Origin of the sequence: Hyphococcus formosus (genome assembly GCF_046736345.1) — a bacterium.
Taxonomy (GTDB): domain Bacteria; phylum Pseudomonadota; class Alphaproteobacteria; order Caulobacterales; family Parvularculaceae; genus Hyphococcus; species Hyphococcus formosus.
Window position 1 is genome coordinate 487,672 of record NZ_CP157210.1, and the last position, 57,671, is coordinate 545,342.

The window sequence follows — 57,671 nt, forward strand, 5'->3', positions numbered from 1 at the left end:
GGGCGCAAGTCCATTGCCGCCACCAATCTCAATCGGCAGGACCGCATCTATTTTCTGCCCGACTATTTTTTCCAGGCGTTTCAGGCCGGATACGGTTTCTTTTCCATTCGGAAGCTTTTCGACAGATACCGTTGGGGCACCGATCCATCCACATGGCGCGACGAGCGCTCCGTCGGGCAATTCATCCAACGATATAAGCTCAAAACTACCAACCCGTTCGATGGCGGCCTCTGCGAGAAGAAGGCTATAATAGGGGTCGCCGCCGCCGCCGGACCCAAGAAAGGCGGCACCACGGGCGAGATCAGCAAGCATGGATCGCTCAATGCGCATGGCTAGCCTTTCGGAATGAGTGATCTGATATATCGGCAGTCGCATTTAAATCAGCGAGATCGCCTACTGCTTTCATTCTCACTTGCGCAGCACGTCCCGGAAGATAGCTAAGCGCGACTTCGTCAATTTCTACGATTTCAATTGTGTCGCGCATGGCACCGGCAGCAACGACGCGCGATGAGACAGCCTTGCGCAATCCGGCAAGCGCTGTGTCGCGAGGAACTTTGTCATAATCAATAATTTTGTCGATTTGAGCACCAACTTGAGCGATCGCCGCGCCAACGGCATTGGCGACTGAAGCGTGCTCGGGCCGTACGACCTTTGACGCACCTTTGATCGTATCGCTTATAAAGAAGTGACCGCCGCCGACTGCAATGATCGAGGTGTCACCGGAAGATGTTTTCATTCGGTCGACACCATCTTCCAACATCGACTGGATGCATTGCCAGATCGTATCTTTTACATTGGCGCTCAATTTTGGGGCGTTGGTCGGATCACCAAAACTCACTTTTCCAGCCATTACGGCAATATCGCTTGCGGTTAGGGCCTTCCCGCCAAACAAATAACTTTCTTTTGTGATTTGGTAGCCGACAGAATCCGGTCCAATCTGAAAATCCTCGGAAGAAATCTCTTCGGCTAAATATTTGTCTGGATTGAGATGAATTCTCGTGCCGCCACCAAGCCCAATTGCCAATATGTCCGGCATTCTAAAGTTAGTACGTATGCCACTTATATCGTCTGCGATGGAAGACTCGCGCGGCATGCCGTTTGACAACACACCAATATCGCATGTGGTGCCGCCCACATCCATAACGATGCCGTCACGAATACCAGTCAAAAAAGCAGCGCCGCGCATACTATTCGTTGGCCCCGACCCGATGGTCATGACGGGATAGCGGACGGCTTGCATGGATGAAATTAGCGTTCCATCATTTTGCGATATGAATAGGGGGGCACTTAGTCCAAGCTGGTTAAGGGCATGCTTGAAAGATGCGATAACATGCTGAGCCAATGTCGCGAGCGCAGCATTCAGGATGACACCGTTTTCACGTTCAACGATGCCGAGGCGACCAATTTCATGAGAAAGACTAATAGAAGCGTCTGGATGCTCTTCGCGCAGTATTTTGGCGGCGTGCAATTCCATCGCCGGATTCATCGGCGCGAATGCGCAACTAATCGCGAAACTTTTTATGCCTAACGCTTTGCAATGACGCGAGACATCCCGCAACTTGTTTTCATCAAAAGAAGAAATCTCGCGGCCATCGAATTCATACCCACCGGGTAAAAGAAAATAGTTCTGACCGATCTGGCGCGTTAATTTCTCTGGCCAAGCCATCATTGGCGGCAGTGCGTCACCAGAAGGGCTGGCAAGGCGAATAACGGCGACTTTATCCAGACGAGCGGATTCGACCAAGGCGTTTGTAAAATGCGTCGTGCCAATCATTACCGCACGGATGGCATTGGGCGAAACATTCGCGCTCTCCAATACCGCATGAATGGCATCGATTATGCCTGCGCTGATATTCTTTGTTGTTGGCTGTTTTACGGAGGCAAGAACATGCGAACCATCAATTAAAACAGCGTCGGTATTTGTTCCCCCGACGTCAATACCAATGCGCACGCTCAAAGCCCCTTGTTTTATTTATGGTCTATTTAAGTCGTAGAGACAGGCCGAAACCCGTGCAATGTGGGAAACGGGTGCTGTGCGGTGCGAATGGGTAAACCTATTGGGCAAGCGGGTAATCAACGCTGTGCGGGGGGCTATATCCGGTTGCCAGAGCTGTCATAAATCCGTAACCTAATTTTTTAGGGGAGTTATGTAACGGTAACAGTGAGGGCACGCTGCGCATGCAGGACGTAATTGCCGCCAAGTTTGATCCGCCAATATGGATCGGAGGCCAAATACAACGTGCGCACTTACTCTCGGTTCTTGATCGTGTTTTCGCGCATCGTTTAACCTTGATTCATGCACCGGCAGGCTACGGCAAGACGAGCCTGTTAGCGCAATGGCGCGAGCGCCTTGATGATAATTCAATGCGCATTGCATGGTTAACGCTGGAGCGAGATGACCGCGATCTAAAGCGCTTCGTCAAATGTCTATCGGTCGCAATTAGAGAGGCCGAAACTCAAAAAAAACGTAAGCCGATATCAGGTGACCTGCCGCCACGGGCAGCGCTTTCCGCTATCATCAATGAATTAGGCGCAAATGATCAGCCATTTCTATTAATTTTGGATGATCTTCATCATGCGGAGAGTCCGCAAGTTTGTGAATTTTTGAATTCGCTGATCAGATTGGCACCGCCAAATTGTCACTTCGTTTTTGCGTCACGTGATAATCCCAGTCTCGGGCAATCAGTCCTTGCGGCTGAGGAACAACTTCTCGAGATTACGGCGCGGGAATTGAAATTTTCTGAGCAGGAAGCGGAGACCCTTCTGACAAGTATGGACGAACCGCTTGAAAAGGCTGGCATTGAGAAAATTCTTGCTCGAACTGAAGGGTGGCCTATTGCTGTTCAATTGGCCTCACTTTCCTTAAAGCGTGGTGGCGATCAGAAAACTGTCATCGAACAATATAGCGGTTCCAGCGCCGATTTAGCGCGTTATTTATCTGATCAGGTTTTAATGGGCCTGCCGGAAGAAACGCGGGATATTGTCATAAGAACGTCTCTGCTCGATCGGCTGGATGGTGATCTCGTAAACCTGCTATGTGACCGGGAGGATGGTTGGTTAGTTCTCGAAGGGCTAGAGCAACAGGGAGTGTTTTTAAGCCCGATGTCGGCGAACCGGCGCGACTATCGATACCATCAGCTTTTTGCAGAGTATTTGCGTGATCGGTTGGAAAGATCGGATCCTGCAAAGTTTCGAAGCTTGCAACAAAGTTTAGCGCGGTGGTTTGCTGAAAAGGGGATGACCACAGAAGCAATCAACCACGCTATTTTTACGGATAATAACGAGTTTCTTGGCGATATTCTCATTGATGCTGGTGGCTGGCGATTGATTCCGCAGGGATTACAAAGTGTCGTTGAGCGGGGCCTTTCGAAGCTGACGCCGGCCTATATTCGTTCGCGACCGCCTCTGATGCTCGCACATGTCTATCTTCTCATTAAAATTGGTGAGCTAGGTGCCGCGCGTGCTCAATTTGATCGCCTTGAAGAAGAAGGGGACTACTCTGCAGATTTACGCACCGATATTCGTGTCGTTGGTGATACCTTAGCGGATTACGAGAATCGACCGATCAGTCTTGATGATTTGCTGGCACGCGAAGCGCTATTACGAAAATTACCAGCCGATGACCATTTGGTGCTCGCCCATATTACGGAAACACTCGGAGCAAAATACTTCGAGGGCGGATGGCTTGAGCGCGCATTACAGCCAACACTCGCAGCGCGTGAGCATTATCAGGCCTTTGGCTCTGTTTATAGTGACGTGTTCACGCGGTTTTTAGAAGCGCGAATAAAACGTAGCCAGGGGAAGGCAAAAGAAGCTGGCGCGATACTGGATGAGACACGAAAAACAATTGATGAAAATTTTGGTGACCGCTCTGATTTAGCGGCAAATTGCGCGGCTTTTCAGGCGGAATTGTTATATGAGGAAGACCGCGTGAGCGATGCGCGTGCGCTCCTCAATTGGGCATTGCCCCATATGGAGCAATCTGACGGGTGGGTCGATGTTTATTCGGTGGCCTATCTCACTGAAGCGCGCGCACTGATTGGTGAGGGCTCAGTAGACGAAGCCAGCGATATTATAAGTCGAGCACATCGTGTTGCTTCGCGTCGTCGATTGAACCAGCTAAATTTATTGGCGACGATATTCGAAATCGATCTGCAGATATTGTGTGGCGATGGCCCTGATGCGGCTCGCGAAGCTGCGAAAAGGCTGAACCTAGATCAGTATGCGGATATGATGTCCGAAGAATCACCGCTTTATCGTCCTGTTGCTGTATCCGCATCTCTGTGCCGCGCCAGATTATCTCTCCTTGAAGGAGATTGTGAGCCGGCAATGTCAGATTTGAAGCGTTTGCAGTCTTGGGCCAATCAACGTGGTGCCGGTCGATTGTTAATCGACGTAAATATACTAGCCGCTTATGGTCACCGTTTATTGGGGGCTGCTGCGGAGGCGAGAAGTTGTTTCGATGATGCAGTCGGGATCGCTATGTTTCAGGATATTATTCGTCCGTTTATCGATGCCCGGCATTTCGTGCGACCTTGCCTTGAGGATGCGATGAGCACCGACGCGCCGGTTGATCGGTTCCGGGAGCAATTTTTGAAATCAATGGAGAAGTCGATCAATGCGTGTCGCAATAATGTAACTGTGCTCGGTGTATTCAGCGAAGCCGAGGCGGAAGTTCTCTATTATCTGGAACAAGGTTATTCCAATAAAGAGATTGCGCGATTGATCGGGATGTCGCCAGATACGGTCAAATATCGATTGAAATCTGTTTTCAAAAAGATGGGCGTCAGCAAACGAAAAGACGCTGTCCGAATTTCGACGGAGCGGTGGAATTTACCAAAGCCTTCGTCGAGCGCGGTATTGCAGAATGGCGCTCAAGCAGAACGCCATTCAAATGATGCAGTGTAGCGATTTAGCGACGTGCCGCTTAGGTAACCGTTGCTACCGGCGTCATTGTCTTTTTCGTCGGTAGAAGAAAGAGCATCGTTGCTGCGACAAGTCCGCCTAACCCCATAGTAAGGGCGACAGTCAACAAGCTTGCACCGTTAGCGAATAGGCTGCCAGCGATAATTGGACCGACGGCTGATCCGCCGCGCCCTACGCCAATTACGAAACCGATTCCGCTTGCCCTTAATTGCGTAGGGAAGGTGACCGCAAAAATCGGATACATACCAACGGCCCCTGCATTGATAAAGAATGCGGCAATCGCAATCGCTATAGATAAGGCACCGAGGCTGCTTAATCCCGATCCGAAAACGCCGATCGCGATAAAGCCGAGAACCATAGAGCCTATCACCATAGGGCGTACACTGAAACGCTGGGCAGCAATGCCGATCAACACGGCGCTGAGGAGATTACCGACATTCGCAGCGACGAGAACCCTTCCGGCCTCTGCGGCGCTGTAACCCATATCCACGACAATTTTAGGGGACCATTTCACGACGAAGTAGAACAGCATGATCTGTGCGAAATAGGCGATGGTCAGCAGAATGGTGACTCTTGCAAATTGTCCGGAAAACAATTCGCGTATGGAGCTTTTTGGTTCATCGGACCGCACAGCCGGCAAGGCGGATAACATTGCATGGCCAAGCTGGGCGAGTGTTTTGTTGATCTGTTCGAGCGCTTGTTGTGGTCGCCTCGCCATTAAGGAGTCGATCGATTCCGGCAAGAAGAACCAGGCAAGCGGAAAGCCGATCACGGTCATGATACCGCCAAAGAGAAACACGCTGCGCCAATCGCCGGTAACCTCAAGTAGTTGCGAGGCAACCAGCCCGCCCAATATCGCACCGGTAGAATAGCCCGCAATATTGAGCGCCATATTCAGGCTGCGCCTACGCGCATTAGAATATTCTGCGACCATCGCGCTCGTCGAAGATAGCATTCCGCCAATGCCCAGACCGGTCAGAAGTCTTGTGAGCGAAAGGAATACAATATTGCTTGCAAACGCGGCGGTGAACATCCCCGCAGCCATTACGGTGATACAGGCAAGGATTGTGGGGCGACGTCCGATCCGGTCAGCGATATTGCCCATAACAACCGAACCGACAGCCATGCCGATCAATTCCATGGAAAGGACAATTCCTAAAACGGCCGGATCAATGCCCCACTCTGCCGCAATGCCGGGAGCGGCAAAACTGATCGACAATACGTCGAACCCGTCAAGGGCGTTCAATCCGATGCAGATAGCGACGACAAGAATCTGCCGCCAATGCATTGGTGCGGCGTCGAGTGTTTCTCTTGGGTTATCGCTCATGGATCAACGCGCCGTAAAGCCGCCATCGACGGGGAGGGCCACGCCGGTGACAAAGGTGGCTTCATCGGAAACCAACCACAAAACTGCATCAGCAACTTCACCAGCTTTGACCAACCGGCCCATGGGAACTGCTGAGACTACCTTTGCTTCATTCGCAGCGGCTTCGGCGGGGTCGCCGGATCGCCCTGTAAAGCCAGCTTTCATCGGCGTATCTGCCAGCCCAGGGCACACAACATTGACGCGGATATTATCGCCAGCAAGCGCAAGAGCGAGAGATTTCGTGAGACCGACGACGGCCCATTTGGCGGCTGAATAAATCGGGCTCATCATTGATCCAACGAGACCGGAAATAGATGCCGTAAACACGATAGAGCCGCCGCCCCGTTCGCGCATATGTTTGGCCACTTGTCCCGCACCCACAGTTGCGGACATGACATTCAGGTCCATAGCTTTTTGATATTCACCAAGGTCAAGATCTTCGACAGAGGCTGGACCCGGCATGCCAGCATGAGCCCAAAGAATGTCGGCACCGCCAAGTGCGGATACGGCTTCGTCGATACTGCCGCGGGCACCATCGGCTGTCGATAAATCAGCGACAATCGGAACGACTTTATCGGACCCGAATTCGGTCACAAGTTTTTCGAGCGCAGGGGCGCTGATGTCGATAGCGGCGACACGTGCTCCTTCGCGAACAAAGCGTTCAACGCCCGCTCGCCCCATTCCAGACGCTGCGGCAGTGACAATAGCAAGTTTGTTTTCTAGGCGCATGTATTACACTCCTCAGCCTACGAATGGATCGGGGAATTGTCCCGTTGTCGAAACAATTGTGGTTCGTGTTTCCAGATAGGAGTCGAGCGCTTCGAGGCCATTTTCGCGGCCCCATCCGCTCGTTTTGAAACCACCATAAGGCGTTGACCAGCGGATATATCGGTAGGTATTGACCCATACGATGCCAGCTTCGATCTGAGCGGCAACGCGATGAGCGCGCCCGACATCATTTGTCCATAACCCTGCCGCCAGTCCGTATGGCGTGCCGTTTGCAATCGCAACGGCCTCTTCTTCGCCTTCAAAAGGAATGATCGAAGCAACCGGTCCAAATATTTCTTCTTGGGCGATACGCATATTTGGCGCGACATTGGCAAAAACGGTCGGTTCGACAAAATACCCGCCTTGCAAGTCGGCATTATCAATCCTCGAACCGCCAGCGACCAGATCAGCACCTTCATCACGGCCAATCCCAATATAGGAGAGGGTTTTATCAAGCTGGTCCTGGTGGGCTTGTGGTCCCATATGGATTGCAGGATCAAGCGGCATGCCAACCTTGACCCGGGATGCCCGTTCTCGAAATTCTTTAACTACGCGATCATATATTGACCGCTCGACAAGAATTCTTGATCCCAGTGCACAACTTTGTCCGCACAGAGCCCAAGCTGAACCCGTCGCTGCGTTCAATGCTTGCTCAATGTTTGCATCATCGAAAATTATATGGGGTGCTTTGCCGCCAAGTTCGAAGCTAAACCGCTTTAGCGTATCGGCTCCGGTTTTGAGTATCGTTTTAGCGGTCGCTCCTTCGCCGGTGAAAGCAATCTTATCGACGCCGGGGTGTGCAACAAGGTGCGCGCCTGCGACCGGACCATCGCCTGGAACAATATTCACAACACCCGGCGGGAAACCTGCCTCTTCAAATATACGTCCGAGGGCAAGCGAAGATGCCGGTGTATGTTCAGCTGGTTTTAAGACAACCGTGCAACCAGCCGCGAGAGCGGGGCCTAGTTTCCATGCGGCCGCCATTAGCGGAACGTTCCACGGGGTAATCGTCCCGATCACGCCAGCAGGCAATCGGGAGGTGAAAGCATGAACGCTATCGTCCATGGGAATCGTGCGCCCCGATAGCTTGTCGGATAGTGAGGCAAACCAGTGATAATATTGCGCATGCAGACCTATATCTCCGCGCGACTCCCGTATGGCGCGGCCATTGTCACGCGATTCAATTTGCGCAAGCGCTTCGACCTTGGCTGCATAAAGGTCAGCAAATTTTCGTAATAATGCGGCGCGTTCCCATCCGGGCATTTTGCGCCACGGTCCTTCAAACGCTTCTCGCGCCGCAGAAACTGCGCGGTCGATATCCGCCTTGCCGCCAAATGCGACATCGCCCCAAGGTTCTCCGGTTGCGGGATCGATACTGCCGCGCAGCCCACCGTCTATCGGTTCTACCCATTCTCCCCCAACGAATAACCGATCAAATCGCGACTCGCCCAACGTCATCTCCCTTGTTTATAGATTTGTTTAGTAGAATTGCTGGATGCAGGAACGGATTCGGTCAACGGCCAGCGGCTTGGAAATAAGGAAATTACCCGAATTCGATTGCTTTACCCGTTCCGTAACGTCTATTCCGGATTCCGTGGTGTTGCCTTGCACCAGCGATTTGTATTGCGGTGCGTCGGTCGGGATAATCGGGTTTGATTTGGCCGTTTAAGCCTAACGTATACGGAGTAGTCTGGGCGTTAGACTTTTCTGCGACGTAGCCAAAGAACGATGCCCAGTATCGTCATCGCCGCGAGCCAAATGCCAACCATCATTGCGAAAATACGTCCGGGTAAGCCGGCGAATTCTCCGGTGTGAATTGGATAAAAGGATTTCACAAAGGCCGAACCAGCATCGAGATCAGTTGCCGGATAGGCACCGCGGATGGTTGCATCATTGGCATCAACAATAACTAAGCTGGCCCCGTAACCGCCTCGATAAAGTTCACCCGGCGCGCGTACCCACGCATAATAACTAGCATCTTCCGGTGATGGTAATGTTGTACCGACAAAACGACTACCGGGTATCGCATCGACAGCGGCCTGAGCGGCGGCGGCAAAGCCGACCCCGGTGCCCGTCGGTGGATTTGCTGGCAACGAAATGTCTTCCGCATCCAAAACATGTGCGATTTCATGTTCGAATAAAATTAATGTTCCAGCACCGACGACAAAAAATGCCGGAATAAATATCCATAATCCAAGCGCGCGGTGCCATGAATAAATCTGTGCCGTGGCGGTACCCGATCCATGTGGTTTCAGCGCATGTCGCCACGTGCCTCGGCGGGGCCAAGCGGTGATAAGCCCTAGGATCAAATTCGAAATAAGGAGAACACCAGAGAACGCTAAAATCCAGTGGCCTATACTACCAGACAGGAGTGTCAGGTGAATTTCACGGATAAACCCTAAAAATGTCAGGTCCGAAGCAGGGCGGTCACGCATGATGTTCGCATTACCATCAATGCGCATATTGCGGTTTTCACCATCGGCACCCGCAAATGATATGACATAGCGATCGGGCAGTCCGGCGGAGGTCCAAATCCAATGGACTGTGGCTTCAGGCCCCGATGACGCCAGAGATTCCATACGGTTTTCTATTGCTTGGAGATCGGTTGGGTAGTGTTTCGGAGCGTGGACTGCATCTTCGATTTCAAAGTGAAACGTCAGGATTATTCCTGTTAATGCCTGTATCAACCAGAATGCAGCAGCACCAATACTAAGCCAGCGGTGTATTTTAACCGCTGTGGGTTTAAACCCAGATCGGGCTGGTGGTTGGTTTGCCGGCATGGAGGCTCCTATCCTGAAGTCACATTTGCGTTAGCGGTTGATACGTATTTTTGACACGAAGGTGAATGTCCGCCAGTAGGGAAATTGCGTCTAAGCGAGGAATTACCCGAATTTGCCGGGTGTAACCCATGTCATGCCTGTATGCGCTGCTTGCTCTTATTCAGGTGAGGATCGATCAAAGCTGAAAAGAATGCGTTGGAAGGAGCAATCTCAATTGCTTGTCGATTAAGGCTAGCGATTTAACGCCGATGTATATCTTCGAAAGTGTTTGCTCGGCGAGTTGGATGACATTAGATGTCAACTTTGGGGCTTGTGTTCGGCGATCAAAGTCTAAACTCGCAATTATAACTATAGGCAGTTTTATGTACGATCTACTGAAGGGAATACGCGTAATTGATCTGAGTACGGTTGTACTAGGTCCGTATGCGACGCAGCTTGTTGCCGACATGGGCGCCGAAGTCATCAAAGTTGAGCCGAAGGGTGGTGATGTGTTTCGTGCAGCGCGCCCAGGCCGCGATGGTGGGGATGGGGCTGGTTTTTTAAATCTGAACCGCAATAAAAAGTCTATTGCGCTTGATCTTACAAATGACGAGGACCGGAAGATCCTGAAGGATCTCGTGGCGACAGCCGATGTTTTTGTGCATAATTTGCGTGATAATGGGGCACGCAAGCTCGGGGTCGATTATGCTGCTATCTGCGCAGAGAAATCGGATATTGTATATTGCTCAGCCCGTGGTTTCGGGCGCGGAAAATATGGTGATGAGCCGGCCTATGATGATTGCATTCAAGCGGCGTCAGGTCTTGCCTGGCTGAATGCTGATGCCAGCGGAACGCCGCGGTTCGTACGAACGGTATTATGCGATAAGGTCGCGGGATTGCATCTGGCATTTGCGATCGCCACAGGTCTAGCTTCTCGTGCGCGCACAGGTGAGGGGTGTTGTATCGAGACGCCAATGTATGAAGCGATGGCATCGTTTCTTTCTATTGAACAGCTCAGTGGGCAGACATTTATTCCGCCGATGCCAGATCGCGGATATGCGCGGTTAAACGCAGCCGGTAGGCGTCCATACCCAACAAAAGACGGCTACGTTGCGATAATGCCTTATACCGCGGCTCAATGGCGGCGGTTTTTAATGCTCATTGACATGGAAGAGCTCGCAGATTCGCCGCAGATCATTGATAGCGAATTACGATCAAGAAATATCGAAACGCTTTACGAAATTATCGAGAATGCCGCGCCAATGCGAACAACCGAAGATTGGCTATCGGTTTTACGGGAGGCCGATGTTCCGTGCGCGCCCGTCAATCGTGTGGAGGATTTGCCAGCGGAGCCTCACCTTGCCGAGAATGGATATTTCAAAACAATGACCCACCCACATGAGGGTGAACTGCTATATGCGCAATCTCCATTTGCCTTGGAAAATGCCGATCAACATCCAGACGAACCCGCGCCGGCGCTCGATGCCGATCGCGATGCGATACTATCTGAGTTAGGGCGTGACCAGTGAATGATTTGATCATCGATATGCGTTAAACTATTCAGATTGTGGCGCGCAAATTGAGCAATTTCCGATATTGTAAACCATACAAGCTATATGAGTATTAGAAGGAAAAAATCCTCACCCCGAATATTCGGAATTTCTTTTTTCTTTTATTTATCCGTCTAATGTGTTGCGCGGTTACGTCTTTGAGGCAGAGGATCGTTCCGTTAAAAGCAAGCTTTTACGGAGCGATATTAAATGCATTTTTCAACGTCACTACGTGCTGCCTTGGCGGTAATCGCATTTTCGATGACGGTTCTATGTTCAGACGCATCTGCTCAATCATTTGATCGTTATGATGGTAACTTTCCTGAAGGGGTTTCAATCACCTATCATCAGATGGTTGAGATGCGCGACGGCGTTGCCCTCGCGACAGATATCTATCTTCCGAAAAAGAAAGGGAAGTTCCCGACGCTTCTTGTAAGAGATATTTACTCAAACGGATCGTCGCAAATTCGGCAGCGATACGCAAAATTCGCGACGAACAACGGTTATGCTTTCGTGTTTCAATCTGTCCGTGGACGTTACGACTCTGAGGGAGAGTGGTATCCATATTTCCAAGAGATTGAAGACGGAGACGATACGCTAACGTGGATCGCGAAGCAGCCTTGGTCAGACGGTCAAGTTGGTATGTTTGGCTCGTCTTACCTCGCATCCGTACAATGGCTCGCGGCTCTTAATAAAAACCCTGCGCTTGTTGCAATTGCGCCAGCAATGAGCCCCGGCAACTATTACAGGGATGTTGCCTATCCGGGCGGTGCGTTTTCGCTTTTGTCTCGAGCGCGTTGGGGGATTGGCCTTGTGGGTAGCAGGACCAATATGTCGTTTTCGGTTGATTGGATTGGCGGTATTGACCATTTACCGCTCGAAACACTCGCTGAAAGTGTCGGGTTTGATGTAAAGCACTTCCAAGATTGGTTGGATCATCCGTCATATGATGAATATTGGAAGCCGCTTAACCTTGAAGGGCGCGCTTCTGAAATGGCGGTACCTGCGCTAAATATCGGTGGCTGGTACGACGTTTTCTTAAGAAGTACAATTGGCAGCTACCAGACCATGAAAGCGGAGGCCGCAACAGAAACGGCACGCGAGGGCCAGCGAATGATTATTGGTCCGTGGCCGCATGGGTGGAATCGTTCAACAAAGACCGGCGAAATTGACTATGGCGCAAACTCGATGATCGATGCTGAAGCGCTTTTGCTTGAATGGTTTGATTACTGGATGAAAGGTGGCTCAGCGCCAACCGGTGGTCCGATCAAAATTTTCGTAATGGGTGAAAATGTATGGCGTGACGAAGAGGTGTGGCCGCTTAAAGACACTCAGTTTACGCCGTTTTATCTGCGCTCTGATAAAACCCTATCGACAGATGAGCCAGTAGATGGTGGTAAGTTGCAATATCGGTATGATCCAGCCGATCCGGTTCCCACATTGGGCGGGAACATCATGGAGACAACATTGCGCGGCCCATATGATCAGGCACCGCTCGATAACCGCCGTGACGTATTACGATTTGTTTCCGAGCCATTTGCTGCCCCAACAGAAATTACTGGGCCCATAAGTGCTGAGATCTATGCGGAGAGCAGCGCTAAAGATACCGACTTTATGGCGAAACTGGTTGTGGTTCGCCCAGATGGAACCACCTTCAATCTGGTCGACGGTGTCATTCGGGCACGTTACCGCAATGGGTTTGAAAAACCGGAACTCATAAAGCCGGGTGAAGTTTACAAATACACGATTGATTTGTGGGCGACGAGTTACCTACTTGCGCCGGGAGAAAAGCTGCGTGTTGATATAACCAGCAGTAATTATCCGCGTCTGGCGCGAAATCTGAATACCGGTGCGGAGTTTGCCAAAACTACCAAGATGAAGGTCGCTCGGCAGACGATCCATATGAGCAAAGAGCACCCATCGAAAATCGTTTTGCCGATTATTCCACGGTAAGGGGTATATCGGAGCTCTGCCGTGAGGGGCTCCCTCACGGCCAATGGAATTTGATCTATACAATAGACGTTAGGGCTAAAAAGGGTGGACATTTAGCAGATGCTGGGTGCAAACATGCCAGATTGATAACTATCTTTGCATCTAGAACCGTGAAACACCATAGCCATAAATTTTGCGTAGCGCCTTTAATGGACGGAACTGACCGGCATTGCCGGTATTTCCACCGTTTAATGTCAAAACATGCGCGGCTGTATACCGAAATGATAACTGTGGATGCAGCGATCAATGGGGATCGCGATTATTTGTTGGGATTTCACCCGAGCGAACATCCGGTTGCGCTTCAGTTAGGCGGTAGTGATCCCATAAAGCTGGCTGAGGCCTCAAAGATTGGTGCCGATTTTGGATATGATGAAATCAATCTGAATGTTGGTTGTCCTTCGGATCGGGTGCAGTCCGGTGCGTTTGGGGCTTGTCTCATGAAAACCCCAGACCTTGTTGCGGAATGCGTCGCTGCGATGATCGATGCGGTGGATATACCGGTGACAGTAAAATGCCGGATCGGTGTCGATGATCAAAACCCAGACGAGAGCCTGTTCGGGTTTGTGGATAGGGTCGCAAAATCCGGATGCAAACTATTTATCGTTCACGCCCGTAAGGCGTGGCTTCAAGGCTTATCACCAAAAGAGAATAGAACAATTCCGCCATTAGATTACGATCTTGTCCGTCGCCTAAAGCGCGAACGATCGGATCTCGATATTGTGCTGAATGGCGGGATAGAGACAGTCGCCGATGCTGCCGCGCTTGCCGATGAATTTGACGGTGTGATGCTCGGTCGCGCGCCCTATGGTTCGCCATATTTGCTGGCATCCGTCGATGAACTAATCTTCGGTGAAGCGAACCATGCGCCGAGCCGGGTAGAGGTCGTGCGAAGAATGTCGGAATATCTGAAACGTCAGTTTAATGAAGGTGTAAAACCGAATTCCGTCACGCGGCATATGCTGGGGCTCTTTCACGGTGCGCCCGGTGCTCGCGCGTGGCGACGGTACATTTCTGAGAATGTCAGTAAAGGGGATGTTGATATTCTCGATCGCGCACTTGAAGCGATGGCCGCGGCTCAGCGCGCGGCATAATCAGTGGAATTAATCGCGCAGCACTGGGAATTGATGATCGCGCTACTGGCGGTTGGTTTCGCGGCTGGTTTTTCTGGTGGATTGTTCGGTATTGGCGGCGGCGTTATCACGACGCCGGTGCTCTATGCGTTATTTCAGGTCATGGGGTTTTCCGATGAAACCTGTCTAAAGACAGCGATCGGTACCTCGCTGGCGATTATAATCGTGACATCTTTGCGCTCGTTATTGACGCATCATCAGGCTGGGTTTGTTGACGGGAAAATTCTGAAAGATTGGACACCGTGGATCGCATTAGGTGCCGGTGCTGGCGGATTTTTAGCGCGATGGGCTCCGGCAGAATTGCTGACAATTATCTTTACCGGTGGTGCCTTTTGGGTGGCGTATCGACGTTTGTTCAAGTCAGGGCATAGTTCGGGCAAAGTAACTGATTTAGGGCGTAAGCGGATGAAAGTTCCGCTCGGAATAGGTACTGGTCTTTTTTCCAGCCTTATGGGGATTGGTGGCGGTGCTCTGGGGGTGATGATCATGACTGTCGCCGGGCGGCCGATGCATCAGGCGATTGGAACGTCAGCGGGCTTTGGCGTCGCTGTTGCGGTCCCCGGCGTACTTGGATTCATCTATTCCGGGAGCTCAACCCTCGATTTACCCCCAATGTCGCTTGGATATATGAATATTCCCGCATTTATGGTGATGGCCGCAATGGCTGCAATCGCTGCACCGCTCGGTGCAAAAGTAGCGCACCGCATTCATGGTGATCTGCTTTCAAAAATATTTGGGGCCTATGTTTTTATTGCTGCCTGTGCGCTGGCATATGACATATTTTCAGGTTGAGGCGCGCTTTTTTCGCGGGTGCGATAATTTTACAGTCGATCATTAAAACCAATACGCCTAAGCTGAAAATCTTATTTACGGGTATAGGCGGAGCGTATCGTGGCAGAAATAGAAACAATTATAGCAGGTGTAGGCTCTCATCTGCCGGAGAAGGTCGTCACAAATGATGATCTAGCAAAGCAGGTCGATACCTCTGATGAATGGATCAGGTCACGCAGCGGGATCGGACAGCGCCATTACGCTGCCGATGACGAAAGCACATCGGACCTTGCCACAAAAGCGGCGTGGAATGCGCTTGACCAAGCGGGGTTGAAGCCGCGAGATATAGGCTTGGTTATTGTCGCTACCGTAACACCGGACCGGACATTTCCGTCGACGGCGGTGTATGTCCAACAAAAATTGGGCGTTCCGCCTGGGATTGCTTTTGATGTGTCGGCGGCCTGTGCCGGGTTCTTATATGCTTTAAACGTGGCGCATGATTTTATCCGGACCGGTCAAACGAAACATGCATTGGTGATCGGTGCGGAAAAGCTCTCATGTTTTCTTGATTGGGAAGACCGCAGCACTTGCGTCTTGTTTGGGGATGGCGCGGGCGCGGTTGTGCTAAGTGGTGAGGCCCCATTGACGGCGCGGCGGCCTCGCGGTGTTCTTGCGACTTATCTTTCATCCGATGGGCGTATGGCTGATCACCTTTACGCCGATGGTGGACCGTCGACCACTGCGACTGTCGGGAAGGTGCGGATGAACGGTAAAGAAGTGTTTCGTAATGCGGTCGAGCAAATCTCCAATGCGGTATTTGAGGTAACAGAGCGCGCTGAGGTTAATCGGTCAGAGATTGACTGGTTTGTCCCGCATCAGGCCAATATCCGCATTATTCAGTCATGCGCGAAAAAACTCGATCTTGAAGACGAGAAAATCATCGTGACGATTGATAAGCATGCGAACACGTCATCGGCTTCCATACCGCTCGCTCTTGACGAAGCAATTCGCGACGGACGTGTAAAGCGCGGCGAGTTGCTTGTCTTCGCCGCGCTGGGTGGCGGTCTGGCTTGGGGCTCTGCGCTCGTCCGGTACTAATAATTATTCTGCGGGCACGATTTCTTCGGTTTTTTTGTCACGAATAACCGGCCACAGTAATTGTTCGCTCGCAGAAGTGTAGGGCAAGTTTTCGACGCCCATGCGCTCCGGGTAACGCCGCGTGATTTTCGCTGTGCCAAACAGAACATCCCAGAAAAACAGGAGATTTCCAAAATTTCCTTTGTAGTTGGTGATACCATCAGCCGCGAATTTTCCGTGATGTGCACTATGGGTGGCTGGCGTTGAGATCGTGCGTTCAACCACCCACATGACTGGCGAAAGCCATTTTATTTTATAAAGAGGCTCGTCCCAACGCACATCGGAATGTGCTCCATAGATGACGGCCATTTTTACAATGATATAGCCCGCATAGACCCAGCCGAGCCCTAAATAAATCAGCGCGCCGGAGAACCAGAGGCCGGGCATCAGCAGATAGTAAAAGATATTATTTCTGTATACGACGCGAATTGAAAGGTATTCGGCATTATGATGAGGGCGGTGCAATTTATAAAGCCATGGCAAACTATGCGATGCGCGATGCCACCAATATTGCGTAAGGTCGTCGAAGATCAGAAATAGGCCAATCGCGGCGAGGAGAGGTAGTCCAGCAAGCGCACCGGCGGCATTTGGGGCGACTAAACTTGCGACGAAGCCGCCACAGAACAATGCGATCGGTTGCGTAACAAGAATTAAGGTCAAGGTGCTGATGATTTCAACGGTTGCATCCTCACGTGTTTGGCCCGGTTTTTTGAAGAAACTGGTGAACACGACCTCCAAGAAAGCAAAGGTCAGAAGGATACCGAGGATTACAAGCATTTCCGGTTTCATGGTGCGCACTCCCTATAGTTCCGCCTTCTTTGGGCGCTCTATGGCTTCTCATAGCAGTGAAACCGAGGTATAAATGCTAAGAATTTAGCATTTGGATGGCCGATGGTTGATTTGCTGGAATTTGGTGGACCACCATTTTTGGCGCTCTTGCCCGACGAATTGGCGGCACGGTTAATAGAAGCCGGAGTTTCCGTGTTTTTTGATGACGGCGAGTCTATTCACTTGCGCGGCGATATTCGGCCCGGTCTTTCCATCGTAAAATCCGGTGCGGTCAGGTTCTCGGTGCCCGGAATTGATGGATCGAATATCACTACATCTATTTTGGGTGTTGGTCATTGTTTCGGCGAGGCGACGCTTTTTGCGCATCTACCGCGGACCCATGATGCGGAAGCAGTAGGGCGGACCAATATCATTCAGATCACTGAAAAACGTATCGATCGTCTGTTTGATGAAGAGCCAAAACTCGCGCGGTATATGCTTGAAGCGACGACACATCGGTTATACAGCCTCGTTGAATTTACCGATGATCTGCGACGCCTGCCGATTGATGTGCGTATTGCGAAGATACTTTATTCAATGGTCGTACAAGCAAAGCTGGAAAACACAATCGATGCCAATCAATCCGACATTGCCTTTACGCTTGGCGTGTCCCGTGTTTCGGCAGGAAAGTCACTCAACCGATTGCAATCTTTTGGCTTGATTGAGCTCGGTTACGGCAAGATACGGGTTATAGATAAAGAAGCGCTTTTCGATTGGATCGACGATAATTCAGTAACGGCACCGCTCATAAGAAGTATGGAGAATTAGGATGGAAATTGCAGCACTCGTAAAGCGCATCGAACGCCTGGAAGAGCGTTCTGCATATCAGGATCAAACGATCGATGAATTAGTTGAAGTTGTAAATGAGCAGCGTAAATCAATCGAGGATTTACGCCGCGAGTCTGTGCGCCTTAAAGAAGAACTTCAGCAGGTCGAAGAACTTGCGATAAATGGAGAGCAGCAGGAACCACCGCCACCCCATTATTAATGGATTAGATTTTTTGGTTATATTCACCGACTTCGGGATGTTCGCGCAGGACGGCATCCATTTCTTCGAACATCTTTTTCATATTTTCTTCCGAGGTCGGGCTTTCAATAACGACTACCAGTTCGGGTTTATTAGATGAAGCCCGGATCAATCCCCAAGTGCCGTCTTCAGCGGTAATCCGAACGCCATTTACCGTAACGACATCGCGAATGGGTTGGCCAATTATGGTCCCACCATTTTTCGCACGCTCTTCCAGCTTGGCGACGACTTTCTTGACGACGTCATATTTAATCTCGTCGGCACAATGGGGTGACATTGTCGGCGACTGCCACGTCTTCGGCAGTGATTTTCGCAGGTCCGATAGCTTTTTGCCGGGATTGCGGTCGAGCATTTGAAGTAGCGCGATAGCGGCCACAAGGCCATCATCATAGCCGCGACCAACCGGTTCATTGAAAAAGAAGTGGCCGGATTTCTCGAAACCCGCCAATGCGTTCATTTCATGGCTTTTGCGTTTGATATAGGAATGACCGGTTTTCCAATATTCGGTTTTTGCACCGTTTTCGATCAGGACAGGATCGGTCACGAAGAGACCGGTCGATTTTACATCAACCACAAATTGAGCGTTTTCATGAAGCGCTGACAGATCGCGTGCAATCAGTACACCGATCTTGTCTGCAAAAATCTCTTCGCCTTCATCATCAACAACGCCGCAGCGATCGCCATCTCCATCAAACCCAAGGGCAAGATCCGCACCGTGCTCTCGAATTGCGTCTTGCATGGCGTGAAGCATTTCCATGTCTTCTGGGTTAGGGTTGTAGCGGGGGAAGGTATGATCAAGTTCCGCATCCATCGGAATAACCTCGATGCCGAGGCGCGATAGCGCTTCGGGTGCAAAGGCACCAGCTGTACCATTGCCACATGCGGCGATTACTTTGAGTTTGCGCTTTATGCTGACGTCTTTGACAACGTCTTCGATATAACGCTCGCGTAGGCCTTCGACATATTTATATGCGCCACCCGGAAATGATTTGTATTCGCCGTTCAAAACGATTTCTTTTAGGCGGCCCATTTCGTCCGGACCAAAGGTAAGAGGCATTTCCACGCCCATCTTCACGCCTGTCCAACCATTTTCATTATGGCTGGCGGTCACCATGGCAACGCAGGGGATGTCGAGATCAAACTGAGCGAAATAGGCAACCGGCGAAAGCGCAAGGCCAATGTCATTGACTTCGATGCCCGCTGACATGAGGCCGACGGTGAGGGCTTGTTTGATCGAAAGGGAATACCCGCGGAAATCATGGCCGACCACGATTCTTGGGGTTTTCCCCAATTCTCGGATGAGGGTACCCAATCCTTGGCCCAGCGCCTGTATGCCCAATAGGTTGATTTCTTTTTCAAATAGCCAGCGAGCGTCATATTCGCGGAAGCCCGTTGCTTTGACGAGCGGCGCGACCTCATAGGCGAGGGTATTTGGTTTTAGATCAGCACTAGGCGTTGGCAACATGAATTATTCCTTCGGAAAACCTCAATTTACGGCGCACTTTAGGCGGCTCGTCGCGAGGTGCAAGCTTCAAAGAAAATGCTCAGAATCAGTGACATTTGCTTCAGCCTTGCGCATAGTCTGCGGCTGTCACAAAAGGTTCGTGGGATTAGCGCGATTGATTGGAGCCGGGATGCTTTAAGCAGCCTCGCTCGCAGAGGGTTTTTACGAGGGGTTCATGGATTTGCCATTTGAGTTGAGCGATATCGGCGTGCGCGGTCAAAGTGCTCTTGGGTTGGTCGCATTCGTCTGCATTGCTTGGCTTTTTTCTAGTGGTAAAGGCCGATTCCCATTTTTCGCAGCGGTCTGGACGGTCGGCGCGCAGATTATAATCGCTGCGGTTTTGCTCTATTTCCCGCCTGCGCGAGAAGCATTGAAAAGTCTTCGCGCGGTGGTCGAGGCACTACAGGCCGCGACGACCGTCGGTACCTCTTTCGTCTTTGGCTATCTCGGCGGCGCAGAGGCCCCGTTTGAGGTGACAAACCAGAGTGCGATGTTCAATTTCGCCTTTGGTGCGCTACCATTGGTGATCTTTTTCTCCGGATTGTCGGCTTTGCTTTGGCATTGGGGGATATTGAAGTTTTTCGTGCGGGGATTTGCTTACCTTTTAGAGAAAGTGTTTCGGGTCGGTGGCGCGGTGGCGCTTTCTTCGGCGGCCAATACATTCCTGGGCCAGACTGAAGCGCCGCTCATGGTTCGTCCGTTCCTGAACCGCGTTTCGCGCTCAGAACTCTTTATCATTATCACTGGCGGCTTTGCGACCGTCGCAGGTTCGGTGATGGCCGTTTACGCAATTATTCTGGGGGACATCGACCCTTCAGTTCTTGGGCATATCATCGTCGCATCGATTATTTCGGTGCCTGCGGCGATATTGATGGCGCAGATTATTATTCCCGCCGAAAAGCACGAGCTTCCGACCTCCGCCGACGCAGCCGATGATTTCAAATATGCCAGTTCAATGGACGCATTCGTGCGCGGTGTCACAGATGGATTGGGGCTTTATCTCAATATCATTGCGGCTTTGATTGCGTTTACGGCCTTTGCAGCGCTTATCAATATTTTACTTGCCACTGCGCCTGATGTGGCCGGGGCACCGCTGACCCTTGAGCGAATTCTTGGTGTCATGTTTGCGCCCTTGATGTGGCTCGCGGGCGTGCCGTGGAATGAAGCCTTCAATGCTGGTTCATTAATGGGCGTTAAAACCGCCGTGAACGAACTGGTTGCTTATGTACGCTTGGCCGATGTCGCGGATGGCACATTCAGTGATCGAACCTTCCTTATTCTGGTTTATTCTCTTTGTGGGTTTGCCAATTTCGCGAGCCTTGGGATTGTCATTGGCGGATTGACCGTATTGGCACCAGAACGCCGGCAAGATGTTATTGAATTAGCGCCGCGGGCGTTAGTTGCCGGTACTTTGGCGACCTTAATGACCGGTGCTGTGATTGGCCTGATATGGGTAGGTTAGCCCTCACAATATTGTTCAGAACGATAATTGCCTGATCGTGTTACACATCAAGTATGGCTAATTTAAAGTCGCTCTTATCGGATATTCGCGCCTGCCGGATTTGCGTGGAAACGCCGCGCGGCGCGCCACTTCCTCATGAACCGCGACCCGTCGTTCGTGCATCGACCAAAGCAAAAATTGCGGTTTTCGGGCAGGCACCGGGCCTGCGCGTTCATCAGAGCGGCGTGCCTTTTACGGATCCGTCGGGGGATCGTTTGCGCGGCTGGTTGGGGCTGGATGAAGACGCGTTTTATGACGAAAGCAAAGTCGCTATCGTTCCATTGGGGTTTTGCTTTCCTGGCTATACGGAGAAGGGCGCAGATAAGCCGCCACGGAAGGAATGTGCGGCCGCTTGGCGCGCGCAATTGATGGCGGCCCTTCCAAATATTGAGACCGCAATTCTTGTCGGTGCCTATGCGCAAAAATGGCATCTCGGAAAACGTGCGAAATCTAGCCTGACGGAAACAGTGTTAAATTGGCGCGACTATGCGCCGGACTATTTCGTCACGCCGCACCCATCTTGGCGGAACAATAGCTGGCTGAAAAAGAACCCGTGGTTCGGTGATGAGCTATTACCGGAACTTCGTAAGAGAGTGCGAGCGTTAACTAGCGCCTGAATTTGAACCAGTCATCGACCCGCGCATAAATCACATAGAGCACGGCAAGAATAATCAGGATCAATAACGCAAATTGGATCTGGGCTTCGACCGCGTGCACTTCGTGTTTGGACGGGCGTTCATCGGAGGGGATGCCAATGGTCTCCGTGGTTTCCCCATCCTCCAATTCCTCGCCGAAATGGTCGTGATCATCTGTTTCTGGCTCCGACGTACCGTCATCGCCGGTCTCTGGCGCACTGCCATCTCCCATTGCGTTGGGAACTTCGGTTAAGCCGGTTCCATCTTCTATATTGCTTTCGAGATTGTGTAGCTCCTGCGCATCCTCTCGGCCCATAGTGGAGGAGGCAACACCAGCACCGCCAGCGATGGCGGCACCTTGGACAGTCCGGCTTTCCGCAACATTACCGCGGCGAGGAGAATCTTCGATTGGAGTAATTCGGGTATTATCGTCGAGTGTTTTTTGATCACGCACCTTAACCGGCTGGGTCGGTGTCAAGAAAAGCGCTCTTTCTGCCGCGCGGCGGCGGGTTAGCCCAAGCACAGGACGCAACACACCGCCAACGGTCGCTTTGTTCCACCAGGTCAGCGCATCAGCGGCACCGATGCGATTTCCCTTGTTCAATCGTTTGAGTGCCGTCGAACTCCGAAGGGCACCAGCACCAACATTGTAAACGAAGCTGACCAGCGCATCGAATTCGTTTTGGTTTAAAGGGACTTTTGTAGCACTTTCAACGGCTTGTTCGCGAGATTTTAGGTCTCGGCGCAATAGCTCTTCGGCTTCGCGCTCGCTGATTTTCATTCCGGGCTGAACGTCTGGTCCGGTGTGGCCATATCCAATCGTCCAGATACCAGCAATATCCTGATAGGCCTCGAGTTCGAGCCCTTCGAATTGCTTGATTAGCTGAATTCCGCTTTCTGATGTCTTCATCGAAAAGCCCCCACACCCCGTTGCTTAAATTTACCATAACGTCAAAACACGGCAAAATGTAGGAGGTTACATTATGATTTTAAGATTTTCGAACTTATGTGATCGGCTGTGATTTCCCTGTTAGGGAATACACGCAAGGGCAGAAATGCCGTAAAAAAATCAATCAAATAAAAAATGCCGACTGGTTTTGACATTCTAGGGACTACGCCCGGCAATTTTTGAAAAATGGTCAAATTTGGGCGATCTGGCCCACTAATGGGTCGCTCTGGCCGGTATTGACTGAGCGGTCTTTTCGCGCCGCTCGGAAATTTTCTCAAGCAAAAAGCGTTGATGAGCAGCATGCGCTTCGAAACAGGCGGTCATTTCGCGGAGTTCAAGGAGCACTTCCGGGGCCACCGTGCGGATCGTATTCCGGTCTGCGGCAACATTGCGGATGGATACCGCATAGGAGGCTGCCAACCGAGCTTTATCTGCTTGATATTGCTGAAGTTCGCTCACCTGTTGTGCAATAAGGGCAGCATTTTCGTGCTCAAATATTTCATTGAGAGATTGAGTGATTTCGATCAGCGCCTGAACACGTTGTGTGGCGCTTGTTTCTGCTTCCGAATTCGCGGGCGGCATTTAGTTGCTCCTCATTAGTGAGACGAGCAATAAGGAGTGGCGGAAAAGAAACCGTTTCGTATTTCTTTTTAATTTGTTCTATTTGCCGGTTTGTTGCCTGTGTTTTGTGCTGCAGCGCAGCGATTGCTGCCGGGGGTTGGTATTAGCCGCGAAATAATTGAATAAGCGGTACTAATGTAAAATGCCCGCAAATTTTACGCTCACAAAAGAAACTTAAAATCAATCTTTCAATTTTATGAAATTCGCCGCTTATGGCAGCAGTTTTGCTAATAGCTGCTTGAGCAGAGCGCACCGCGTGGCTATAGAAAGCCGCGACTCGGTTGATAAAGGGTAACCGGGGGCAAAAGGTGTTAGTTGGGAGATGACTATGTCAGCATCTGAGATAGACGAGTATCGTCCGTCTGAAGACGAACCTTTTATGAATGATCGCCAGAAAGAGTATTTCAAAAAGAAGCTTCTTTCGTGGAAAAACGATATTCTGAAGGAAAGTCAGGGGACTCTGACAAATTTGATGGAAGACAATAATCACCTTCCTGACGTTGCGGACCGTGCATCAAGCGAAACCGAGAAGGCCCTTGAGCTTCGTACCCGCGACCGCCAGAGAAAGCTCATCTCTAAAATTGATGCCGCATTGCACCGTATTGAGACTGGTGAATACGGTTATTGTGAGGAGACCGGCGAGCCTATCGGGGTACGCCGTCTGGATGCCCGTCCGATCGCAACGCTCTCGCTAGAGGCGCAAGAACGCCACGAAAGAGACGAAAAAGTTCACCGCGACGACTAGCGCAAATAGTACCCATATACTTATTCCCCTTGCAGTCAGGCCCTTAAAAGCTTATATCCCAAGCGCAATTTCTGTTTTGGGCCGCTGCCGAACGCGGCCGACTCTTCTGTCTGCTAAGCTCTTCGACCTTTCCAAGACACAGGTTGCGATGCACCGGCCACGCTTGAATGAGCGGGGTCACTACTTCGTCACGCCGACTTTGCGTGGCGCGCCTAATGTCAAGGAGACGAAAGATGGCAACTGGTACAGTTAAATGGTTTAACGGCCAAAAAGGTTACGGATTTATTCAGCCTGATGATGGCGGCAAAGACGTGTTTGTTCACGCGACTGCTGTTGAGGCTGCTGGCATCGGCCAATTGGTCGAAGGTCAGAAAATCGGTTACGAACTGACCAATGATCGCGGTAAAACTGCGGCAGGCAACCTAAAAGCTGTCTAATTCATTCGAATGATTGAATGAGAAACGGCACCCCTAAGGGGTGCCGTTTTTTTATTCAGTGAAGGGATAAATATACTTAGGTTGGGATAGGCTAGCGCATCGACTGATAATTAAGAGCGTGAATAGGCGTTACTTGTTATTTGGCGTCAAGCAACCCAGCAGGCGATAAGGTCGGGTCTTTGCTCAGGGATCGAGCTGTGGGGTTGGTCGCCATAGATTTGCCTATCGACGGAGATTGAATGCCGCTGGCCCAGTCTGACGGCTTCTCACGCCAAAATTGTGAAGCGGGAAGTTAGAAATTTTCCGCAAAAAGCAGTTGAAAGCCACATAGACTCAGCTATGAAGGCCCATGGAGCGACGCAATAAATCGTCAAAGCCTCCCAGCCAGACTGGGAAACGGCGCAAAAAGGCTAAGAAAACCAATATCGCGACGACCGCGCTTGGTGCAGAGCCTGAAAAGCGCTCGCGCAAAAAAGATGCGCCAATGGCCGGTGAGGCCAAGCCTCGTGATTTCAATGTCCATGTTAAAACGGCGAAAAGGCGCGATTATGCCTCGACCTTATGGCTCAAGCGGCAATTAAACGACCCTTATGTGCGCAAGGCCAAAGCTGAAGGCTATCGCTCGCGTGCCGCTTACAAGCTCATCGAGTTAGACGAAAAATTCAGCCTGCTGCGCCCAGGTGCGCGTGTGGTGGATTTGGGCTGCGCGCCGGGCGGTTGGTGTCAGGTCGCAGTGAAAGCGGTGGGCAAAACGGGTCGGGTTGTCGGGATTGATTACCTCGGTATGCCGCCGGTTGCCGGTGCACATGTGCTGGAGATGGATTTCCTTGATGGCGAGGCACCGCAAAAGCTACACGACCTTATGGATGGCAAGGCAGATATTGTCTTGTCCGACATGGCTGCCCCCACGACAGGCCATCGGTCTACGGATCACCTACGGATCGTAGCGCTCGCAGAAGCCGCGCTCGACTACGCTGAAGATGTGCTTGCCGAGGGCGGCGCATTTGTCTGCAAAGTGTTTGCGGGCGGTGCCGAGGGCGATTTGCTGACACGCTTAAAACAGAATTTTGAATCGGTGAAGCACGCCAAACCAAAGGCGAGCCGGTCCGATTCAGCGGAGAAATATGTCGTCGCAACCGGATTTCGAGGTGCGGCGAACGCAGAGAATGGCGAAGACTAAGGAACGATAGTTATGGAAATCCGTGAAGCGCTGACATTTGATGATGTTCTTTTAGAGCCAGGCCCGTCTGACGTCATGCCTTCAAGCGTTGATGTAAGAGCACGCCTGACCCGTGAAATAACGCTCAACATTCCGATCCTGTCATCGGCGATGGATACGGTCACCGAGGCTGAGATGGCGATTGCCATGGCGCAAAATGGCGGTATTGGCGTATTGCATAGAAACCTAGCGCTTGAAGAACAGGTCGAGCATGTAAGGCGTGTTAAGCGGTTCGAGAGCGGCATGGTTGTAAATCCGCTGACGCTAACGCCTGATGATTCTTTACGGACCGCGCAATCAATAATGGTTGAGCGCCAGATTTCGGGCTTCCCTGTTGTCGAAAACCCAGATGCGAATGGCGTTGGCAAGCTTGTTGGTGTGCTGACGAACCGCGATATGCGTTTTGCTCAAAATCTCGACAAACCGGTTCGTGACCTTATGACCGCCACTGATCTTGTTACGGTATCGCCTGGCGCGAGCCAAAAAGAAGTGCGCGAGTTATGTCATCGCCGACGCATCGAAAGGGTGGTCGTGGTCGATGATCAATATCGCTGCGTTGGTTTGATCACTGTCAAAGATATGGAAAAAGCGCGGGCGTATCCGCTTGCGAATAAAGACGACCAAGGCCGGCTGCGGGTGGCCGCAGCATCAAGCGTTGGTGACGAGGGGTTTGCGCGCATTGAAGCGTTAATCGATGCAGGTTGCGATGTCGTTGTCATCGATACGGCCCATGGCCATTCTGCGCGTGTCGCGGAACAGGTGGTTCGCGTCAAAAAGCTCTCTAATGCCGTTCAGGTAATTGCGGGCAATGTCGCGACTTACGATGCAACGAAATCATTGATCGATGCCGGTGCTGACGCGATTAAAGTTGGTATCGGTCCGGGCTCCATTTGTACAACCCGGATTGTCGCGGGTGTTGGCGTTCCGCAATTGACAGCCGTGATGGATGCTGCGCGTGCCGGCCGCGAAGCCGATGTGCCGATTATTGCCGATGGCGGCGTCAAATATTCGGGCGATATGGCTAAGGCACTGGCCGCTGGTGCGGACTGTGTGATGGTCGGTTCGCTTTTGGCGGGTACTGATGAGGCACCCGGAGAAGTTTTCTTGTATCAGGGCAGATCCTATAAATCCTATCGCGGAATGGGATCGATTACGGCGATGTCGCGTGGGTCCGCTGATCGTTATTTTCAAGCGGATGTGAAAGAACAGATGAAGCTCGTTCCCGAGGGGATCGAAGGACGGGTACCACATAAAGGTCCCATCGGTCCGATCTTGCATCAATTGGTTGGCGGTGTGCGCGCATCCATGGGTTATGTGGGCGCGCCAACTATTCCGGAAATGCAGAAACGTGCACGCTTTGTCAAAATCACCAATGCGGGGCTAAAGGAAAGCCACGTACATGATGTGGCGATTACGCGCGAAGCGCCAAACTATCCGACGCCAAATTGATTTTTGTTGAGGAGTTGGATTAAGCCATGCGGCTCAGTGGTCGGCTATCAGCCGCGATAGAGATTATTTCTGATTTTGAGGCGCGCAGGGTTCCGCTTAAAACGGCTTTAGCGGACTGGGCGCGTGGCGCGCGTTATGCAGGCGCAAAAGACAGGGCGTGGATTTCCGGCCTATGCCTTGACATATTGCGAAATCGTCAATCGCTCAGTGCAATGATGGGTGATGAAAGTCCGCGCGCAGCGGTAATCGCCTGTCTGCATTTTGAATGGGCAATCTCACTTGATGATCTTCAAGGAGCACTCTGTGAGGAGCCGCATGGGGCAGGTGCTTTAACCGAGCCTGAGCGGGTTCGTTTGGAAACGCCAAATTCGCTTGACGATGAACCGCTCCATGTCAGGGCAAATTTCCCGGAATGGTTGGCCCCCAATATCGAACGTGTGTTTGGCACGGATGCGGTCAAGATAATGTCTGCGTTTGCCGATAGGGCGGATGTGGATTTGCGTTTGAATGGTTTGAAAACGGAACCCGAAAAGGCGTTGTCTGCGCTAAAATCGGTCAAGGCGAAGCCAATTCCACTATTGAAAAATACGGCGCGGATTGAAGCACCGTCACCGAGCGAGAAAGCACCAGCGGTCACGGTTATACCGGCTTTCAACAAAGGCTGGGTCGAGGTGCAGGATCTTGGCAGTCAGATCGCGGGGGCAGCCGCCGGTGAGGTTAAGGGGGCGCAAGTCCTTGACTATTGCGCGGGCGGAGGCGGCAAAACCTTGGCGCTCGCCGCAATGATGGAAAATACTGGCCAGCTTTACGCATATGATCGTGACCCACGCCGGCTGAAACCGCTTTTCCATCGCGCAAAACGCGCCGGTGTCAGAAACCTCCAAATCCGCTCACCTGCGGGTGACGAAGGCCTTGATGACCTTGTCGGGAAAATGGACGTGGTTTTTGTTGATGCGCCCTGTACCGGTGCGGGTACATGGCGCAGGCATCCGGATACGAAATGGCGACTGACCGAACAACAATTGCAGCGCCGAATGCAAGAACAAGTCATTGTTCTCAGGCAAGCCGCAGAGTTTGTGAAACCCGGCGGACGGATGATATGGGTAACTTGTTCGTTCCTGATGGAAGAAAACGAAGACCGGTTATCGGAATTTCTTTCTGCCAATACTGATTTTAGTTTTGAACCGGTGATTGACGGCATAGAAGCATCGAATTTGTTATCTCAAGAAGGCCATGGTGCAATAAAGCCAATGATAACGCCTGAGGGCGCAATTCGTTTGTCGCCGGATAAGTTGAGAACCGATGGATTTTTTATCGCAACCATGCGCAGAGCCAGCTAAGAGACCGCTATGACACTTGACCCACATGCAAAAGTACATGACCGTGTACTGATTATAGATTTCGGTAGCCAGGTAACACAGCTAATTGCGCGGCGCCTGCGCGAAGCGGGTGTGTATTGCGAAATCCATCCGTTTAATCGGGTAGACAAAGAATTCCTCGATGAATATGCGCCGAAAGCCGTTATCCTTTCCGGCGGTCCCGCAAGTGTAAAAACGGAAACCAGCCCGCGCGCAGCGAACGAAGTTTTTGAATTGGGCGTGCCGATCTTAGGCATTTGCTATGGTGAGCAAACAATCTGCGCGCAATTGGGCGGCGATGTCGAAACTTCAGACCACCGGGAATTCGGTCGCGCGAAAATCGAAATCGTAAAGAACTCAGCGCTATTCGACGGTGTTTGGCAGGTTGGTTCGAGCTATCAGGTTTGGATGAGCCACGGTGATCGTGTGAATGCGATTCCACCCGGCTTTGAAGTCGTCGGAAAATCCGATGGTGCGCCATTTGCGGCGATCGCGAATGAAGAGCGCAAAATCTACGCGGTTCAGTTTCATCCGGAAGTGGTCCACACACCGGACGGGGCCAAACTACTCAGCAATTTCGTGCGAAATATTGCTGGCCTTAAAGGCGATTGGACAATGGCCGCGTTCCGCGACGAAGCGATTGAGCTGATCCGAAAGCAAGTTGGCGACGGGCGCGTTATCTGTGGACTTTCTGGCGGGGTCGATAGTTCTGTCGCGGCTGTTCTTATTCACGAAGCGATTGGTGAGCAGCTTACATGTGTCTTCGTGGACACCGGGCTCATGCGCGCTGGCGAAGGGGAAGAGGTCGTACGGCTTTTCCGCGATAGCTATAATATTCCGCTTATCCATGTGGACGCCTCAGATTTATTCTTAGGCAAGCTGGCAGGTGTTGATGACCCTGAGAAGAAGCGCAAAATTATTGGTGCGACTTTCATTGATGTTTTCGACGCTGAAGCAAGCAAAATTGAGAACGCGAAGTTCCTTGCGCAAGGTACGCTTTATCCCGACGTGATCGAAAGCGTTTCCTTTGATGGCGGCCCATCGGTGACGATCAAGTCCCACCATAATGTGGGCGGCTTGCCGGAGCGGATGAACCTCAAACTGGTCGAACCGCTTCGCGAACTATTCAAGGATGAAGTACGTGCGCTGGGTCGTGAATTGGGCCTTCCGGAACATTTCGTCGGTCGTCATCCATTTCCGGGACCGGGCCTTGCAATCCGTATTCCCGGCGAGGTCACGCAAGAAAAAGCCGATATTCTTCGTAAAGCCGATATGATTTATCTCGAAGAGATTCGCAAAGCGGGTCTTTATGACGATATCTGGCAGGCATTCGCCGTTTTGCTCCCCGTTCGAACTGTGGGGGTGATGGGTGATGAACGGACCTATGACCATGTTCTTGCGCTGCGCGCCGTAACGTCAACAGACGGTATGACAGCCGATTATTATCCGTTTACGCACGAGTTCCTTGGCGCATGCGCCACGCGGATCATCAACGAGGTTCGTGGCGTAAACCGTGTTGTCTATGACGTGACGTCGAAGCCACCCGGAACAATCGAGTGGGAGTAATCGGTAATTTGATTGTTGTGACCTGCCGGAATTGATGTCGGTTTAATCGTGCATGCGATTTGATCTCCCTTAAATTGCATGCGCGCACTGCTTAATAGCGTCACGATCTAAGGTTAGCTGTGGCGGAACAGCTGCGGTTAGTTTCAATCTCGATAGTGATAGCCAGATCATTGCGGTAACACCTGCCCAAGGATCAGGTTTGGTAGATATTGTTGCCACAAGTTCATATGGAAATGCGACGGCGGCAAATGTGGGCCGGGAATTGCCTCTATCACCCCAAATAGTGGCACAGTGACCGGCGGAACGAGCGTCACAATCAATGGTAGCTATCTATCTGACGCGTCGGCCGTTACTTTTGATGGCGTGGGTGGGACCCGCTTTACCATTGATAGCGACACGCAAATTACTGCGGTAACGCGGCCGCATGCGGTTGGCCTGGTTGATGTGATTGTTACTATGTCAAGTGTAAGCGCGACCGTCGCGGGCGGAAATACCTATTTCGTCGAGCCGACATTTGAGTTCACGCCTCAGTCGGGTGACCTAGCTGAAGGTAAAAGGGGTGTTGACGAGGTTTATTCTCAGTTCTTTGTGGCGCTGTTGATAGCAAAAGCGCCACAATTGGCTTCATCAAATTACATGATGCAAAAGCAGAGCAAAAAAATAGCGAGCCTCGGCTCGCTATTTTTGTAGTCGGATTAGGTTGTTTCTTAGTAGGGCTTGTCGCCTTTAACCCACATGCGGTGGATGTGGCGCGTATATTTGTCGTCTTCGAACAGCGATCCGGTGTGGAGCGTACAGCGATTATCCCATGTAAGAATGTCGCCCGGCTGCCATTTATGTCTGTAGACGAATTGTTCCTGTGTGACGAATTCAACAAGCTCTTCGATCAACTTGGCTGCCGCTTCATCTTCCATGCCGACAATACCGCGAACGGTGCCTGTGCTGACCCAAAGTGCTTTGCGGCCATCGGCAGGGTGGGTCCGAATCAGAGGATGGAAAACGTCCGGATTATCGCGGATCATCTCTTCGGATAGTTTCGCGCGGCCATATTCACGGGTTTCCATGAAATATTGATAGCTGTGATGAAGAACGAGATCATCAAGCTCTTTCTTGCGCTCATCGGAAAGCGCTTCATAAGCCGCAACGCAATCCGCCAAAAGCGTGTCGCCACCGACCGGCGGAACTTCGAGCGAGTAAAGCATCGTGTTCATGACCGGCTTTTCTTTATATGAATAGTCTGTATGCCAGCCGACGCCGTCATTATGCGCGCCGATTGGTTTTCCATTTTCCGTCTTATTGGAAAGGATGAAAATCTTAGGATAACCAGGCAAGGTATATTGAGTTTGGGTGTGGCCTTCTGGCTCCCCGAACGCGTTGATAAAACGCATCAGGTCATCTGGGTCCATCGACTGGCCGCGTATAAGCATCGCGCCATGTTTGTGGAACGTATCGACGAGCTCCTTATGAGTTTCGTCAGATGCCTTGGCCACATCAACGCCCGATACTTCTGCGCCGAAGCCGGGTTTCAATTCTTTAATCTGCAATCCGTTGGTCATAATATCACGCGTGTTGAATGAAAGTGTTCGTCGACAATACACGTCTCAGTGCACTGAGTTATTGAGTAAATGCGCACCAAGTTTTGTCGAGGATTAAATCCTGATTTTGTGAGCTTTTCCGCGACCGCAATAGCGTGGTCAAAAGCTCGCGCAAGTTGTAGTGCGCAAATAGACAAAATGCACAGGTGGGGGAGGCGAAAAAACGTGGTATCAGATAAAATGCGTCAAATCCGGTTCTGCAAACCGGTTTTGGGCGGTCTGGGAGGGCCGAATGGCTAAGGGTGTTTACTGGTTAATTCCCGATATTTCGAGCGTTTTGCCCGAAATTTTCAATTGTGCGAGGTGTGCGAGCCGGTGAGTGGCGAAACCCAAAAAGCGTGGCGATTCTCGACCGATTCTGTCCCGGAAGCAGACCGGGCGAGCGTTTGGCGTCAGATGATGACACGCTTGTCGCTACCGGTCGGTGATGTCACGACTGACCGTCCATTCGACGGCGAAATCACCAGTATTATCTCACCGATGGGCATTCGCTTCGCAGTGGTTGAGGCCGAAGCCCAGAAAATTGCCGGACAATTCCCGCAGCAGCCCAGTGAATTGTGGTTGTCTGTTTTACTTGACGGCGATGCCTATCTTCAATTCCGCGAAAAGCGGATCGATTTAAATGTCGGCGATATGATTTATGGCGCGACTGGCAAAGCTGATGCGTCATTGAATTTTGAAACGCGCTTTCGGCAAATATTTATTCGCGCGCCAAGTGCAATTTTAAACGAGCGCATCGTTACGCCGATGTCTCAACGGTTGGGTTATATCCCTGCGGCATCCGGTATTCGGCGCATATTTTCGCATATGTTGACCAGCATCGCCGATGAGATCGATGGGATCGAGGCTGATCAGCTGCGGAGTTTTGATCAAGCATTCATGGAATATCTCATCGCCTGCACTATTGATGATGGTGATATTTCAGTTGCAGGTCGGCGCGATGAACCGCAGGCGGATAATTTATACAAGATCTGTCAGACAATCGAGTTATTGCTCGGTGACCCGGCTTTAACGCTATCGAGCGTTGCCGAAGCGCATGGCGTATCAAACCGCTTTATTCAGGATTGTTTCGCGCAAAATGGCCGGACATTCGCGGACTATGTGAAGCGCCGTCGGCTGGAGCGCTGCCGCAATGATTTGGTGAGCCCGCTCTTTGCGCAGCTTTCCGTCGCTGAGATTTGTTACCGGTGGGGGTTTAGCGCCCCGGCACATTTCAGCCGGATTTTTAGGATGATGTATGGCGTACCGCCAAGTGAATATCGGCGGTTGGGTTCGATGGGGCGGGTCGGCGCAACTGACGCAGCATAAAATAATTGTGGACGCAGGTGGATTCTTCCAATCTGTCATGATCCAGAAATAAATTTGGAGGCGAAGAGTTGAGTAATAGTGAATTAAATCAAGCGACTGAACGCGATAGCGCGGGTGGCGCTTCAATAGTCGGTTTCGTGCGAAAATGGGCCGGATTCTCTATTGTCAGCTTCTTTTTCTTCCTCGTAACGGCGGGCACCTTTACGTCGCTGGGCGTGGTTCTGCCGCATATGATTGGTGAGCTGGGTTGGAATTACTCGCAGGCGGGTGTCGGGTTTTCGCTGCTCGCTTTGTTGGTCGGCTTAGCGGCGATGGTGCCCGCATGGATTATTCGCCGGTGGGGGATCAAGACTTCCTTTGCCGTGGGTGGGGCCTGTCTCGCAATCGGGTTCGCGCTGTTGGCGACCGCGACGACCTTAATGCAATATTTTCTTGGGGCGAGTTTTGCCGGGTTTGGGTACACGCTGTGTGCAATTGTTCCTGCGGTTCACTATTTCAATGCGAAAGTTGACGCCAAGCGCCGTGCCGCCGTTATCGGCGCTTACCTTACGGTTGGTGGGCTTGGCGGCGTCGTGGGCCCGTTGTTGGCGACTGGCGTTGTAGAGCTGCTTGGCGATTGGCGTTTTCATTGGTGGGTGCTCGCGAGCGTAACGGTCGTTATGACATTGCTCGCGGTGAGTTTTGTTGATGATAACAAATCCGCGGCGGTTCTCGCCGAAGAAGAGACGGCAAAATCCGGTGAAGCTGGAACTGACGCGCCCTATGAGTGGAGTTTCCGTCAGGTTCTTCGGACTAAAGAGTATTATATAATCGTCTTTTCAATGACGCTGACACTTGTCTGTGGGCTGACAATGAATAGCTGGGCCGTTGCACATATGGGAGCATTGGGTGTTTCCGGCGCAATAGCGGCGGGTGCGCTCAGCATGCACGCATTGGTCAATTCATTCTCGCGGGGGATTGGCGGATTGCTCGCTAACCGTATCGATCCGAAATGGTTGTTGGTGTCCGCATTGTTCGCAGAGATTATCGGTATGCTGGCGTTATCGAGTGCGGATAATTCATTCATGATCGGCTTGTTCGCAATCGCCGAGGGTTATGGCTTTGGCATGTGTCTGTTCGCCACCACCTTGTTGCTCGTTAACTATTATGGAACGGCAAACAATCCGGAAGTGCAGGGATCAATGCATTTCATCACAACGCTCGCCATGGTCGGTCCTGCAGCGGCTGGTTTGGTTGCGGATAAGATTGGAACATTTTCCGTCGTGTTTGTCGCGTATGCGGTCATGTTGTTAGGTGTGCTTGTTGCAGCGATTACGATGCGGAAACCGAAACCACCGGTTTCCACTGGCGCAGCGGGTTCGTCATTCATTGCGAGCGATTTGCAACCAACCGCAGAATGATTGTTATGCAGAATGTTTGGTTAAGTATTACACTATGCATAACGCCGGAGCAGGAAATTGGTTAAATATCAAGGAAGCTGTGGTTATATTGCGGCAGTTTTCTCAAAAATGAGGGCGCAGGTAGAATAATCTATTGATCAAATATGTGTCAGATTTCAAGATCAGAACTTCGGAGGAGCAGAGGGTAAAAGGAAGGGTACGGATGGAAAAGTCCAATTCGTGCCAATTGCGGGTGAATTAATACGAAAGCTAATGGGGCGGTGCCAGGCTGGTCTGGGGATGCCTACAAGGAATGCTCGCGTAAGTGTGCAAGCAAATAATGGAGGTAGAATTGTTAACGAGTACGAAAAAGAGGGCTGCAAGCTCCGATATGAATAATTTGAAAAAAGCATTGCTGGGCAGTAGTGCCGTAATGAGCGCAGTCGCGTTCGCAGCAGTGTCACCGGCCGTCGCGCAAGGCAATGATGAATCTTACGATGAGATCGTTGTTTACGCTGACCCTGTTGGTCTTTCCGAAGAAACGTCATCAGATTCTGTCTTTGGTGTTTCTCGGTCACTTTTGGAGACACCGCGTTCAGTCAGTATCGTTAGTGATACGACAATGGAACGTTACGGCATCGAAGATATTGACGACTTCATCACAACAACGCCGGGTACTTTTGGCGGTAGTTTCTTCGGTGTTCCGGGTGCAATCTCAATTCGCGGTTCAGTTTCGGAAACCTATTATCGCGGATTCAAACGCGCGCTAAACCAAGGTTTGTTCCCAACGCCAATCGGTTCTAGTGACCGCGTGGAAATTGTTCGTGGTCCTGTGCCGGTTATTTACGGTGCTGGTCGCGTCGGTGGTTTGCTTAACTTCTATCCAAAGACAGTGGACGGTGAGGGCATCACTACCGATGATGGTATTCACGGTAGCGTAAGCTTTACCGGCGGCAGCTATGGCAAGAAAAATGGTTCAATTGAACTGATTGCGCCATTCAAGCTTGCGGGTCGCGAGTCTGGTATTTCGGTCTATGCGGAAATCGAGGATTCAAAACACTTCTACCGCGGTCGTGAGCCAGAGCATCAACTTGTTCAGTTCGCATTTTCACACGAATTGCCAGCGGGAATGAGCTTTGAAGCTGGCGGTATGTATTACCACTCTGACGGCTATTATCAGACGCCAGGTTGGAACCGCGTAACGCAAGACCTCATCGACAATGGCACCTATATCACTGGTCGCGATACAGACCTTACTGATATTGACGGCAATGGTCGTCTGACGCCAAACGAGGTTGATGCGGCTGTCGGTACGTTCTTTGGTGCGTCAAATATCCGTACGCTTGTCGATTTTGGGGTCTATGGTATTCCGGATGCGTACAAACTCGATACTGGCGTCGGCACAGGGCAACTAGATCGGCGTACGGTGTTCATGTCCGATCAGGAAATTGCCGAATCCGAGTCATTCACGGGTTATGTTGATCTGAAAAAAGAGTTTGACGACGATTCAACATTGTCGCTGCAACTTTTCTACGACCAGATCGATGGTGATCTCTTTGTGAGCTATGGCTTTGCTGCTCAACACGAAATGAAAGTATTTGAAGCCCGCGCTTCTTATGATTTCGGTGTAGAGCTCGGTGACAACGCCAATCTCGACATGTTCTTCACTGCATCGCACCGTCGTTACGACGCCGAACTGCGTGAGAACTTCTTGTCCGGTTATTTGGTTCTTGACCGCCGCGATCTTCTTGCGGGACCACAAGGGAATGATATCTTCGATAGTCCGTTCTCGGAAGAGCCAGGCGGAATTGGCATCGGCTGGGATACAGACGGCGACTCACGTTGGACAGACACCGGCGTTGCAGCTGTTGCGGACCTTAAAGTCGGTGACCTAGGTATCGTTCTTGGTGGTCGTTACGATCATTATGATACGACGGCGATTGATACTGGTAACACAGTGTTTGATCCATCGCTTGCGAACACTCGCTATGACGGCAAAGAGGGTGATTTCTCATACTCAGCCAGTGTGAATTACACAACGCCATTCGGGCTTGTTCCTTACTTCACTTATGCGGAGGGCTCGGAACTGAACGATAGTGCGAATGGTGGTATCACACCGGGTGCGGTTCGTGACGAAATCCTGTTCGGATCCGAGTTGCTTGAGGGCGGCGTTAAATTCAGCCTTCTCGACAACAAGCTGTTTGGTTCGGCAACTGTCTACAAGCAAGAACGTCAACGCGTTGACTCATTCGGAAATAAGAGCCCAGAGGAATCAAAAGGCTTTGAATTCGAAATGAGCTATATCATCACCGAAAACTGGTCGATGACGGGTGCCGCGACTGTTCAGAACTATAAGATCCCGGCTCCGGGCGCTTGTGGTTCAGGTCAGGGTGAGTATCTCGTGATCCCGCCAAACCACCCATCAGCGAACTTGTTTGGTTCGCCAGTGGCGCTGGAAGATGGTTATGGCGGTCTGTTCGCAGCGCTCAACGCAAGTTGTATTCCTGAGCTACAGAACGGTTATGACCTTGCGGGTATTCCGGACACGGTGTTCTCATCCTTCCTGACTTATACCTCGGATGAGACGCAGTACGGTACCTTTGGTGCGACCTTCGGTGGTACACGGGTTGCTGAAACAGGTGGCCGGATTGACGGCGCGATCGTATTGCCAGCTTACACGGTATTCCGTGCGGCAGCGTTTGCGGACTTTGGTCGGTTCCAGGTCACGGCGACGATCGACAACCTGTTCGACAAAACCTACTTCCAGCCATTGCAGGATGTTTACCAAGAAGTTGGTGCGCTCCCAGGCGTTGGCCGGACGTTCCAGATCAAAGGCGTGATGAACTTCTAAGTCTTTGAAAGAACTCTAAAATCATGATGCGCTCGGGATTGCTCCCGGGCGCATTTTTAGTATCAAAGCCCAGGCCCTCGCGCATGTCGGCGTTCGGTCTCAATCAAGTCAATTCTTGCGATCTGTGCGATGAAGAAGCAGTGAGAATCAATGGAATCATGCCGTCTGTGCATGTTTGAATATTAGGAGCATTTGGATGTCCGAAGAAAAACCAAATCACGAGCTTCGCCCGAAGAAGCCATTTTGGACGCATATTGCCCTTCATGTGAATGATATCGATGAAACGATCGCGTGGTATGAAGAATTCACGCATCTTAGTCTTCTGCACCGAGGCGAAGACGAAAATGGCTATAATGCTTGGGTTGGCGATGCGTCGCAGGCGGAGTCGCCGTTCGTTTTGGTGTTGGCGCAATTCCATGAGGGGAAAGACCCCTTTGCGCCCGCAAAGCATCCGGTGCTTGGTCCATTTGCGCATATCGGTATTGAGGTTCCGACGAAAGAAATGGTCGATGATATTGCTGCCCGCGCTAAAGACGCTGGGTGCCTTGAACTAGGCCCGATGCAAATGCCGAAGCAAATCGGTTACATTTGCTTTTTGAAAGACCCGAACGGCAATATGGTCGAGTTCTCCTATGATCAGGGCGTATACGAGAAAGCCCGTGAAATCTGGGGTTCTGACGACAAATAGTAATATTTGGGCGATTTATTTTTTCCGCAAATGTCCGCAATTATTATTGCGGACATAGCAGCCCGTGAGCGCATAATAGGCGAACCCATCAGAGGAACTCCATGAATACGAAACCATCAAGCGAGCAGCGTTCTTCGGTGGATACCGTTATCAGCGGCGCAACAATTATCACGATGAATGAGTCGCGTCAGATTATTCGTGATGGCGCGATCGCGGTGAAGGATGGTTTGATTGTTGCTGTCGGGAAAACCGATGAAATCGCCTCTGCTTTTGATGCCAAAGAGAAAGTTGATGGGCGCAATTTTGTTATCACGCCAGGCTTCGTCGATGGTCATGTTCACATCACGGGTGATCCGCTAACACAAGGCGTTCGCCGCGGCGCACCGGGTGAGGATTTCACCGACGTGCTGACCAAGTGGGTGATCCCGCTATTTCATGCCCACGAACCACATGACGAGAAAATTTCTGCGCAATGCTCGGCAATGCGGATGCTTCATTCTGGCGTCACGTCATTTGTCGAAGCCGGAACCATCCGTCATCTGGATGCCGTTGCTGAAGGTGTCGCTTCAACGGGCGTTCGGGGCCGTATTGGCGGCTGGGTTGAAGGGCGAAACTTCGCTGCGAATGAAACCGACACGGCGACGATTGATGAAGCAATCGCGACCCTCGAAGCGCAAGTCGAAAAATACAAACAAACGGACAGCAGCCGTGTTGCTGCGTGGCCTTTATTGATTGGACATACGGTCAACCCGGACGAGGTCTGGTTAGCGGCAAAACGGCTGGCGGATGAAAACGGACTTTGCATTTCCGCTCATATGAGCCCGCATCAATCAGATCCGGATTGGTTCTTGGAAAATACTGGCAAGCGGCCGATTGAACATCTGGCGGATATCGGCGTTTTGGGCGACAACGTGATGATCACACATGCTGCCTATGTGAACGAGCGCGAAGTCGAAATTTTCGCGGATACCAAAACCAATGTTATTTTCTGTCCGCATGCGGCGTTAAAGGGCGCGTTTGGCGTCACTAAGATTGGGTTGTTTCCTGAAATGGCTGAAGCCGGCGTCAATATAATGTTGGGAACTGATGGTGTCTTTGTTGACCTCCTGACCTGTGCGCGACTGATGACCGGTTTGTTCAAGGATGCACGAATTGACGAGCATGTTTTCCCGGCAACCGAGGTGCTGGAGATGGTCACGCTCAACGGTGCGCGCGGCATGAATATGCAATCGTCGCTTGGCGCGATTGAACCGGGTATGAAGGCCGATATTGTTTGTTTCGATACGGATCGCCCGGAATGGTTCCCGGAATTTGACGTTGTCGAACAAATCTTGCAGGCAAATGCGGGTATTGGCGCGCATAGCGTTTGGGTCGAAGGCGAGCGTGTGATCGAAAATTACCGTTCGACAAAAATCGACGAGGACGAGCTTTTTGCGGAAATCCGTAAGTCCAGCCAAGCTATTGTTGATCGTGCCGGCATAAAAGTGCATAGCCCTTGGCCGGTGATCTAATAGCGGGTAGCCGCAAGATTTGGCACTTTCGATCCGATTGTATCGAAGAATTGAAAAATTACGTCATACTAAGATCGTGAACCTTCGTTATGGTGCATGACGATGGCGAATTGCGGCCAGCAGAATGAGTGATCTATGGAAAAAACGGATATCCAAACGGTAACAGATGATACCACTGAAAAGGGGTCAGCACATTTCATTCCCGTCACGGCGTTTGACCTGGTTGTTTTCGGTGCCGCTGGTGATTTGTCATTGCGCAAACTCATTCCGTCTTTATTTCACCGCTGGCGCGATGATCAAATTCCTCCAGAATCGAAAATCATTGGGGTGTCGCGCAGCGCCTATGATGATCAGTCATTTCGCGACCTTGCATTTAAGAGCTTTCGAGAATTCCATCCTCAGGAAGAAATAAGCGACGAGGAATGGAAAAAATTCTCTGAGCAGCTCTTCTATAAAGAGCTAGACGTCGTCAGTGACGATGTGGATTGGACACCGCTTTGCGAGCTGCTCGATACGTCTGGCGCAAAGCAACGTGTTTTTTATCTGGCGCTTGCGCCCGATTTATATGGCGCGGTCAGTGCTAATATAGACCGTGCCGGGCTCAAATCGCCTGATGCGCGGATCGTTCTCGAAAAACCAATTGGCCGTGATCTATCCTCAGCGAAAGACATTAACGAAGCTGTCGGTGCGGTTTTTGATGAAGGTGCGATTTTCCGAATTGATCATTATCTAGGCAAGGAAACTGTTCAGAACCTGACGGTTCTACGGTTTATGAACTCGCTATTCGAACCGGTCTGGAATGCGAACGCAATTGATCATGTGGAAATAACCGTTTCCGAATCTATCGGGGCGGGAACGCGCGCGAGCTATTACGATAAATCGGGCGCACTGCGGGATATGGTGCAAAATCATTTGCTTCAGCTCTTGTGCCTGGTCGCGATGGAGCCGCCATTGGATCTTGATCCAGACACGGTGCGTGATGAGAAAATTAAAGTCATGCGTGCGTTGCGGCCTATTACGGAAAAGAATGTTCGAGAAACGACCGTGCGCGGACAATATCATCGTGGGGCATCAAACGGCGCAGCGGTGCCCGGTTATGCCGAAGAGTTAGGCGAGGACAGCGATACCGAGACTTTTGTTGCGATCAAAGCGAATATCGATAATTGGCGTTGGAAGGGCACACCGTTTTACCTCCGCACCGGTAAGCGAATGCCTGAGCGTTATTCTGAGATTATCGTTCATTTCAAGGAAATCGCACACGCGTTGGTCCAGAACGGAAAAGCGGGAATTCCGCCGACGCGGATGGTTATTCGCCTTCAGCCGGATGAAGGCGTAAAACTGTTATTAGTGACCAAAGATCCGGGGCCGGGCGGCATGCGCCTACGATATGTTCCGCTTAATTTGTCATTCGCAGAGACTTTTGAGGCACGATATCCTGATGCCTATGAACGCCTTTTGATGGCTGTCGTGCGGGGTGATTTAGGGTTGTTTATGCGCCGTGATGAAGTCGAAGCGGCGTGGAAATGGGTAGACGGTATTCTTGCCGGTTGGGAGCAGGACGAAACGCCGGTTCATCCTTATGCGGCGGGTACGGATGGCCCTGTGCAGGCAGCGATGTTGCTCGATCGAGATGGACGTGAATGGTACCATGGACAATAAAATTGAAATAATCAGCTTTGAGTCTAGGCAGCAGATGGCGGAGCGGGTCGCCGATCTTGTTGAGGTTCATCTTTCACGAGCGCTTCTAGAACGAAAGACCGCGCAATTGGCCGCTTCAGGTGGCTCGACGCCAGCTGGGTTGTATAAAACCCTTGCGGAGCGCGATGTAGCATGGGATCGCGTGATGGTACCGCTAGTGGACGAGCGTTGGGTCGCGCCCGGTGAGCCGGGGTCGAATGAATCTTTTGTCCGCAAAATGCTGCAACAGAATAAAGCCCAAAAGGCGCAGATTGTTGGCCTGTGGTCCGATTGCGCTTCGCCATCGGATGGTGTTGATGTTGCGGCGGAGAAATTGAACGACACGGGGGCAGAGCTTGATGTCGCAATTCTTGGCATGGGCAATGATGGGCACACGGCATCATGGTTTCCGCACGCGGAAGGATTAGAAACCGCTCTATCGGAAGAGGACGGGGCAATCGTCGCGGCAGTGAAAGCCAAAGAGAGTGAAGTGACGGGATCGCACCTAGATCGGCTTACCATGACACTGGGGCATGTGAAACGAGCTCGTTGCGTTTGCTTGCTGATCACCGGCGATGAAAAGAAAGCTACATTGCAACGTGCGATAGAGCGAGGGCCAATTGAAGAGATGCCGGTGCGCGCCATATTAAATGCGCGTCCTGACATATGGATTTGCTGGGCACCCTGAGGAGTAGTCCGTGGTACATTTGAACGATACGATAAGGCGCGTGACTGACCGAATTCGTGAACGCAGCCGAGATTTACGAAATCAATATTTAAAGAAAATGCATGAGGCAGCGAGCAAAGGCCCCCATCGATCGAATGTATCGTGCGGAAATTTGGCGCATGCGGCTGCTGCTTGTTCGCTAGCGGATAAAAAGGCACTTGCGAAAGGTGATGGTCCCAATATCGGCATTGTCACCTCATATAATGACATGCTTTCGGCCCATCAGCCGCTTGGTGCTTATCCGGACATTATAAAACAGACATTAAATGAGATGGGTGCGACGGCGCAGATTGCTGGCGGCGTGCCGGCGATGTGTGATGGCGTTACGCAAGGGCAACCGGGAATGGACTTGTCCTTGTTTTCCCGCGACGTAATAGCAATGGCGACCGCTGTTTCGCTATCTCATAATGTTTTCGATGGCGCACTTATGCTCGGCGTTTGCGATAAAATCGTACCCGGATTATTTATTGGCGCGGCGCGATTTGGTCATTTGCCTATTTTGTTCTTGCCAGCGGGTCCGATGACCTCTGGTATTTCGAACGATGAAAAAGCGCGCGTTCGGCAACAATATGCCAAAGGGGAAATAGGCCGCGAAGAACTGCTCGCGGCGGAAAGCGCGAGCTATCATTCCGCAGGAACATGTACCTTTTACGGCACGGCCAACTCAAACCAAATGATGATGGAAGTCATGGGGCTTCATCTGCCGGGCTCCGCCTTTGTGAATGCCGGAACTGTCTTGCGTGACAAAATCGTTGAAGAAACTGCACGCCGCGTTGGTAAGACAACGGCGCTTGGCGCGGAGTTTATACCGTTTTACGAAGTCATAGACGAGCGTTCGATTGTGAATGCGATAATCGGGCTTCATGCAACGGGAGGCTCGACCAATCATCTAATCCATCTGGTGGCCATGGCGCGATCGGCCGGTATCTTGGTGAATTGGGATGACTTTGCGGAGCTATCGACGGAAATACCACTCCTTGCCAGAGTTTACCCAAATGGCTCAGCAGACGTGAACCAGTTTCACGCCGCTGGCGGGTTGGCATTCATTATCCGTGAGCTGATCGATGCCGGGCTGTTGCATGACGACGTGATGACCGTAATGGGCGAGGGGCTTCGCCCCTATAGCACGGTGCCATCCCTTACTGACGATATGCTTTCGTGGGAAAATATTGAAACCGAAAGCAAAAATGCAGAGATATTGCGCCCTGTCGCAGAGCCCTTTGCGGATACAGGCGGGCTTCAAGTTCTTGACGGCAATATCGGTCGCGGCGTTATCAAAATATCTGCGGTAAAACCGGAAAACCGATATATTGAAGCACCGGCCATTGTTTTTTCATCGCAGCAAGAAATCATCGATCGATTTAAAGCCGGCGAGCTAAACAAGGACTTTGTCGCGGTCGTCCCGTTTCAAGGGCCGAAAGCCAACGGCATGCCGGAACTGCATAAGCTGACGCCGCCGCTCAGCGTTTTGCAGGACAAAGGGTTTAAGGTTGCTCTCGTGACTGATGGTCGAATGTCGGGCGCATCAGGAAAGGTTCCGGCGGCCATTCATGTTGTTCCAGAAGCGTTGAATGGCGGCTCCATCGGGAAGATAAAAGACGGCGATATTGTTCGTCTCGATGCGGAAAAGGGAGATCTGAGAGTTCTCGGTGACGAAGATATTGATTTGCGCGAAACGCGGAAACATGACCTTTCAAATGATCGTCGCGGGTCTGGGCGCGAACTGTTTGCCGGGTTCAGATCATTGGCTGGCGACGCTGAGGCTGGTGCGATGGTGTTTGGTTGGGACCTCGAAGACTAAATCCGGATTTTAAAATGAACATTGAAACAATTTTGAGCAACGCTTCGGTCATTCCGGTGATCGAAATACCAAACCTTGATGTCGTGTCGGAATTGGTCGCTGCGTTAACTGGCGGCGGATTGAAAGTCATCGAGCTTACATTGCGAACCGATTGCGCCCTAGAAGCGCTCTCGACTATGAAAGCGCAAGCACCCGACCTTTTTATCGGCATGGGAACAATATTGAGTGAAGATGACGTCGAAAAAAGCATTGATGCTGGTGCGGATTTTCTTGTGACGCCAGGGGCGTCGCTATCATTGCTCGCCGCATTGAAGAGCGCAGGCAGACCGGCATTACCGGGCGTTGCAACGGTATCAGAGGCGATCACCGCGATTGATGCCGGATTTAATGCGCTTAAGTTTTTTCCTGCGGAAGCGTCGGGCGGATTACCGGTTTTAAAGGCGATTCATGCAGTAATGCCGAATGTTTCGTTTTGTCCAACGGGTGGAATAGACGCTAAAAAAGCGACGGACTATTTGGCGCTTCCGAACGTCCCCTGTGTGGGTGGATCATGGATCGCGCCTAAAAATCTGATTGCGAACCAAGACTGGAACGCAATCGAACATAATGCGAAAATTGCTTCCGCGTTGAAATAAAAGAGCCAGAGATAAAAAAGCACCGGATCGAAATCCGGTGCTTTTCTTTATCCGAGTAACGTCGGATTAGGTGGGGGAGCCATATCCGCCGCCGCCCGGGGTCGTCATCAGCACTTCGTCCGTCGGTTCCATCGGAAGTTTTTGTGCGCGCATCTTTGCTTCACCATTGACTTCGAATGACCCGGGCAGGCCAGGCTCACCGCCAGCAAGCCCTTCGGCAGCAATATTCAACCGGCTTGGAATTGCATTGAGCAGCCATTCATTGCCGCTGCGCATTTTAAAGCCGATTAACTGGCCATCGCCGCCCCGTTGTTTACCTGCGCCGCCGCTACCGATTGCGACTTCTTTGCGAGTAAATTCGATCGGGATAGATGCTTCGAGGACTTCGATCGGCACAGCCGCAACGCCCGTCGGGTAGCATGTCGCAGAAAGACCGTCTTTTTCGGCCCGGGCACCCATTCCGCCGGAATAGTTGAACATCGAACTGATGAAAGGCTCGCCATTTGAATCGCGGCCCTGAATCTGGATTGTCCAAACAGCACCGGAACCTTCAGCCAAAACACGATCCGGAAGAATTTGTGAAAACGCCTTGAGGATCGGAAATGGTACATACATGCCGACAACATGGCGCGCATTCACCGGTACCGGATATTCTGCATTTACAATGCAATTTGACGGTGCCTTCACCTTAATCGGATTAAGGCTACCAGCATTATTCGGAAGGTCAGGGTTCAAAATACTGCGGATCGCAAAAGTAGAATAGGCGTGGGTATACGCCATCACCACGTTGATACCGGCTTTTGAAGGAGGCGAGCTACCGTCAAAATCGACAGTAATTTCACCAGCGTCTGTATCCACGGTGACTTTGGTTTTAAGCGTTATGACTTCGCCGCCAGGTACGTCGAAACTTGTCTCGCCAAAGTAATCGCCGGGAGCAAGCTTGCGAATGGCATTCTTCGTTGCGGTTTCCGACCGGCTAATGATTTCTTTGGATAGCTCGACAATATCGTCAAGCCCGTACCGGTCACACATCATATTGAGCCGTTCACCGCCCATTTTCCCGCTTGAGACCTGCGCTGAGAGGTCGCCAAAAATAGCGTTTGGTGTGCGGACATTTTGACGAATGATCTGGTGAAGCGTTTCATTCGGTTTTCCAGCTTCATAAAGCTTGAGAACCGGAATCCAAAGACCTTCCTCGTGGATATCCCGTGCACCGGCACCAACGCCATACCCACCAATATCTGTGTGGTGAATCGTTGATCCGCAATAGCCAAGAATTTTTCCGTTACGGAAGATTGGGGTCAGAACCGTGATGTCGAAAAAGTGTCCAGCAGACATCCACGGATCATTGGTAATGAGCACGTCACCGGGCTCAAGATCTTCTGGCTTAATAATCGCAATCAGGTTCTTTGCTGCCGCGCCGAGCGAATTGATATGTCCCGGTGTTCCGGTAATCGCCTGTGCGACCATATTTGCGTCAGCGTCAAACAATGCCGTTGCAAGGTCACCAGCTTCGCGAACGATCGGGCTAAAGGCAATTCGTTGAAGGGCTTTAGCTTGCTCGCTAACGATGCTGACAAGGTTGCCCCACATGATTTCTAATTCAATGCCGTCCATTGGTATAACTCCTATTTCTTCCTGTCCGCGATGAGGCTGCCATCTTCGTGTACGGACAGTGTCCAATCCGGCAGGATGAATGCGGTTGTCTCGCGTTCTTCAACAATCACAGGGCCGCTAATTTTCTGGCCAGTCGCGAGTGATCGACGGTCATAAACCGGAACCGAAACTTTTTCGGTTTGATAGAAAACATCGCGGTGAGCTTTTGGCTCTGCCGGTTTTGTCGGTAGCGTATGACGTGCTTCGCGACCGGAATCCGTGCTGCTTGCCGTGACGCGGAGATTGACAATTTCGATACCGATATCGTCGAGTTGAACGCCGTAAAGCGTTTTATAGCCCTCTTCGAAGCGCTTGCGTAAATCGGCCACATTTCGGCTCTGCGCCGGATTGTCGTCGAGCGTTACAGTGACTTCATTCTGCTGACCGAAATAGCGCATATCGATCGAGTATTGATAGGTGATCGCGTCTTTTTCGATACCAGCTTCGTGAAGAGCTTCTTCACCTTCGGCGAGCATCTCACCAATCCGATCACTGATGATCGCCCAATCAACAGATTCGAGCTGCGTCACAGCACTCCGTACGAGATCAAGGCGGACAGGCGTAATCAACGTACCGAAAGCACTAAGAACACTCGCCATCGGTGGGTAGATAACCTGATTACTATCAAGCCGCTCAGCAACGTAACAAGCGTGAACCGGACCGGCCCCGCCAAACGCCAAGAGAGGCAATCCGCGATAATTAACGCCGCGATCTGTCGCGTGTGCGCGGGCAGCAGCGGCCATGGATTCGCCAACGACGCTATAAATACCGAATGCTGTCTCTTCGACCGATGTTCCGAGCTTGTCACCAAGGCGCTTGAGTGCAGCGCGGGACGCATCCGCATCAAGCTTCATGTCGCCGCCAAGGAAGTTATCCGGGTCGAGAATGCCAAGGGCAACATCGGCGTCGGTTACGCATGGGTTCTCTCCGCCACGGCCATAACAAGCCGGGCCGGGGTTGGAGCCAGCACTGTCTGGGCCAACTTTAAGCAGGCCAAGATCGTCAACGCGCGCGATTGAACCGCCGCCAGCGCCAATCTCGATCATATCGATTGATGGGATCGTGATTGGCATGCCGCTGCCTGGCTTGAAGCGATAGCGTCTGTCGACTTCGAAATCGCCGATAACAAGTGGGTTCGCGTCCTGGATGAGGCAGGCTTTTGCCGTTGTGCCGCCCATGTCGAATGACATCAGGTTTTCAATGCCATGTTTGCCAGCAAAATAACTTGCGACAAGCGCACCGGCCGCAGGACCAGATTCGATCATACGAACAGGGTAAGATCCGGCTACATTTGCGCCAACAACGCCGCCATTGGAAAGCATGATCAATGGCTGTTGTTCAACTTTTCGGTCGCGCAAATTCTGGATGAGGCCATCAAGATAGGGGCGCGTAATTGGCACCGTATAGGCGTTTAGGGCCGCCGTACTTGTGCGCAAATATTCGCGCATCTGCGGCGCAACATCGCTCGATAGAGTAACATAAATCTCTGGCGCAACTTCGTTGATGACTTTGCGGAGCGCTCGCTCGTTATCGGTTACAAGGTAGCTATTGAGCAGACAAATCGCGACCGATTGAACGCCCTTGGCTTTCATTTCTTCGGCGACTTTACGCGCTTCTTCTTCGTCAATTGTTTTACCGACCGATCCATCAGCATAGACACGTTCATTGACCGACCATGTGGTGTCACGTTCGATCAAAGGCGTTGGATATTCGATCTGCGGATCAAACATGTCATAGCGATGTTCGTCGCGGATATAGAGAACGTCTCGAAACCCTTCGGTCGTGATAAGTGCCGTCGGAAAGCCTTTACGCTCGATTAGCGCATTGGTCACAACGGTTGTTGCGTGTGCAACCACGTCATTGACATCTTCGAAAGAGATTCCCGCTTTTTCGAAAACCAAATCGGTTGCGGTAAAAAAGCCTTTCAAAAGGTCTTCATGCGTAGTGAGTGTTTTGTCGGTCCATGCTTGGCCGTCATTCCGGATAAGGACTACATCCGTGAATGTCCCGCCAATGTCGACTGCAATACCATACTTGGCAGTCATGCAACTTTCTCCTTAAATGTAAGTTCAGATGAAATTTTTCGGCTCGCGTTTTGAATATCTTCAATCAGCTTATCGGATGGTGTGGGGGCGACATGCTCGGTTGAACCGAGAATCGAAATTGTTCCTGCAAGCTCTCCGACGCCGTCGAAAACCGGGGCCGCAAGAGCGTTTATGCCGGGGATGACTTCGCCAGGGGCTACCGCCCATCCGCGTTCTTTCACGGCTTCAAGTTCGTTTTGTAATTTATTGAAATCACAAGTGGAATTCGCAAGTTCGGCGCGACGACGCGCGACATCGAGCAATTGACCGGTTTCGTCATAGGCGAGGGCGACTTTACCCTGCGCGGAGCAATAGAATTCAAAAAATGAACCTGGCGTTGAGGTGATTTCAACGGCACCGCCGCCACGCAGGATTTCGAGATTTCTAATTCCGTCGGCCTCGACCTCGCCAACGGTGACTGTTTGCCGGGTTTTGTCACGCAATTCGATCAGGTGCGGGCGAGCAATGCTCAGTAGTTCAACGATGCCATGGCTTGCGCGGCTGATATACCGGATTTTCGAGGTCAGAAAGTAGAGGCTTGACTGATCCTGACGGACATAGCCGAGCAATGCCAAGGTTTTTAAATGACGATGAATGCGCGGTTTGTTTGTGCCCATTGCATTGGCAAGAAAGGTGATAGAGACCGGGCCGCCAGCTTCCGCCATGAGTTCAATAATATGAAAAGATGCGACTACGGAATTTATAGGTACTGAATTTGACATTACTTCACCGAAATTTATTTGTCGCTCAGATTGCGGAATTTATCAGCAGATTCGATAGCGGCCTTGCGTAATAGCGCCTGATCTGTTGAGGCTGTAAAAAAGCTAATGCCTTTTTCAAGATAGGTATTGGCACCTTCGCTTGTGCCGACGAAAATACCGAGAGCCATTTTTGAATTCTCAAAGGCAGTTTTTATGTCGTCGATGGCGCGCTCTACTTTCGGGCCACCAAACTGTTTCTCGCCGAGCGAGTTGGCGAGATCCGCCGGTCCGATAAGAATACCAGACATACCAGTTTCCGCTGCAATTGATGCAGCATTCTTTACGCCATCCGCGTCTTCGATTTGGCCAATTAAAATAAGGCTTTCATCGCTTTCGGCCGTATAGTACCAAGCTTCGCGCGCGCCGTAGTCGGCCGCGCGTTGGCTTGCCGAAAAGCCGCGTCCCGCGCCGCGATATTGCGCGGCGTCGACGACGGATTTTACATCATCACTGGTCTGAATATGCGGCACAACGATACCCGATGCGCCCATGTCAAGCACGCGAAGAATCGTATCGTGGCTTTTATTCGGTATGCGTACCAGCGCCGGGAGCGAGACAGAGCGGGCGGCGAGAAGGCACATATCCAATGAAGCAGTATCAAAAGGCGCGTGCTCTGCATCCAAGACGATGAAATCAAGACCTACATTGCCCAATATTTCGACAATATGCGGTGAGGGTGTTTTGACAAAGGTGCCAACTACCGGTTCGCGCTTTTCGATACGATTGCGCAGGGCCTTGGATATAGCGAGATAATCACTCACCGTCTTCAAAGTCCTTTTCCTGATACTCGACCAAATGCCGGTAATCTTCGCGAATTGGAGAGAAGACATCGAGATTGAGAACAGTTTCGTCGCCGATCGGGTGCCCGTAATGCTCTACATTGGGCGGGATACGAATAAGGCTGCCGGGTCCGCCCTCGACCACGTCATCACCGACATGGAACCGCATCTGGCCCTTAACGATATAGACAACCTGCTCAAACGGATGGCTATGCGGGTTTGTTTCCATACCCGGTTCGAGCCAGTTCATGACCATAAGAACATTGTCACCGCGGAAACCTGCGCGAGACACGCCTTCGCGGACGGCTTCACGCTCAAGGTCATCCCAGTTGTAGATCGGTGTTTTCTTCGACATCTCGGCTCCTTATGGCAAAAATGTTATGCATAACATAATCGAAATATTATCTAGCATAATCACAGCAAGTTTGCTTATATTCGTCAAGTGCGATTCCGCAATCGTGCCAAAAGAATCAGTAGACGGAGAAAGAATCCGTGAATATTGCGACACATTTAAAGCGCGCGGGCCGCGCTTTTCCGGGGGAAACAGCGATCGCGATTGGCACCAAGCCTGTCGTTAACTATGGACTGTTAAGCGAGCGGGTTAGCAAAATATCCTGTGCCTTGCGTAACCGTTATCAATTGTCAGAAGGCGACTTCGTCGCCATAGCAGCGGAAAATTGCCCAGAATATTTAGAGGTGCTTTACGCTTGCTGGTGGGCAGGATTGGTGGCTGTGCCGATCAACGCAAAACTCCATGCCAAAGAATTTGAATATATCTTAAGCCATAGCGGCGCAAAGCTTTGTGTGACCTCACGAAAATTAAGTGCGGCGATTGGTGGTTTGAATATCAATACGCTCGATAAGATTATCGAAATCGGGTCTGCTGATTATTTGTCGATGTATAACGAGCAAAGTTTGGAGATCGTGCATCGCAATCCAAATGATGCTGCGTGGTTATTCTATACGAGCGGAACAACAGGCAGACCAAAAGGGGCGGTGCTAACCCATCAAAACCTTCTTGCGATGTCATTTTGCTATTTTGCGGATGTTGATCAGGAAAGTCCGTGGCGAACGATTATTCACGCAGCACCTATGAGCCATGGTTCAGGGCTGTATGCGCTAGCGCATGTGATGAAAGCGAGTTGCCACGTCATCCCGGATAGTGGAGGTTTCGATCCCGAGGAAATTTACGGCCTAATCAATGCGCATCAAAGTGTCGTCTTTTTCGCGGCACCGACAATGGTATCGCGACTTTTGAAACATCCAAAAGAGACCGATACGGACAATTTGAAAGCTATAATTTATGGCGGTGGTCCGATGTATCTCGAAGATTGCCTTGCTGGCCTTGACAGGTTTGGCCCTAAAATGGCGCAGCTTTACGGGCAGGGTGAAACGCCGATGACGATCACGGCGTTAAGTAGTCAGGCCCATGTCGAGAATAACCACCCTGATAAATATGACCGGCTTAGTTCGGTAGGTATTCCGCAGAGTGCGGTAGAGGTGCGTATCGCTGATGAGCGGGGAAATTTTCTGGATGCCGGTGAGGTCGGAGAGGTTGTCGTGCGCGGCGCGACCGTGATGCGCGAATATTGGAAAAACCCAGAAGCGACGCGTGATACGATTCGTGACGGGTGGTTATACACTGGCGATTACGGCGTATTTGATGATGGCGGTTTCCTGACTTTAAAAGATCGGGCCAAAGATCTGATCATTTCCGGTGGTACTAATATTTATCCGCGCGAAATTGAAGAAGTGCTCTTAAAGCATAGTGACGTCGCTGAGGTCTCCGTAATCGGCCGAAAAGATTCGGATTGGGGCGAGGTCGTAGTTGCGTATGTGGTTGCGCAAAAAGGCAAGACAATCCAGCCAGAAGCGCTTGATAATCTTTGCCTTGATGAAATTGCGCGGTTTAAACGACCAAAAGACTATGTTTTTGTAAATGAACTGCCAAAGAATAATTACGGCAAAGTTTTGAAATCCGAACTAAGAACTATCGATGAGAGCAATAAATAATTCGACTACAGAATAAAGAGGCGTTATGAAAAACTGGTTAATTACAGGTGTTAGTAGTGGTATTGGCCGCGCGCTTGCGCAAGAAGTATTAGCGAATGGCGATAAGGTTGTGGGTACGGTTCGCAACGAAGCCGATAAAGATGCCTTTCAATCGCTTCATGCTGAGAATGCATTTGGTATTATTCTCGATGTAACCGATCACGAAAAAATTCCGGCTGCGATCATGGAGGCAGAAGCCTGCACTGGCGGTCTTGATGTCTTAGTCAATAATGCCGGATTTGGAATGATCGGCGCAATCGAAGAGGTATCGCTCGAAGAACTCCGCAGGGTTTTCGAGGTAAACTTTTTCGGCGCATTTTCTGTAACGCAGGCCGTATTACCAAAGTTTCGTGAACGCGGAAAAGGCCAAATTGTAAATGTGACCTCGGTTAGTGGGCTTGCGCCATGGGCCGGTTCCGCGGCGTATGGTGCCAGTAAATACGCGCTTGAATGTCTTGGCCAAACACTGGCGCAAGAGGTTGCGGAGTTTGGAATTAAAGTTACCAATATTGAACCGGGTGCAATCGAAACGGATTTCGGTAAGCGATCACTAGTGACTGCTGAACAGCAGATTGACGCCTATAAGGGAACAATTACTGAATTGCCTCGAAAAGTTCTTCTGGACGAGAGCAGTTATGGCGGCGACCCGAAAAAAGCCGCGAAGGCAATCGTCAAGGCGTTGAGTAGCGACGAGCCGCCTACGCATTTGCTGTTAGGCGAGGACGCCGTTTTCTACGCTGGCGAGCAGTTGAATACCTTTATCGGTGACATGACAAAATGGATGCCGGTCACGATGAGCATCAAGAAATAGGTGGTTTTGAATATGGCCGAAGGTAATACGCCAAAAGATGTTGCGGTTCGTTATATCGAATCCTTCGCGTCGGGTGATCCGGAAACGGTAGCGGCTAATGTGACGGAGGATTTCGTCAACAATCAATCCGGGGCATTGGGCAAGGGGTGTGAAACCCGCGCCGTTTATCGTGAGCGATTGAAAGGTTTCCTAGGGGCATTCGAAGGGCTTCAATATGAAGTCAAAGACGTCATCGAGGATGGAAACAAAGTTGCCATAACCTATCAGATGCGTGCCAATAGCGATGGCCATTCAATTGATATTCCGGGTGTTATGGTTATCGACGTCCGAGATGGATTGGTTGCGGAACGTCAGGATTACTGGGACGGCCTCACATTTCTTCAGCAAACGAAGCAAGCATAAGATACAGGATATTACTATGAGCCGAAATGTACGCGTAATTGGCGGTTTCCAAACCGACTTCTCGAAAAACTGGGCGCGCGAGGAAAAAGACCTGACCGCGCTCTTCACTGAAACGCTGCATGGCGGTTTAGAGGCAGCGCATATAAATTCAGGCGAGATCGAGAGCGCCCATGTCGGTAATTTTACCGCGGAACTCTTTTGCGATCAGGGACATTTGGGCGGTTTTTTCACGGCTGCTGCACCTGAAATGGCGGGTACGCCCGCGATGCGGCATGAAGCAGCTTGCGCATCGGGTAGTATGGCGCTTTTGTCCGCCATGTCAGAAATTGAAGCGGGCCGTTATGATCTGGTCGCCGTGCTCGGCGTAGAGATGATGCGCAATGTGCCCGGCGCACAGGCTGCTGCATTTATTGGTTCTCCCGCGCTTTGGGCTGGGCGGGAATGCATTGATGTTAAATATCCGTGGCCACACATGTTTGGGAAACTGGGTGAAGAGTATGAGCGGCGTTACGGCCTAAAGCGCGAACACCTTTCTGAGATTTCTCGAATTAATTTCGAAAACGCGAAGCGTAATCCGAATTCTCAAACCAGAAAATGGGGCTTTGACGAGAAAAGCTTCACGTCCGACGATGAAGCGAATCCGACCATTGATGGCATGATTAGAAAGCATGACTGTAGTCAAATTACCGATGGCGGCACAGTTGTATTTCTCGCAAGTGATGAGAAGGCGGCCGAGATTGTCGCACGTGCCGGTCGTACACTGAGTGACGCTCCCAGAATTTCAGGTTGGGGGCATAAAACAGCGCATATTGGTTTGAATGAGAAACTAGATGAAAGCCGTGATGCGGAATATGTCTTCCCGCATGTTCGTGCGGCGATCCTTGATATGTATCGCAGAGCTGGCATAGACGGCCCCGCGGGCGTTGACGGTTTTGAAGTCCATGACTGCTTTACCCCCACGGAATATATGGCGATCGATCACCTCGGCATTACCGCTCCCGGCGAGGCATGGAAAGCAATCGAAGCGGGTGATGTCGCGCTTGGCGGTAAATCGCCAATTAATCCGTCCGGTGGTCTAATCGGATGTGGTCACCCTGTTGGGGCAACTGGTGTGCGTATGATGCTTGATTGCTGGAAACAGGTAACGGATCGCGCCGGTGACTATCAGGTCGAAAATGCGCAACGCTTTGGTATGCTGAACCTTGGCGGCAGCGCTACGACTGCCGCCGCATTTGTCCTCGACAAAGGGTAATTTAGTTCCGGCCCATGAAGTCAGTCACTTCGTCATGGGTCGGAAGGTTGGTGCGGGCACCGTGTCTTGTAACCGATAATGCAGCCGCAGCGCAGGCATATTTCGCCGCTTGGCCAAGCGCCTCGCCGCGAGAAAGCGCAGCGGCCAGAAACCCATTGAATGTGTCGCCTGCGCCAGTCGTATCAACAGCATCGACGCGATAGGGATCAATAAAGATACGTTCCTTTGCTGAGCGTACAAAGCAACCGCGCGCGCCGAGTGTAATGATGACGTTTTCTACGCCGCGGTCGAAAAAGATTGCACTGATTTTATCGAGGCTATTTTCGTCCTCGGCAGGGATACCAGCGAGCGCAGCGGCTTCAACCTCATTTGGTGTGAAATAAGTAACCGGACCGAATTCTTCATTTGCCGCTGGCGCGGGGGCCGGATTAAATATAACCGCTGTGCCGTGTTTCGCCGCAAGTTTCATTGCGTGGCGGACTGTATCAAACCGAACCTCTAATTGAACGACCAGATGCGAGGCGTCGGCAATTACAGATTCGGCTGCGTTTATATGGTCAATTGTCAACGCTTCATTCGCGCCCGGTGCAACCGCAATGGCATTATCGCCATTTTGATCAACAAGGATCGCTGCCAATCCGGTTGCGCTGTTATTATCGCGAATGACGTGGCTGCAATCGACGCCAGCATCAATTAAGCCTTTCATTGATTGTTCGCCGAATGCATCGACGCCAACCTTACTAATAAAGCTCGCTTTTCCGCCCGCTGCTGCGACGGCAGCGGCCTGGTTTGCGCCTTTTCCGCCGCCGAAAATTTCATAGCTACCTGAGCCGATAACGGTTTCGTTCTTTTCGCAGATATGCGGGACCCGAATGGCAAGATCGATATTGGTGCTGCCGACGATTGCTATAGTCATTAAAAACCTCAGTGATCTGGCGGAATTGTTTGGCGGTCCAGAATTAGTTAAAGAAATTTGCCTTGATGATAAATCATCGGTTTAGCAGTGAGTTCTTTTTCAACCTTCCGACCACGGCCAATTAAAATATCGTGATCGCCGACGCTATAAGTGTCGTGAAGATCGCAATCGATAAAGACCGGCGCACCGGAAAGGCGAGGGGCACCACCATCTGTGTGGACAAAATCTAAACCTTCAAACCGATTGGTTTCCATTGGCGTAGCAAAGCGCATGGCGACGTCCATGCCGTCTGCGCTCAGGATATTTACGCCAAAACGGCCTTTCTTCTTGATTGGCGCGAGCGCCGGATTGTTATGATCAAGGCATACCAGCAAAAGCGGCGGCGTTAATGAGACTGAGCAAAATGCGCTAACGGTTGTCCCGACAGGTTCGGTGCCGTCCCAACCCGTTACGACCGTCACGCCAGAGGCAAAATACCCCATCACGCTGCGCCAATCATCGGGGGACACGATTTGCTCACTCATACGGAAATCCTTTTTCTTCGCGGCTTTTAGGTTAGAATTGTCGAATACGCTTTGGCGCAGAGACCCTATTGGCGTAATTTTACCTGCGCTGCAATGTGGGCGCATGACCAGAAACGCCCGGTTACGTAACTGTTCAATTGCTGCGTTTGCGAACGATTCTTAGTAAACTGTTCGGTCAGTAAACACATTCTATTGCGTTGTTTAATGCAACTCTTGGGGCGTATTGAGACAAGATCAAAAACGCTGTCGAGGCGAGCCTTATGTCTCTGGAAAGTTTTTTAATACCCGTGAGGAAAGCGCCAAATGAAAACCGGCCTGAAAATGAATGACGAATTTTTCCGTTCCCTGGATAGCTCTATTCTACCGGTGGAGCAGGCTGAAACGCTGCCACCGGAATGTTATACGGATGATGATTTTTTCGAGCTGGAAAAGGAAGCACTCTTTAACCATGAATGGTTATGCGTTGGCCGTGAATCCTGGGTCGAAAATCCCGGTGACTACTTCACAACCGAAATAATCGGTGAGCCACTCGTTATTTCGCGTACGCGCAAGAATGAAATCAAGGCGATGTCGTCCGTGTGCCAACACCGGGCAATGTTGGTTGCCGAAGGCCGCGGGAATACGCGCGGATTTGTTTGCCCTTATCACCACTGGGTTTATGGGCTAGACGGATCATTGATTAATGCGCCGGAAACGCAAACCACTTGTAACTTTAACAAAGCTGACGTTCGACTGCCTGAACTGAAAGTCGAAGTTTGGCTTGGGTTTATTTTCGTAAACTTCGATATGGATGCGCCGCCGCTGGCACCGCGCCTTACAGAAGTCGAAAAAGTATTGAAGCCATACGATCTCGAAAACACCGAAGGGCCACACCCGGAAAAAGCTCAACATCTTCCTTGGAATTGGAAGGTTATGTTTGAGAACAACAATGACGGTTACCATGCTAGCCGCCTGCACCAAGGTCCGCTTCATGACTTTGTGCCTAGTGAAAAGGCGGTATTCCCGGAATTGCCAGAAGATACCGCAGGCTATTTCCGCACAAACGGCTCTCTCCACAAGGACGCTGCGTTCAACGCGACGCAAAAAGCGCTGTTCCCGGTATTCCCGGGCTTGACGGATGATGATCGGATGCAAATGGTGTTTGCGAATATCCCGCCAACGCTTTCGCTGGTCATGACATCGGACATGATCATCTATCTGATCGTCCGCGCCGAAACTGCGGAAACGCATTACATGGATACGGGTGTTCTTTTCGCAAAAGGCACCATGAGTGACCCTTCTTATTCCCACAAGCTCGCCATGACGATGGCAGCAGCCGAAGAAATTATGGAACAGGACCAGCATGTCGACGAACTCGTGCAAATTGGTCTGCGTTCTCGCTTTGCTATCCGTGGTCGTTATTCATGGCAGGAAGGCGCACAAAGCCAGTTGAATGGATGGCTGGTTCCGCGCTATCAGGCCACTTGGAAAAAGATGAATAAGAACGGATAAAGCAATGGCAAATTCAAGAATGCCCGTAATTTTCTATGGGCACGGTAGTCCGACCATTGCGCGGGAAACAAACAGCACGACAAAGACTTGGCGAGAAATTGCCAAGTCCGTGCCAAAGCCAAAAGCGATTCTGTCGATATCGGCGCATTGGCTGACGCGCGGTGTGGGCGTTACCGCGATGGAGCGCCCGCAAACGATCCATGATTTTGGTCAAGGGTTGGGTGCGGATCTCTTCCGTATTCAATATCCTGCACCGGGCGACCCGCAATTGGCGAAACGGATTAAAGATCTGTTGGAGCCTGAGGTTCCTGTAACGCTTGATCAGCGTTGGGGGCTTGATCATGGTACTTGGTCTGTCTTGATGAAAGCGTTTCCGGATGCCGATATACCTGTCGTTCAGCTAAGTATGGACGCAACCAAAGAGCCGGAGTGGCATTTGGAGCTAGGCCGTAAGTTACAGCCGCTCCGCGATGAAGGCATTTTGATAGTTGGTACGGGGAATATCGTCCATAATCTTGGTGTTATGGAATGGA

50 protein-coding genes (2 of these 50 only partly in view) are annotated in these 57,671 nt (G+C 51.2%); 32 read left to right on the forward strand and 18 right to left on the reverse strand.

Translation table 11 applies throughout. The features are described 5' to 3' along the window. Window positions 1-330: the 5' end (the start) of a DUF917 domain-containing protein gene (locus tag ABFZ83_RS02265; RefSeq protein WP_411817813.1), read on the reverse strand. The gene continues 774 nt to the left of window position 1, outside the view; only the first 330 of its 1,104 coding nucleotides appear in the window; it begins with the start codon at window positions 328-330; the stop codon falls past the left edge of the window. Beyond that, a complete protein-coding gene (locus ABFZ83_RS02270) occupies window positions 320-1,951 on the reverse strand; it encodes a hydantoinase/oxoprolinase N-terminal domain-containing protein (RefSeq protein ID WP_411817814.1) in 1,632 nt (543 codons plus the stop codon). Before ABFZ83_RS02270 ends, ABFZ83_RS02265 begins: the two co-directional genes overlap by 11 nt. A gap of 227 nt (window positions 1,952-2,178) precedes the next feature. Between ABFZ83_RS02270 and ABFZ83_RS02275 the strand changes: the two genes are divergently transcribed. Next, window positions 2,179-4,908 (forward strand): LuxR C-terminal-related transcriptional regulator, encoded by a 2,730-nt coding sequence (locus tag ABFZ83_RS02275; RefSeq protein WP_411817815.1) that lies wholly within the window; start codon window positions 2,179-2,181, stop codon window positions 4,906-4,908. A gap of 19 nt (window positions 4,909-4,927) precedes the next feature. Here the strand turns inward: ABFZ83_RS02275 and ABFZ83_RS02280 are convergent, their stop codons facing one another. From ABFZ83_RS02280 to ABFZ83_RS02295, 4 genes are all read right to left on the reverse strand, one after another. Next, window positions 4,928-6,253, reverse strand: coding sequence for an MFS transporter (locus ABFZ83_RS02280; RefSeq protein ID WP_411817816.1), 1,326 nt, complete (start codon window positions 6,251-6,253; stop codon window positions 4,928-4,930). Between the two features lie 3 nt (window positions 6,254-6,256). Continuing rightward, the gene (locus ABFZ83_RS02285; protein ID WP_411817817.1) at window positions 6,257-7,021 is read right to left on the reverse strand and encodes an SDR family NAD(P)-dependent oxidoreductase; all 765 of its coding nucleotides are present in this window, start codon (window positions 7,019-7,021) and stop codon (window positions 6,257-6,259) included. A gap of 12 nt (window positions 7,022-7,033) precedes the next feature. After that, the gene (locus ABFZ83_RS02290; protein ID WP_411817818.1) at window positions 7,034-8,518 is read right to left on the reverse strand and encodes an aldehyde dehydrogenase; all 1,485 of its coding nucleotides are present in this window, start codon (window positions 8,516-8,518) and stop codon (window positions 7,034-7,036) included. A 239-nt stretch (window positions 8,519-8,757) separates the two neighbouring features. Next, a complete protein-coding gene (locus ABFZ83_RS02295) occupies window positions 8,758-9,840 on the reverse strand; it encodes a PepSY-associated TM helix domain-containing protein (RefSeq protein ID WP_411817819.1) in 1,083 nt (360 codons plus the stop codon). 362 nt (window positions 9,841-10,202) lie between these two features. Between ABFZ83_RS02295 and ABFZ83_RS02300 the strand changes: the two genes are divergently transcribed. From ABFZ83_RS02300 to ABFZ83_RS02320, 5 genes are all read left to right on the forward strand, one after another. Next, entirely contained in the window at window positions 10,203-11,348 is a 1,146-nt protein-coding gene (locus tag ABFZ83_RS02300) for a CaiB/BaiF CoA transferase family protein (protein WP_411817820.1), read from the forward strand. Between the two features lie 231 nt (window positions 11,349-11,579). Then, window positions 11,580-13,322, forward strand: a complete 1,743-nt coding sequence (locus ABFZ83_RS02305; RefSeq protein WP_411817821.1) for a CocE/NonD family hydrolase — start codon at window positions 11,580-11,582, stop codon at window positions 13,320-13,322. Window positions 13,323-13,471: 149 nt separating this feature from the next. Beyond that, the gene (gene dusA, locus ABFZ83_RS02310) at window positions 13,472-14,452 is read left to right on the forward strand and encodes a tRNA dihydrouridine(20/20a) synthase DusA (protein WP_411817822.1); all 981 of its coding nucleotides are present in this window, start codon (window positions 13,472-13,474) and stop codon (window positions 14,450-14,452) included. Window positions 14,453-14,485: 33 nt separating this feature from the next. Further along, entirely contained in the window at window positions 14,486-15,283 is a 798-nt protein-coding gene (locus ABFZ83_RS02315) for a sulfite exporter TauE/SafE family protein (RefSeq protein ID WP_411817823.1), read from the forward strand. A 96-nt stretch (window positions 15,284-15,379) separates the two neighbouring features. After that, the gene (locus ABFZ83_RS02320; protein WP_411818788.1) at window positions 15,380-16,360 is read left to right on the forward strand and encodes a beta-ketoacyl-ACP synthase III; all 981 of its coding nucleotides are present in this window, start codon (window positions 15,380-15,382) and stop codon (window positions 16,358-16,360) included. Between the two features lie 3 nt (window positions 16,361-16,363). Here the strand turns inward: ABFZ83_RS02320 and ABFZ83_RS02325 are convergent, their stop codons facing one another. Continuing rightward, window positions 16,364-17,188, reverse strand: coding sequence for a sterol desaturase family protein (locus ABFZ83_RS02325; protein ID WP_411817824.1), 825 nt, complete (start codon window positions 17,186-17,188; stop codon window positions 16,364-16,366). A 102-nt stretch (window positions 17,189-17,290) separates the two neighbouring features. Here ABFZ83_RS02325 and ABFZ83_RS02330 point away from each other — a divergent pair, with 102 nt between their 5' ends. Together ABFZ83_RS02330 and ABFZ83_RS02335 are read left to right on the forward strand one after the other, a co-directional pair. Next, window positions 17,291-17,995 (forward strand): Crp/Fnr family transcriptional regulator, encoded by a 705-nt coding sequence (locus ABFZ83_RS02330; protein ID WP_411817825.1) that lies wholly within the window; start codon window positions 17,291-17,293, stop codon window positions 17,993-17,995. 1 nt (window position 17,996) lies between these two features. Further along, window positions 17,997-18,215 (forward strand): SlyX family protein, encoded by a 219-nt coding sequence (locus ABFZ83_RS02335; RefSeq protein WP_411817826.1) that lies wholly within the window; start codon window positions 17,997-17,999, stop codon window positions 18,213-18,215. 4 nt (window positions 18,216-18,219) lie between these two features. Here ABFZ83_RS02335 and ABFZ83_RS02340 read toward each other — a convergent pair whose 3' ends face one another. Next, window positions 18,220-19,719, reverse strand: a complete 1,500-nt coding sequence (locus ABFZ83_RS02340) for a phosphomannomutase/phosphoglucomutase (protein ID WP_411817827.1) — start codon at window positions 19,717-19,719, stop codon at window positions 18,220-18,222. A gap of 214 nt (window positions 19,720-19,933) precedes the next feature. On the opposite strand from ABFZ83_RS02340, the gene ABFZ83_RS02345 reads away from it, so the two are divergent. Both ABFZ83_RS02345 and ABFZ83_RS02350 read left to right on the forward strand, forming a co-directional pair. Beyond that, window positions 19,934-21,220, forward strand: coding sequence for a NupC/NupG family nucleoside CNT transporter (locus tag ABFZ83_RS02345; RefSeq protein WP_411817828.1), 1,287 nt, complete (start codon window positions 19,934-19,936; stop codon window positions 21,218-21,220). Between the two features lie 53 nt (window positions 21,221-21,273). Then, window positions 21,274-21,876, forward strand: a complete 603-nt coding sequence (locus tag ABFZ83_RS02350; protein ID WP_411817829.1) for a uracil-DNA glycosylase family protein — start codon at window positions 21,274-21,276, stop codon at window positions 21,874-21,876. Here the strand turns inward: ABFZ83_RS02350 and ABFZ83_RS02355 are convergent. Beyond that, complete coding sequence (locus ABFZ83_RS02355; RefSeq protein WP_411817830.1) at window positions 21,866-22,804, reverse strand: lysozyme; 939 nt, start codon at window positions 22,802-22,804, stop codon at window positions 21,866-21,868. The genes ABFZ83_RS02350 and ABFZ83_RS02355 overlap by 11 nt on opposite strands. A gap of 252 nt (window positions 22,805-23,056) precedes the next feature. Further along, window positions 23,057-23,425, reverse strand: a complete 369-nt coding sequence (locus ABFZ83_RS02360) for a hypothetical protein (RefSeq protein ID WP_411817831.1) — start codon at window positions 23,423-23,425, stop codon at window positions 23,057-23,059. Between the two features lie 367 nt (window positions 23,426-23,792). On the opposite strand from ABFZ83_RS02360, the gene dksA reads away from it, so the two are divergent. From dksA to ABFZ83_RS02395, 7 genes are all read left to right on the forward strand, one after another. After that, the gene (dksA, locus tag ABFZ83_RS02365; protein WP_411817832.1) at window positions 23,793-24,209 is read left to right on the forward strand and encodes an RNA polymerase-binding protein DksA; all 417 of its coding nucleotides are present in this window, start codon (window positions 23,793-23,795) and stop codon (window positions 24,207-24,209) included. 233 nt (window positions 24,210-24,442) lie between these two features. Continuing rightward, the gene (locus tag ABFZ83_RS02370) at window positions 24,443-24,646 is read left to right on the forward strand and encodes a cold-shock protein (protein ID WP_411817833.1); all 204 of its coding nucleotides are present in this window, start codon (window positions 24,443-24,445) and stop codon (window positions 24,644-24,646) included. A gap of 484 nt (window positions 24,647-25,130) precedes the next feature. Further along, window positions 25,131-25,826, forward strand: a complete 696-nt coding sequence (locus ABFZ83_RS02375) for an RlmE family RNA methyltransferase (protein WP_411818789.1) — start codon at window positions 25,131-25,133, stop codon at window positions 25,824-25,826. A gap of 12 nt (window positions 25,827-25,838) precedes the next feature. Next, a complete protein-coding gene (guaB, locus tag ABFZ83_RS02380) occupies window positions 25,839-27,314 on the forward strand; it encodes an IMP dehydrogenase (protein WP_411817834.1) in 1,476 nt (491 codons plus the stop codon). A 26-nt stretch (window positions 27,315-27,340) separates the two neighbouring features. Next, on the forward strand, window positions 27,341-28,654 hold the full coding sequence (locus ABFZ83_RS02385; protein ID WP_411817835.1) for an RsmB/NOP family class I SAM-dependent RNA methyltransferase: 1,314 nt from the start codon (window positions 27,341-27,343) through the stop codon (window positions 28,652-28,654). A 9-nt stretch (window positions 28,655-28,663) separates the two neighbouring features. Then, window positions 28,664-30,238 carry a glutamine-hydrolyzing GMP synthase gene (guaA, locus tag ABFZ83_RS02390; RefSeq protein ID WP_411817836.1) on the forward strand — a complete coding sequence of 525 codons (1,575 nt, stop codon included), beginning with the start codon at window positions 28,664-28,666 and terminating at the stop codon, window positions 30,236-30,238. 261 nt (window positions 30,239-30,499) lie between these two features. After that, complete coding sequence (locus ABFZ83_RS02395; RefSeq protein ID WP_411818790.1) at window positions 30,500-30,928, forward strand: IPT/TIG domain-containing protein; 429 nt, start codon at window positions 30,500-30,502, stop codon at window positions 30,926-30,928. A gap of 17 nt (window positions 30,929-30,945) precedes the next feature. Here the strand turns inward: ABFZ83_RS02395 and ABFZ83_RS02400 are convergent, their stop codons facing one another. Continuing rightward, window positions 30,946-31,794: a TauD/TfdA dioxygenase family protein gene (locus tag ABFZ83_RS02400; RefSeq protein WP_411817837.1), complete on the reverse strand. Its 849-nt coding sequence runs from the start codon at window positions 31,792-31,794 to the stop codon at window positions 30,946-30,948. A gap of 354 nt (window positions 31,795-32,148) precedes the next feature. Here ABFZ83_RS02400 and ABFZ83_RS02405 point away from each other — a divergent pair, with 354 nt between their 5' ends. The 9 genes from ABFZ83_RS02405 to eda all read left to right on the forward strand — a co-directional run bounded on the left by ABFZ83_RS02405 (window position 32,149) and on the right by eda (window position 44,410). Then, on the forward strand, window positions 32,149-33,141 hold the full coding sequence (locus ABFZ83_RS02405) for a helix-turn-helix transcriptional regulator (RefSeq protein WP_411817838.1): 993 nt from the start codon (window positions 32,149-32,151) through the stop codon (window positions 33,139-33,141). A gap of 68 nt (window positions 33,142-33,209) precedes the next feature. Continuing rightward, window positions 33,210-34,541, forward strand: a complete 1,332-nt coding sequence (locus tag ABFZ83_RS02410; protein ID WP_411817839.1) for a CynX/NimT family MFS transporter — start codon at window positions 33,210-33,212, stop codon at window positions 34,539-34,541. 370 nt (window positions 34,542-34,911) lie between these two features. After that, complete coding sequence (locus tag ABFZ83_RS02415) at window positions 34,912-37,371, forward strand: TonB-dependent siderophore receptor (RefSeq protein WP_411817840.1); 2,460 nt, start codon at window positions 34,912-34,914, stop codon at window positions 37,369-37,371. Window positions 37,372-37,567: 196 nt separating this feature from the next. Next, window positions 37,568-38,059: a VOC family protein gene (locus ABFZ83_RS02420; protein ID WP_411817841.1), complete on the forward strand. Its 492-nt coding sequence runs from the start codon at window positions 37,568-37,570 to the stop codon at window positions 38,057-38,059. A 101-nt stretch (window positions 38,060-38,160) separates the two neighbouring features. Continuing rightward, window positions 38,161-39,570, forward strand: a complete 1,410-nt coding sequence (locus tag ABFZ83_RS02425) for an amidohydrolase family protein (RefSeq protein WP_411817842.1) — start codon at window positions 38,161-38,163, stop codon at window positions 39,568-39,570. 135 nt (window positions 39,571-39,705) lie between these two features. After that, entirely contained in the window at window positions 39,706-41,229 is a 1,524-nt protein-coding gene (gene zwf / locus ABFZ83_RS02430) for a glucose-6-phosphate dehydrogenase (protein ID WP_411817843.1), read from the forward strand. Continuing rightward, entirely contained in the window at window positions 41,219-41,935 is a 717-nt protein-coding gene (gene pgl, locus ABFZ83_RS02435; protein ID WP_411817844.1) for a 6-phosphogluconolactonase, read from the forward strand. Before zwf ends, pgl begins: the two co-directional genes overlap by 11 nt. A 10-nt stretch (window positions 41,936-41,945) precedes the next feature. Next, a complete protein-coding gene (edd, locus tag ABFZ83_RS02440; RefSeq protein WP_411817845.1) occupies window positions 41,946-43,775 on the forward strand; it encodes a phosphogluconate dehydratase in 1,830 nt (609 codons plus the stop codon). 14 nt (window positions 43,776-43,789) lie between these two features. Continuing rightward, on the forward strand, window positions 43,790-44,410 hold the full coding sequence (gene eda, locus ABFZ83_RS02445) for a bifunctional 4-hydroxy-2-oxoglutarate aldolase/2-dehydro-3-deoxy-phosphogluconate aldolase (RefSeq protein ID WP_411817846.1): 621 nt from the start codon (window positions 43,790-43,792) through the stop codon (window positions 44,408-44,410). Between the two features lie 66 nt (window positions 44,411-44,476). Here eda and ABFZ83_RS02450 read toward each other — a convergent pair whose 3' ends face one another. From ABFZ83_RS02450 to ABFZ83_RS02470, 5 genes are read right to left on the reverse strand one after another with little or no spacing between them, the layout of a single operon-like run. Next, window positions 44,477-46,027 (reverse strand): hydantoinase B/oxoprolinase family protein, encoded by a 1,551-nt coding sequence (locus tag ABFZ83_RS02450; protein ID WP_411817847.1) that lies wholly within the window; start codon window positions 46,025-46,027, stop codon window positions 44,477-44,479. An 11-nt stretch (window positions 46,028-46,038) separates the two neighbouring features. Next, window positions 46,039-48,111: a hydantoinase/oxoprolinase family protein gene (locus ABFZ83_RS02455; protein WP_411817848.1), complete on the reverse strand. Its 2,073-nt coding sequence runs from the start codon at window positions 48,109-48,111 to the stop codon at window positions 46,039-46,041. Continuing rightward, the gene (locus ABFZ83_RS02460; protein WP_411817849.1) at window positions 48,108-48,872 is read right to left on the reverse strand and encodes an IclR family transcriptional regulator; all 765 of its coding nucleotides are present in this window, start codon (window positions 48,870-48,872) and stop codon (window positions 48,108-48,110) included. Before ABFZ83_RS02460 ends, ABFZ83_RS02455 begins: the two co-directional genes overlap by 4 nt. Window positions 48,873-48,886: 14 nt before the next feature. Then, window positions 48,887-49,672 carry an HpcH/HpaI aldolase family protein gene (locus ABFZ83_RS02465; RefSeq protein WP_411818791.1) on the reverse strand — a complete coding sequence of 262 codons (786 nt, stop codon included), beginning with the start codon at window positions 49,670-49,672 and terminating at the stop codon, window positions 48,887-48,889. After that, complete coding sequence (locus ABFZ83_RS02470; RefSeq protein ID WP_411817850.1) at window positions 49,665-50,045, reverse strand: cupin domain-containing protein; 381 nt, start codon at window positions 50,043-50,045, stop codon at window positions 49,665-49,667. Before ABFZ83_RS02470 ends, ABFZ83_RS02465 begins: the two co-directional genes overlap by 8 nt. 137 nt (window positions 50,046-50,182) lie before the next feature. Between ABFZ83_RS02470 and ABFZ83_RS02475 the strand changes: the two genes are divergently transcribed. Genes ABFZ83_RS02475 through ABFZ83_RS02490 form a run of 4 tightly spaced genes read left to right on the forward strand, consistent with a single transcriptional unit; the run spans window position 50,183 to window position 54,207 of the window. Continuing rightward, window positions 50,183-51,703, forward strand: coding sequence for an AMP-binding protein (locus ABFZ83_RS02475; protein WP_411817851.1), 1,521 nt, complete (start codon window positions 50,183-50,185; stop codon window positions 51,701-51,703). 25 nt (window positions 51,704-51,728) lie between these two features. Further along, window positions 51,729-52,553 carry an oxidoreductase gene (locus tag ABFZ83_RS02480; protein WP_411817852.1) on the forward strand — a complete coding sequence of 275 codons (825 nt, stop codon included), beginning with the start codon at window positions 51,729-51,731 and terminating at the stop codon, window positions 52,551-52,553. Window positions 52,554-52,565: 12 nt separating this feature from the next. Beyond that, on the forward strand, window positions 52,566-52,955 hold the full coding sequence (locus ABFZ83_RS02485) for a nuclear transport factor 2 family protein (RefSeq protein WP_411817853.1): 390 nt from the start codon (window positions 52,566-52,568) through the stop codon (window positions 52,953-52,955). A gap of 16 nt (window positions 52,956-52,971) precedes the next feature. After that, on the forward strand, window positions 52,972-54,207 hold the full coding sequence (locus ABFZ83_RS02490) for an acetyl-CoA acetyltransferase (RefSeq protein ID WP_411817854.1): 1,236 nt from the start codon (window positions 52,972-52,974) through the stop codon (window positions 54,205-54,207). A gap of 1 nt (window position 54,208) precedes the next feature. Here ABFZ83_RS02490 and rbsK read toward each other — a convergent pair whose 3' ends face one another. Both rbsK and ABFZ83_RS02500 read right to left on the reverse strand, forming a co-directional pair. Further along, window positions 54,209-55,123 (reverse strand): ribokinase, encoded by a 915-nt coding sequence (gene rbsK, locus ABFZ83_RS02495; RefSeq protein WP_411817855.1) that lies wholly within the window; start codon window positions 55,121-55,123, stop codon window positions 54,209-54,211. Between the two features lie 47 nt (window positions 55,124-55,170). Continuing rightward, window positions 55,171-55,647 (reverse strand): flavin reductase family protein, encoded by a 477-nt coding sequence (locus ABFZ83_RS02500; RefSeq protein WP_411817856.1) that lies wholly within the window; start codon window positions 55,645-55,647, stop codon window positions 55,171-55,173. Between the two features lie 303 nt (window positions 55,648-55,950). On the opposite strand from ABFZ83_RS02500, the gene ABFZ83_RS02505 reads away from it, so the two are divergent. Beyond that, the gene (locus ABFZ83_RS02505; protein WP_411817857.1) at window positions 55,951-57,138 is read left to right on the forward strand and encodes an aromatic ring-hydroxylating oxygenase subunit alpha; all 1,188 of its coding nucleotides are present in this window, start codon (window positions 55,951-55,953) and stop codon (window positions 57,136-57,138) included. Window positions 57,139-57,142: 4 nt separating this feature from the next. Beyond that, window positions 57,143-57,671 carry the 5' portion of a 4,5-DOPA dioxygenase extradiol gene (gene ygiD, locus ABFZ83_RS02510; protein ID WP_411817858.1) on the forward strand. It continues 257 nt past the right edge of the window, so the window shows 529 of its 786 coding nt (coding positions 1-529); it begins with the start codon at window positions 57,143-57,145; the stop codon falls past the right edge of the window.

Excerpts from the sequence above, each read along its gene's own strand:
- guaA (WP_411817836.1), top strand. The coding sequence starts at position 28,664 with ATGACACTTGACCCACATGCAAAAGTACATGACCGTGTACTGATTATA.
- ABFZ83_RS02280 (WP_411817816.1), bottom strand. The coding sequence starts at position 6,253 with ATGAGCGATAACCCAAGAGAAACACTCGACGCCGCACCAATGCATTGG.
- eda (WP_411817846.1), top strand. The coding sequence starts at position 43,790 with ATGAACATTGAAACAATTTTGAGCAACGCTTCGGTCATTCCGGTGATC.
- ABFZ83_RS02480 (WP_411817852.1), top strand. The coding sequence starts at position 51,729 with ATGAAAAACTGGTTAATTACAGGTGTTAGTAGTGGTATTGGCCGCGCG.
- ABFZ83_RS02290 (WP_411817818.1), bottom strand. The coding sequence starts at position 8,518 with ATGACGTTGGGCGAGTCGCGATTTGATCGGTTATTCGTTGGGGGAGAA.
- ABFZ83_RS02400 (WP_411817837.1), bottom strand. The coding sequence starts at position 31,794 with ATGACCAACGGATTGCAGATTAAAGAATTGAAACCCGGCTTCGGCGCA.
- ABFZ83_RS02485 (WP_411817853.1), top strand. The coding sequence starts at position 52,566 with ATGGCCGAAGGTAATACGCCAAAAGATGTTGCGGTTCGTTATATCGAA.
- ABFZ83_RS02315 (WP_411817823.1), top strand. The coding sequence starts at position 14,486 with ATGATCGCGCTACTGGCGGTTGGTTTCGCGGCTGGTTTTTCTGGTGGA.
- ABFZ83_RS02345 (WP_411817828.1), top strand. The coding sequence starts at position 19,934 with ATGGATTTGCCATTTGAGTTGAGCGATATCGGCGTGCGCGGTCAAAGT.
- ABFZ83_RS02385 (WP_411817835.1), top strand. The coding sequence starts at position 27,341 with ATGCGGCTCAGTGGTCGGCTATCAGCCGCGATAGAGATTATTTCTGAT.
- ABFZ83_RS02460 (WP_411817849.1), bottom strand. The coding sequence starts at position 48,872 with ATGTCAAATTCAGTACCTATAAATTCCGTAGTCGCATCTTTTCATATT.
- ABFZ83_RS02490 (WP_411817854.1), top strand. The coding sequence starts at position 52,972 with ATGAGCCGAAATGTACGCGTAATTGGCGGTTTCCAAACCGACTTCTCG.
- ABFZ83_RS02275 (WP_411817815.1), top strand. The coding sequence starts at position 2,179 with ATGCAGGACGTAATTGCCGCCAAGTTTGATCCGCCAATATGGATCGGA.
- rbsK (WP_411817855.1), bottom strand. The coding sequence starts at position 55,123 with ATGACTATAGCAATCGTCGGCAGCACCAATATCGATCTTGCCATTCGG.
- ABFZ83_RS02350 (WP_411817829.1), top strand. The coding sequence starts at position 21,274 with ATGGCTAATTTAAAGTCGCTCTTATCGGATATTCGCGCCTGCCGGATT.
- ABFZ83_RS02330 (WP_411817825.1), top strand. The coding sequence starts at position 17,291 with ATGGTTGATTTGCTGGAATTTGGTGGACCACCATTTTTGGCGCTCTTG.
- ABFZ83_RS02450 (WP_411817847.1), bottom strand. The coding sequence starts at position 46,027 with ATGGACGGCATTGAATTAGAAATCATGTGGGGCAACCTTGTCAGCATC.
- ABFZ83_RS02305 (WP_411817821.1), top strand. The coding sequence starts at position 11,580 with ATGCATTTTTCAACGTCACTACGTGCTGCCTTGGCGGTAATCGCATTT.
- ABFZ83_RS02505 (WP_411817857.1), top strand. The coding sequence starts at position 55,951 with ATGAAAACCGGCCTGAAAATGAATGACGAATTTTTCCGTTCCCTGGAT.
- ABFZ83_RS02415 (WP_411817840.1), top strand. The coding sequence starts at position 34,912 with ATGAATAATTTGAAAAAAGCATTGCTGGGCAGTAGTGCCGTAATGAGC.
- ABFZ83_RS02375 (WP_411818789.1), top strand. The coding sequence starts at position 25,131 with ATGGCCGGTGAGGCCAAGCCTCGTGATTTCAATGTCCATGTTAAAACG.
- ABFZ83_RS02360 (WP_411817831.1), bottom strand. The coding sequence starts at position 23,425 with ATGCCGCCCGCGAATTCGGAAGCAGAAACAAGCGCCACACAACGTGTT.
- ABFZ83_RS02420 (WP_411817841.1), top strand. The coding sequence starts at position 37,568 with ATGTCCGAAGAAAAACCAAATCACGAGCTTCGCCCGAAGAAGCCATTT.
- ABFZ83_RS02285 (WP_411817817.1), bottom strand. The coding sequence starts at position 7,021 with ATGCGCCTAGAAAACAAACTTGCTATTGTCACTGCCGCAGCGTCTGGA.
- zwf (WP_411817843.1), top strand. The coding sequence starts at position 39,706 with ATGGAAAAAACGGATATCCAAACGGTAACAGATGATACCACTGAAAAG.
- pgl (WP_411817844.1), top strand. The coding sequence starts at position 41,219 with ATGGACAATAAAATTGAAATAATCAGCTTTGAGTCTAGGCAGCAGATG.
- ABFZ83_RS02340 (WP_411817827.1), bottom strand. The coding sequence starts at position 19,719 with ATGTTGCCAACGCCTAGTGCTGATCTAAAACCAAATACCCTCGCCTAT.
- ABFZ83_RS02335 (WP_411817826.1), top strand. The coding sequence starts at position 17,997 with ATGGAAATTGCAGCACTCGTAAAGCGCATCGAACGCCTGGAAGAGCGT.
- ABFZ83_RS02500 (WP_411817856.1), bottom strand. The coding sequence starts at position 55,647 with ATGAGTGAGCAAATCGTGTCCCCCGATGATTGGCGCAGCGTGATGGGG.
- dksA (WP_411817832.1), top strand. The coding sequence starts at position 23,793 with ATGTCAGCATCTGAGATAGACGAGTATCGTCCGTCTGAAGACGAACCT.
- ABFZ83_RS02370 (WP_411817833.1), top strand. The coding sequence starts at position 24,443 with ATGGCAACTGGTACAGTTAAATGGTTTAACGGCCAAAAAGGTTACGGA.
- ABFZ83_RS02325 (WP_411817824.1), bottom strand. The coding sequence starts at position 17,188 with ATGAAACCGGAAATGCTTGTAATCCTCGGTATCCTTCTGACCTTTGCT.
- ABFZ83_RS02470 (WP_411817850.1), bottom strand. The coding sequence starts at position 50,045 with ATGTCGAAGAAAACACCGATCTACAACTGGGATGACCTTGAGCGTGAA.
- guaB (WP_411817834.1), top strand. The coding sequence starts at position 25,839 with ATGGAAATCCGTGAAGCGCTGACATTTGATGATGTTCTTTTAGAGCCA.
- ABFZ83_RS02425 (WP_411817842.1), top strand. The coding sequence starts at position 38,161 with ATGAATACGAAACCATCAAGCGAGCAGCGTTCTTCGGTGGATACCGTT.
- ABFZ83_RS02300 (WP_411817820.1), top strand. The coding sequence starts at position 10,203 with ATGTACGATCTACTGAAGGGAATACGCGTAATTGATCTGAGTACGGTT.
- ABFZ83_RS02355 (WP_411817830.1), bottom strand. The coding sequence starts at position 22,804 with ATGAAGACATCAGAAAGCGGAATTCAGCTAATCAAGCAATTCGAAGGG.
- ABFZ83_RS02455 (WP_411817848.1), bottom strand. The coding sequence starts at position 48,111 with ATGACTGCCAAGTATGGTATTGCAGTCGACATTGGCGGGACATTCACG.
- ABFZ83_RS02295 (WP_411817819.1), bottom strand. The coding sequence starts at position 9,840 with ATGCCGGCAAACCAACCACCAGCCCGATCTGGGTTTAAACCCACAGCG.